This is a genomic window from Desulfoluna spongiiphila (genome assembly GCF_900101345.1).
Taxonomy (GTDB): domain Bacteria; phylum Desulfobacterota; class Desulfobacteria; order Desulfobacterales; family Desulfolunaceae; genus Desulfoluna; species Desulfoluna spongiiphila.
The window spans coordinates 115344-169746 of sequence record NZ_FMUX01000014.1; the positions used below are offsets into that span (position 1 = coordinate 115344).

General features: G+C 58.9%; 40 protein-coding genes (1 of these 40 running past the window's edge). 23 read left to right on the forward strand and 17 right to left on the reverse strand.

The window, feature by feature from the left end; translation table 11 throughout:
• Window positions 1–281, forward strand: partial view of an alpha/beta fold hydrolase gene (locus BLQ12_RS17790; RefSeq protein WP_175469909.1) — the 3' end only. The gene continues 622 nt to the left of window position 1, outside the view; 281 of the gene's 903 nt are visible here — the last part of the coding sequence; the start codon falls outside the window, past its left edge; the stop codon is at window positions 279–281.
• Here BLQ12_RS17790 and amrA read toward each other — a convergent pair.
• The 3 genes from amrA to BLQ12_RS17805 form a co-directional block, all read right to left on the reverse strand.
• Entirely contained in the window at window positions 250–834 is a 585-nt protein-coding gene (gene amrA, locus BLQ12_RS17795) for an AmmeMemoRadiSam system protein A (protein ID WP_092212552.1), read from the reverse strand. The two genes, BLQ12_RS17790 and amrA, sit on opposite strands and share 32 nt — an antisense overlap.
• A 57-nt stretch (window positions 835–891) precedes the next feature.
• On the reverse strand, window positions 892–1101 hold the full coding sequence (locus tag BLQ12_RS17800; protein WP_092212554.1) for a DUF6485 family protein: 210 nt from the start codon (window positions 1099–1101) through the stop codon (window positions 892–894).
• 330 nt (window positions 1102–1431) lie between these two features.
• On the reverse strand, window positions 1432–3426 hold the full coding sequence (locus tag BLQ12_RS17805; protein ID WP_092212556.1) for a U32 family peptidase: 1995 nt from the start codon (window positions 3424–3426) through the stop codon (window positions 1432–1434).
• Between the two features lie 424 nt (window positions 3427–3850).
• Between BLQ12_RS17805 and BLQ12_RS17810 the strand changes: the two genes are divergently transcribed.
• The 3 genes from BLQ12_RS17810 (at window position 3851) to BLQ12_RS17815 (ending at window position 6587) form a co-directional block, all read left to right on the forward strand.
• Window positions 3851–5050 (forward strand): multidrug effflux MFS transporter, encoded by a 1200-nt coding sequence (locus BLQ12_RS17810; RefSeq protein WP_175469910.1) that lies wholly within the window; start codon window positions 3851–3853, stop codon window positions 5048–5050.
• Between the two features lie 257 nt (window positions 5051–5307).
• Window positions 5308–5481: a hypothetical protein gene (locus BLQ12_RS27520; RefSeq protein WP_175469911.1), complete on the forward strand. Its 174-nt coding sequence runs from the start codon at window positions 5308–5310 to the stop codon at window positions 5479–5481.
• Between the two features lie 434 nt (window positions 5482–5915).
• Window positions 5916–6587: a ferredoxin-like domain-containing protein gene (locus BLQ12_RS17815; protein ID WP_092212560.1), complete on the forward strand. Its 672-nt coding sequence runs from the start codon at window positions 5916–5918 to the stop codon at window positions 6585–6587.
• A gap of 252 nt (window positions 6588–6839) precedes the next feature.
• Here the strand turns inward: BLQ12_RS17815 and BLQ12_RS17825 are convergent, their stop codons facing one another.
• Complete coding sequence (locus tag BLQ12_RS17825) at window positions 6840–8684, reverse strand: AMP-dependent synthetase/ligase (RefSeq protein WP_092212564.1); 1845 nt, start codon at window positions 8682–8684, stop codon at window positions 6840–6842.
• Between the two features lie 223 nt (window positions 8685–8907).
• Between BLQ12_RS17825 and BLQ12_RS17830 the strand changes: the two genes are divergently transcribed.
• Together BLQ12_RS17830 and BLQ12_RS17835 are read left to right on the forward strand one after the other, a co-directional pair.
• Window positions 8908–9834 carry a transposase gene (locus tag BLQ12_RS17830; protein WP_139164020.1) on the forward strand — a complete coding sequence of 309 codons (927 nt, stop codon included), beginning with the start codon at window positions 8908–8910 and terminating at the stop codon, window positions 9832–9834.
• 350 nt (window positions 9835–10184) lie between these two features.
• Complete coding sequence (locus BLQ12_RS17835; protein ID WP_092212636.1) at window positions 10185–10934, forward strand: metallophosphoesterase family protein; 750 nt, start codon at window positions 10185–10187, stop codon at window positions 10932–10934.
• Between the two features lie 314 nt (window positions 10935–11248).
• Here BLQ12_RS17835 and BLQ12_RS17840 read toward each other — a convergent pair whose 3' ends face one another.
• Complete coding sequence (locus BLQ12_RS17840; protein WP_092212568.1) at window positions 11249–12649, reverse strand: sigma-54 interaction domain-containing protein; 1401 nt, start codon at window positions 12647–12649, stop codon at window positions 11249–11251.
• A gap of 467 nt (window positions 12650–13116) precedes the next feature.
• Here BLQ12_RS17840 and BLQ12_RS17845 point away from each other — a divergent pair, with 467 nt between their 5' ends.
• The 3 genes from BLQ12_RS17845 to BLQ12_RS17855 all read left to right on the forward strand — a co-directional run bounded on the left by BLQ12_RS17845 (window position 13117) and on the right by BLQ12_RS17855 (window position 15314).
• Complete coding sequence (locus BLQ12_RS17845; RefSeq protein ID WP_092212570.1) at window positions 13117–13662, forward strand: flavodoxin family protein; 546 nt, start codon at window positions 13117–13119, stop codon at window positions 13660–13662.
• A 76-nt stretch (window positions 13663–13738) separates the two neighbouring features.
• Window positions 13739–14572, forward strand: coding sequence for a class I SAM-dependent methyltransferase (locus BLQ12_RS17850; RefSeq protein WP_092212572.1), 834 nt, complete (start codon window positions 13739–13741; stop codon window positions 14570–14572).
• A gap of 214 nt (window positions 14573–14786) precedes the next feature.
• Window positions 14787–15314: a gamma carbonic anhydrase family protein gene (locus BLQ12_RS17855; RefSeq protein ID WP_092212574.1), complete on the forward strand. Its 528-nt coding sequence runs from the start codon at window positions 14787–14789 to the stop codon at window positions 15312–15314.
• A gap of 21 nt (window positions 15315–15335) precedes the next feature.
• Here BLQ12_RS17855 and BLQ12_RS17860 read toward each other — a convergent pair whose 3' ends face one another.
• Entirely contained in the window at window positions 15336–16217 is an 882-nt protein-coding gene (locus BLQ12_RS17860) for a methyl-accepting chemotaxis protein (protein WP_092212576.1), read from the reverse strand.
• A gap of 244 nt (window positions 16218–16461) precedes the next feature.
• Window positions 16462–17583, reverse strand: coding sequence for a DUF362 domain-containing protein (locus BLQ12_RS17865; RefSeq protein ID WP_092212578.1), 1122 nt, complete (start codon window positions 17581–17583; stop codon window positions 16462–16464).
• Window positions 17584–17793: 210 nt separating this feature from the next.
• Here BLQ12_RS17865 and BLQ12_RS17870 point away from each other — a divergent pair, with 210 nt between their 5' ends.
• A complete protein-coding gene (locus BLQ12_RS17870) occupies window positions 17794–18522 on the forward strand; it encodes a sulfite exporter TauE/SafE family protein (RefSeq protein ID WP_175469912.1) in 729 nt (242 codons plus the stop codon).
• Between the two features lie 401 nt (window positions 18523–18923).
• On the opposite strand, the gene BLQ12_RS17875 is transcribed toward BLQ12_RS17870, so the two are convergent.
• The 3 genes from BLQ12_RS17875 to BLQ12_RS17885 all read right to left on the reverse strand — a co-directional run bounded on the left by BLQ12_RS17875 (window position 18924) and on the right by BLQ12_RS17885 (window position 22075).
• Window positions 18924–20648 carry a TIGR03545 family protein gene (locus BLQ12_RS17875; RefSeq protein ID WP_092212582.1) on the reverse strand — a complete coding sequence of 575 codons (1725 nt, stop codon included), beginning with the start codon at window positions 20646–20648 and terminating at the stop codon, window positions 18924–18926.
• A gap of 18 nt (window positions 20649–20666) precedes the next feature.
• Entirely contained in the window at window positions 20667–21170 is a 504-nt protein-coding gene (locus tag BLQ12_RS17880; protein WP_092212584.1) for a TIGR03546 family protein, read from the reverse strand.
• Window positions 21171–21415: 245 nt separating this feature from the next.
• A complete protein-coding gene (locus BLQ12_RS17885; RefSeq protein WP_092212585.1) occupies window positions 21416–22075 on the reverse strand; it encodes a CsgG/HfaB family protein in 660 nt (219 codons plus the stop codon).
• Window positions 22076–22635: 560 nt separating this feature from the next.
• On the opposite strand from BLQ12_RS17885, the gene BLQ12_RS17890 reads away from it, so the two are divergent.
• The 7 genes from BLQ12_RS17890 (at window position 22636) to BLQ12_RS17925 (ending at window position 33010) form a co-directional block, all read left to right on the forward strand.
• Entirely contained in the window at window positions 22636–23634 is a 999-nt protein-coding gene (locus tag BLQ12_RS17890) for an adenosine deaminase (protein WP_092212586.1), read from the forward strand.
• A 327-nt stretch (window positions 23635–23961) separates the two neighbouring features.
• On the forward strand, window positions 23962–24966 hold the full coding sequence (locus BLQ12_RS17895) for a Fe(3+) ABC transporter substrate-binding protein (protein WP_254782077.1): 1005 nt from the start codon (window positions 23962–23964) through the stop codon (window positions 24964–24966).
• 315 nt (window positions 24967–25281) lie between these two features.
• Window positions 25282–26928, forward strand: coding sequence for an ABC transporter permease (locus BLQ12_RS17900; RefSeq protein ID WP_092212638.1), 1647 nt, complete (start codon window positions 25282–25284; stop codon window positions 26926–26928).
• Entirely contained in the window at window positions 26925–27965 is a 1041-nt protein-coding gene (locus BLQ12_RS17905; protein WP_092212590.1) for an ABC transporter ATP-binding protein, read from the forward strand. The genes BLQ12_RS17900 and BLQ12_RS17905 overlap by 4 nt, the downstream gene beginning before the upstream one ends.
• 354 nt (window positions 27966–28319) lie before the next feature.
• A complete protein-coding gene (locus BLQ12_RS17910) occupies window positions 28320–29894 on the forward strand; it encodes a Re/Si-specific NAD(P)(+) transhydrogenase subunit alpha (RefSeq protein ID WP_092212592.1) in 1575 nt (524 codons plus the stop codon).
• Window positions 29887–31275: a Re/Si-specific NAD(P)(+) transhydrogenase subunit beta gene (gene pntB, locus BLQ12_RS17915; RefSeq protein ID WP_092212594.1), complete on the forward strand. Its 1389-nt coding sequence runs from the start codon at window positions 29887–29889 to the stop codon at window positions 31273–31275. Before BLQ12_RS17910 ends, pntB begins: the two co-directional genes overlap by 8 nt.
• Before the next feature lie 877 nt (window positions 31276–32152).
• Entirely contained in the window at window positions 32153–33010 is an 858-nt protein-coding gene (locus BLQ12_RS17925) for a YitT family protein (RefSeq protein ID WP_092212598.1), read from the forward strand.
• A gap of 336 nt (window positions 33011–33346) precedes the next feature.
• On the opposite strand, the gene BLQ12_RS17930 is transcribed toward BLQ12_RS17925, so the two are convergent.
• The 3 genes from BLQ12_RS17930 to BLQ12_RS17940 form a co-directional block, all read right to left on the reverse strand.
• Entirely contained in the window at window positions 33347–35188 is a 1842-nt protein-coding gene (locus BLQ12_RS17930) for a methyl-accepting chemotaxis protein (RefSeq protein WP_139164021.1), read from the reverse strand.
• An 83-nt stretch (window positions 35189–35271) separates the two neighbouring features.
• On the reverse strand, window positions 35272–35877 hold the full coding sequence (locus BLQ12_RS17935) for a hypothetical protein (protein ID WP_092212602.1): 606 nt from the start codon (window positions 35875–35877) through the stop codon (window positions 35272–35274).
• Window positions 35878–35912: 35 nt separating this feature from the next.
• On the reverse strand, window positions 35913–36836 hold the full coding sequence (locus BLQ12_RS17940; RefSeq protein ID WP_217640345.1) for an MBL fold metallo-hydrolase: 924 nt from the start codon (window positions 36834–36836) through the stop codon (window positions 35913–35915).
• Window positions 36837–37337: 501 nt separating this feature from the next.
• Here BLQ12_RS17940 and BLQ12_RS17945 point away from each other — a divergent pair.
• Window positions 37338–38351 carry a YhdH/YhfP family quinone oxidoreductase gene (locus BLQ12_RS17945; RefSeq protein ID WP_092212604.1) on the forward strand — a complete coding sequence of 338 codons (1014 nt, stop codon included), beginning with the start codon at window positions 37338–37340 and terminating at the stop codon, window positions 38349–38351.
• Window positions 38352–38517: 166 nt separating this feature from the next.
• The gene (locus tag BLQ12_RS17950; RefSeq protein WP_092212606.1) at window positions 38518–39366 is read left to right on the forward strand and encodes a mechanosensitive ion channel family protein; all 849 of its coding nucleotides are present in this window, start codon (window positions 38518–38520) and stop codon (window positions 39364–39366) included.
• Between the two features lie 19 nt (window positions 39367–39385).
• Here the strand turns inward: BLQ12_RS17950 and BLQ12_RS17955 are convergent, their stop codons facing one another.
• The 3 genes from BLQ12_RS17955 to tpx all read right to left on the reverse strand — a co-directional run bounded on the left by BLQ12_RS17955 (window position 39386) and on the right by tpx (window position 41882).
• Window positions 39386–40300, reverse strand: a complete 915-nt coding sequence (locus tag BLQ12_RS17955) for an HD-GYP domain-containing protein (RefSeq protein WP_175469913.1) — start codon at window positions 40298–40300, stop codon at window positions 39386–39388.
• A gap of 207 nt (window positions 40301–40507) precedes the next feature.
• Window positions 40508–41284: an exodeoxyribonuclease III gene (locus BLQ12_RS17960; protein WP_092212642.1), complete on the reverse strand. Its 777-nt coding sequence runs from the start codon at window positions 41282–41284 to the stop codon at window positions 40508–40510.
• A gap of 97 nt (window positions 41285–41381) precedes the next feature.
• Window positions 41382–41882 carry a thiol peroxidase gene (gene tpx, locus BLQ12_RS17965; protein WP_092212610.1) on the reverse strand — a complete coding sequence of 167 codons (501 nt, stop codon included), beginning with the start codon at window positions 41880–41882 and terminating at the stop codon, window positions 41382–41384.
• Between the two features lie 348 nt (window positions 41883–42230).
• Between tpx and gcvT the strand changes: the two genes are divergently transcribed.
• The 3 genes from gcvT (at window position 42231) to BLQ12_RS17980 (ending at window position 50348) form a co-directional block, all read left to right on the forward strand.
• The gene (gene gcvT, locus BLQ12_RS17970; RefSeq protein ID WP_092212612.1) at window positions 42231–44879 is read left to right on the forward strand and encodes a glycine cleavage system aminomethyltransferase GcvT; all 2649 of its coding nucleotides are present in this window, start codon (window positions 42231–42233) and stop codon (window positions 44877–44879) included.
• Between the two features lie 808 nt (window positions 44880–45687).
• On the forward strand, window positions 45688–46422 hold the full coding sequence (locus tag BLQ12_RS17975; protein WP_092212614.1) for a FadR/GntR family transcriptional regulator: 735 nt from the start codon (window positions 45688–45690) through the stop codon (window positions 46420–46422).
• Between the two features lie 308 nt (window positions 46423–46730).
• Window positions 46731–50348 carry a proline dehydrogenase family protein gene (locus BLQ12_RS17980; RefSeq protein WP_092212616.1) on the forward strand — a complete coding sequence of 1206 codons (3618 nt, stop codon included), beginning with the start codon at window positions 46731–46733 and terminating at the stop codon, window positions 50346–50348.
• Window positions 50349–50934: 586 nt separating this feature from the next.
• On the opposite strand, the gene BLQ12_RS17985 is transcribed toward BLQ12_RS17980, so the two are convergent.
• The gene (locus tag BLQ12_RS17985; protein WP_092212618.1) at window positions 50935–52509 is read right to left on the reverse strand and encodes an MBL fold metallo-hydrolase RNA specificity domain-containing protein; all 1575 of its coding nucleotides are present in this window, start codon (window positions 52507–52509) and stop codon (window positions 50935–50937) included.
• A 690-nt stretch (window positions 52510–53199) separates the two neighbouring features.
• Between BLQ12_RS17985 and BLQ12_RS17990 the strand changes: the two genes are divergently transcribed.
• Complete coding sequence (locus tag BLQ12_RS17990; RefSeq protein ID WP_175469914.1) at window positions 53200–54267, forward strand: FUSC family protein; 1068 nt, start codon at window positions 53200–53202, stop codon at window positions 54265–54267.
• Window positions 54268–54403: the final 136 nt, after the last annotated feature.

Here is a 54403-nt window from a genome sequence, read left to right on the forward strand (position 1 = left end):
ACCAGATTCGAAAGGCCACGGACTGGCTGGTCGCCATTGAAAAGCGGCTCAAGCTCCTTAAAGGGGTGCCCAAGGAGATGGTCTGGGCCATGAAGGATCCCGCCTTTGGCAGCAATGCTTACATTTACCGCTGGCGGACCTATTTCCCGGATATCTTTACCGTGCGCGTGGACAACGCCTCCCACTACCTTCAGGAGGACTGCCCGGAGACCATTGTGGCGTCCCTTGGGCGTGTACTGGAGGCCGTTTCTATTCGTGAAAGTGCTGAACCTGGTACGTGAAGACGTCAAGTCCCGGCTCCTGCCAGGCCGTGTCGGAAAGACCGGCCTTGAGGCAGAGCTGGGAGAGAAAGGCCTCGGGGTTGGGGATCTGCTCCCACACCTGGGGAAGAAAGGTGGCCGTTGCCCCGCCTTTTTTTATGATGACCCCGTCAAGACCGGTGCGAAGCCCGGTGAGAAGGGCTGAAGGGGTCTCAAATACCAGGGGCTCCGGTTCGGTGAGGAGGCTGAGCTCGATGTGGAGTTCATCGAATTCCCCGGGTTCCACGGGGTTGAATCGCTGGTCGCGGAAAGCCGCGGAGTAGGTGTTTTCCTGAACCGAATCTCGAAGGGTGGTGACGGGCAGGAGGGTGCCGATACACCCCCGGAGAAGGCCCTGGCGGGTCAGGGTCACAAAGGTGGCCTGCTTGCGCTCAAGGCAGGGGTGGTCAAGGGGCGCTTCCTCGTCTGCCGTTGCCCAGGGAATATGGAGGGCTTCGGCCAGGGTTTTTCGCGCCAGCCTGAGAAGGGCCATGCCCTGGTGCCGGTCGAGGGTGAAGATGGGATCGCTTGTCATTGGGGCCTCCTGGGCATCAGGTCATCGGAAAAACGGGTCATCGGGAATCGTGTGTACCTAAGATTTTTGGGCGAAGCCTTCACCGACGAGTCGCGCAAAATGCTCGTAGCTTCGGTCAAAGGTCTTTTCTGCTTCCGGGGGAAAGAAGCAGGCGGGGAGCTGGTTTTTGTCCCGGTGGTAGGCGACGCACTGGCAGCAGGCGCCTTTCTTATCGCAGTCGTAGGTGCAGGGGCAGTTGGCGCGGTTTTTTTCCAGGGTGCAGTCCATGGGGGTCTCCAGTTCAGCATCAAGGGCGATGGCTAATAAAAAACGATACTGTGCAGCTTATGCCTCCGGCGGCCCTGCCGGGGGCTAAACTTTTAAAAAGTTTAACAAACAGGTTTTAAAAAACAGATTCAGTATAGCCTGGATCAAAGGCGGATGTGATTTTTCCCGAGGAACGAGTGGAAAAACGCATTCGCAACCTGCTTTCAAGGTGGCACACCTTGCCGCCGGAGGCAGCTTTTTAGGCGCTGAAAGGTTACACCTTTTGTTTTTTTCTCTGAGCCCTCTGTGGTTTTTCAATCGACCACAGAGGGTTCTTTTATGGCTCCTTTTTTAAAGGAGCCGGATGTTCCAGTTCCACTCTCCGGGGCGCTTTTTGAGTTTGACGCCTTTGGGAATGGGTTCGTGCATGTGTACGAAGAGGGAGTATCCCCATTTCTTAAGGTCTGCGGACTTGTCGGTGATGTCCACCCGCCAGTTGGGATAGAGCCAGTGGTTCTCTCCGTGTTTTGCCACCCAGGACTCTTCGCCCTTGGGGCTGGCAAAGGGCTCGTGGGGGTTGAGGTCGGGTGTCAGGGTTCGGGCGATGGTCAGGGGGTAGTACCCTGCCACCACCACGCCGGTGGGAAGGGGAGACGCCTTGGCCAGGTCCCGGAAATCTTCCTGGGAGAGCTCGGGAGAGGCCATGATCCCTGTGAATCCCCGTTTTTTGAGGGCCTCGGCAGTCAGGGTGTTGGCAATATTGCAGAAAGGGCCTGCCCAGAGGTGGAGCCCTTTTCGTTTGGCTTCTGGGAAAAGGGCAATCTGCCAGGGGGCGCCCAGGACAAAGTGTTTGGCGCCGAAGTTGATGAGGCGTTTGACCAGGACCGCGTACTCCTTCTCCTCATCGGGCCAGATGACGGGGGAGAGCCACCACCAGCGGCCGCCCACGCCCGCTTTGCGGGTTTTGGGAACCGATTTTTCCGAGATCCAGGTGGCCTTCTCGGTGTTTTTGGGGCCGTGCCTGTCCTCGCGGAAGAGGTAGAGGGTGGTGGCGCGTGTCCCTTTTTTCGGCTTGTGACGCATCACCTTGGGAAGCCGTGCCGTGGTGGCGGTGACCGGTTCGGCGGTGAAGGCGTCGGCCTCCTTGGCCAGTTCGGCGATGGCGTCTTTCAGCCCTTTTTCACGGCGATCGATGAGGAACACCGGGGTCCCCTTGGGGGGGATGCGCTCTTTCTGGGGGGCGATGTGGAATTTGCCCTTTTTGGGGACGCTGCCCTTGACGCGCCGGATGAGGTGACCCCGTTCGTCTTCGTAGCCGATGCGCAGGAGGTCGCCGGGGAGCAGGGGTTCCCTCGGGCTGAACCAGGGCTCTTTAAAGGATCCCTGGAGCCTGCCGAGCATGAGACCGGAGCCGGTCTGGGCTTTGATGTCCACGGGGTTGTAGGGGCGCTGGGGCAGGAAGTTGTAGTGGGTGCCGGAGCGTCCCAGGGCCAGTTCCAGGAGGGCCTGGGCGTTTTTTTTGGTCTTGGGGTCCTTGCCGTTGTCCCGGAGCATCTTGTAGGCCAGGGTGGTGTAGTAGACGTAGTGGGGCCCTTTTTTGCGGCCTTCGATCTTCCAGGTGGTGACCTGGGGGATCTCCAGGAGCACCTTGACCAGGGTATCCAGGGAGAGATCCTGGCAGGAGAAGAATCGCTCGTTTTTGTGCCCCTGCTTGTAGATGCGCCGGCAGGGCTGGACGCAGCGACCCCTGAGGCCGCTTCTGCCGCCCATGTAGCTGCTCCAGTAGCAGCGGCCCGAGACCCCGTAGCACAGGGCACCGTGGATGAAGACCTCCAGGTCCACGCCGGCGGGCACGGCCTCTGCCGCGGATTTGATCTCTTCCACGTTGAGCTCCCGGGGCAACACGATGCGCTTGGCACCGGTGGCCTGGACTGCCTCGGCAAACCCTTGCGTAAAGGAGACGTTGGCCAGGGTGGAGAGGTGAAGCTCGCCCTTGAATCCGGCGGCTTCGGCCAGGGCCGGAATGGCCGGGTCCGAGAAGATGATGGCGTCGGGGTTGACGATGCGGGTCATCTTTTCGAGCTGGCTCAAGGCGCGTTCGAGCTCGTGTTCCTTTAAAAGGGTGTTCATGGTGACGTATACTTCGGCGTTTTTCCGGTGGGCCAGGCGCGTGAGGGCGGCGAGCTCCTCCATGGAGAAGTTGTCGGCCTCCATGCGGGCGGAAAAGCTTTTCAGGCCGCAGTATACAGCGTCGGCACCGGCGGCCAGGGCCGCCAGAAAGGCGTCCTTGTTGCCGGCCGGGGCCAGGATCTTGGGCGGTGTATGGGCAATGCCGTTTTCCGGCATGGTGTGACTCCTTTGTTGTCTATGGTTCGCGGCGATTTTCTCCCCGGAATGTAAAACGCCCCATACCGGTCATGATAGGGACGGTGAGGCGTCGTGCGCTGCCGGCGGATGCATGCAGCCGGAACGGGTTCCGGTGTGACAGCAAGGGCGACCGGGGGATGCCGTGTATTTTATTTTGTGGCCACCACCATGGGGGGGAACACAACAGTCACCAAGATATCAAATTTGAAGGTAAAGTAAACAGATTCGAATGGCCGGGGCGGCTTCCCTGCCGGGGAAACCTGTTTTTCGGGAAACAGAGGCGAAGAGCCCGGGAAGAGAAGGGGGAGGATCACCAGAGGATTTTCCTTCCGACGGGGACTCTGTTCCCTTGCTGGGCAGCCATTCCTTGACGGTACGGGGGCATCACGGATATGGAGTGGTGATGCAACAGACACTCTCCCCCACACGAACCGTGGTGATCCTGGCGTCCCTGTCCGCCATCGCCGCCTTCTCCATCGACACCTATATCCCCGCCATTCCCACCATGGCCCGGGCCCTTTCCGCGCCTATTCACAAGGTGGAGCTCTCCATCAGCACCTTTTTTATCGGCTACGCCCTGGGCCAATTGTTCGGCGGGCCGCTGTCGGACCGTCTGGGCCGTCGGCGGGTGGCCCTCATGGGCCTCTCCCTTTTCCTTGTGGCCAGTTTTCTGCTGATTTTTTCCCGGACCGTGTGGGAGCTGCTCTCCCTTCGGACTGTTCAGGCGGTGGGGGGCGGGTTTGCCACCGTGGTGGCCGGTGCCACGGTGCGGGATCTTTATGAGGGCCGGGAAGGGGCGCGCATGATGTCTTTGGTCCAGTCCGTGACCATGGGAGCCCCCCTGGTGGCCCCGGCCGTGGGAACGGTTCTTCTCGCCGGGTTCTCCTGGCACGCCATCTTTCTTTTTCTCTGCGTTTACGCCCTGTTTCTCATGGCCGTCTTGACCCGTCACTATCCCGGTGAGGAGCGCCCTGTCCAGGCGGGTGCCCCCATGACCCCGACAGGGGTGGCGCGTCAGTACGCGAGTGTTCTCCTTCACCCTGTATCGCCCCTTTTCATGCTGGTGCATACCTTCGGCTGTGGTGGCCTCTACGCGTTTTTAACGGAATCCGCTTTCATGTACATGGGGTACTTCCATGTGTCCAAGGCCTTGTTCCCGGTCCTCTTCAGCTCCGGGGTGGGGGTGGTGATCCTCCTTGCCCGACTCAACGCCCGCCTTGTTCGCCATGTCCGTCCCATGACCCTTCTGACCTGGGGGATCCTGATCCAGGTGATTTGCGGGATGGCCCTGGCTGTCCAGGCCACCTGGTTTGTCCCTGTCCTTTGGGTAACCGTTGCCTTGAATCTTCTTTTTATTGGTTCCCTGGGCCTTGTCATGGGCAACACGGTGTCGGGAAACCTCCAGTATTTTCCGGAAAAAAGCGGCACAGCCCACGCCCTCATGGGGGTGATCAACTGCTTTGGCGGCGCCGTGGCGGGGATCACCGTCAGCCATTTCCACGACGGCAGCCTGCGGCCCCTGGCCTGGGTGATGTGCGTGAGTGCCTTGTGCGCCTTCGGGTTCCTGGGGATTTTGCGAAGGCGGGTGAGGGGAGAGGTGTAAGAAAGCGGATCTTTTTTACACATAGACGGGACGGTGTGGGGCAATGTGTCCCACCCTGGTTCAGAGTGTGGTCTTTTTTTACACGGTGTCACATTTTTTATGAGACACATCTGTACGGCGGGTCCATGGGGACAGGGCCGGGGTGGGTGTCGGCTGTGGTGATGCGTTGAAAAACGGTTCTTTTGGTGGGTTTTTTATGTTTGGCATGGATTGTGCTTTATTGAAACCATCATTAACCCCACTCACGGAGGTGAGGCATGAACGCCATCGAATCACGAAAGACCCGATACGAAGAATCCCTGGAAGAGGTGACCCTGGAAGCCCTGGTCGCCGCCGTAAGCGAATCCGTCGAGCCCGGTGAGGAGGCCATCATCCCCCATGTGGTGAACCGCATCCTCCGTCAGGCACATGCCATCCCGGCCGGCAGATAAGTGCTGGCACGGCACCGGGAATACCGTCCCGGTCCCGACGTTTACATAACCATCGCATTTGATTTTTCAGGCAAAATTTAATAAAACCCCTTTGATCAGTGATTTCGTATCAGGGTCAAAGCGCAGGGCCTCGTTGATCCTTGGGACATCGGGGCTTTTTGCGGGGATTCGGATGTTTCCCCGGGACAGGTGCGCAACCCGCGGTGCGGAACCGCTTGACACAGGTTCGCAGTTGAACGAGATCGTTGAAACAGGCAGGATAGATTTTCCGTGGAGAGATCCCGGCTTCCCTGGCAGGAGCTTCACCCTCTGAAGAGAACCTTCAGGGTGGGGCAGGGGGCCATACCGCTCTTCGATGACGCAATCGGATGGTATCCGGTTGCCCTGCTGACCACATCATACCCCATTTTTTTAAGACTAAAGGGACACCTTTCATGACAAGCCAGAAGAATTCCATCGTTCGCCAGAGAGACAAAGAGACCTTTGCCGTGGTTCCCCACGTACCCTGCGGGGTGGTCACCCCTGAGACACTCAGGAAGATTGCCGATGTCTCTGAAAAGTACGAGGCCGCAGCCCTTAAAATCACCAGCGCCGCCCGCATTGCCATCGTGGGCCTCAAGGAAGACGACGTGCCCAAGGCCTGGGACGATCTGGCCATGGTTCCCGGCCAGGCTGTGGGCAAGGTGGTGAGAAGCGTCAAGGCCTGCCCGGGCACCACCTTCTGCGCCATGGCCAAGCAGGATGCCCTGACCATCGGCATGACCCTGGATGAGAAATACCACGGCATGGAGCTGCCCAGCAAAACGAAGATGAGCGTCTCGGGCTGCCAGAACCAGTGCGCCGAGAACTGCATCAAAGACGCCTCCCTTGCCGGCACCAAAAACGGCTGGACCCTCATGGCCGGCGGCATCGGCACCGGGCGTCCCCGCCTGGCCGATATCATCGCAGAGGATCTGGAGACCGACGAGGCCCTGGCCATGTTTGATCGCCTCATTGCCTATTACAAAGAGAACGGCAAGAAGGTCGAACGCATCGGCCGCATGATCGACCGCATCGGGCTGGATGTCGTCAAAGCCGCTGTGGCCGGTGAAAAGGCCGCCGCATAAGCTGAATTCACCTGCCCGCCCGGTCACATCTCAGGATATGAAAAAACCTTTCCCCCGTTGGTGGGGAAAGGTTTTTTTTGCGCTTTTTTAGGTTTTTGGGGACAGGCTCTTTAAAAAAGTAAAAAAGAGACAGGTTCTTAAAAAAGTGATCCGTCGGTGTTTTTTTGTAAGGGGGAAACCAGCCTTGGGCGCGGTTCATCTGGCCGCCGGAGGCGCGGCTTTCCCCCTTTTAATCACCGAAGGCATGGCGCTTTACGATGCCTTTTTGCGGGGCTCTGCGTACATGGCCTCGATGGTGCCTGCATAGCGTTTCAGAATAACTTTTCGTTTGAGTTTGGAGGTGGGGGTGAGTTCTCCGGCTGCCTGGGTGAATTCTGCGGGAAGGAGGGTGAAGCGCTTGATCTGTTCTACCCGGCCCAGGTGCCGCGTGTGGTGATCGATTCGCTCCCGGTAAAAGGCCATGACCTCCGGATGGGCCACGAGTTTTTTCCTGGGGACTTCCTGAAGACCCAGGACTTCTGCAAGGGCGTCGAGCATGGGAAAGGAGGGCACCACCAGGGCCGAGATGTAGGGTTTGCCGTCACCCACGGCCACGGCCTGCTCCACGTAGAGGTCTTCTTTGACGGCAGTCTCGATGGTCTGTGGGGAGATGTTCTTGCCGCCGGCGGTGATCAGGATCTCTTTGAGGCGGTCGGTGACCCGGACGTAACCTTTGTCCGTGACCTCCCCGATATCCCCCGTTTTGAACCATCCGTCCGGGGTGATGGCCTCGGCAGACGCGTCGGGCCTGTTCCAATAGCCCTTCATCAGGGACGGGCTTTGGGCCTGGATTTCTCCCTCATCGGTGATACGGACCGACACCAGGGGGATGGGTTTGCCGCTGGTCCCGAAGCCGATGTCCCTGGGCGTGCAGACGCAGATGGGAAAAATCTCCGTGAGTCCGTACCCCACCCCCAGCCGGATGCCGGCGTTGACGAAAAACTGGTTGATCTCAGGGTTCAGGGCCGCCCCCCCTGCGTGGAAGAACTTGGCGCGACCGCCCACCACCTCTCTGATTTTGGAGAGGATCAACCGGTCTGCCAGGGTGTACTTCAGGGAGAGGAGACGATCGGGTTGTTTTTTTGCGTTGATGAGCCCGTGGTAGGTGCCGCCGGTGTGGATGGCCCAGTGAAACAGGTTTTTTTTGAGGTTGGGGGCCTTTTGGACGCCGTCCTGGATGGTGGCGTAGATTTTTTCCCAAACCCTGGGGACGCTCACCATGTAGTGGGGCCGCACCTCGGCGAAGAATTCTTTCACCTGCCGGGTGTCGTGGCAGTAGTGGTTTTCCGCCCCCCGGGAGAGCATGAACCAGGTCCAGCTTCTCTCGAAGACGTGACTCAGGGGCAGAAAGGCGAAGGAGACATCCGTGGGCTTTACGGGCATGGGGTAGCCGGTGCCGTACAGGGAGGCGAGGATATTTTCGTGGGTGAGCATGGCGCCTTTGGGGGCGCCGGTGGTGCCGGAGGTGTAGATGAGGGTGTACAGATCCGACGGGGCGGCCTGGTTCAGGCGCGTTTCACACTCTTTTTGGAAGGCTCCATCCCGGTCATGGCCGATAAAATCGGAAAAAGAGAAACTCTCGGTGCCTTTCTTCAGCGTCACCGTGGGAGAAAAGGCCACGAGGACCTGGAGCACATCACTTGATTCCAGCACCTCAAGGGCTTTGTCGTATTGCTCCTGGTCGTTGACAAAGAGAACCTTGATGCCGGCATCCTCCACGATGTAGGCTGTCTCTTCCGCCGAGTTGGTGGGATAGACAGGCACCGTCACCCCCCGTACGGAGAGGATCGCCAGATCGGCCAGGGTCCAGGCTGCACGGTTTTGAGAAAAAATACCTACCCGGTCTCCTACCTCCACACCGCAGGAAATCAGCGCCCGGCCCAAGCCGTCGGCAATGTCTCCCATTTCCTTCCAAGTTACCGATACCCAGGGGCCGTCGGACCGGTCTTTCAGGGCCACTTTGCTACCGTATTTAGGGATGCGTTGCCGGATCATGCGGGCAATGTGCTGCTCGCGGTTAAGGTAGGCCTGGAACTCCGCGGGGTGGTTCGTTGTCATGGGGCTTCCTCTTCTCTTTGATAAGTAGAGTAATCATCGTTTCACTAGTAGAACATGATTATACCAAACAGAGGAAAGGATCAAGGAGACTGTCGTTGGGGACAGGTTCTTTTTTCTGGACTTTTTTAGCCACGGTGTGCAAGAGTGACCGGAGTAGTAACATCCTAAGATCCTATGCTAATTTCAAGCCTGCCTTAGACGAATGACCAAAAAGGAGAACGCGATGCCACGAATTCCCCGTATGGTCGTAACAGACACCGGTCAAAAGGCCGCGTACCATGTGATCAGCAGAACCGCCTTGGACGGATTGCCTTTCAAACGTCTGGAAAAGGATGAATTGGTACGCATCATTCGCCGTTTTTCAGCGGTATATGCCGTGGATGTTGTGGGGTATGCCATTATGGGTTCTCATTTTCACCTCCTCGTGGTGGTGATGCCCGGGGACATGGTCTCGGATGAGGAGGTGATACGCCGGTTTCATCTTCTGTACGGTGAGGGTGTAATGTTTCCAGAGGCCCGGTTGAGCGACTACCGAGAACGGTTTTCCAGTCTGTCTGCGTATATCAAGGACATCAAGCAGACATTCTCCAATTTTTACAACAGGCGGAAGAAGCGGAAAGGGACCCTGTGGGGGGAACGGTTCAAAAGCGTCATTGTCCAGGATGGGAATGCGCTGACCAATTGCCTGGCGTACATTGACTTAAACGCCGTGCGAGCCGGAATTGTCAAGCGCCCGGAAGAGTATCGCTGGTGTTCCCTCGGGTACCGCATTCAAAGCGGGAACCAGGAAGATTTTCTCTCAGCAGAGCTGGGAACCCCCGAATTCGGGGGGACTGACTCAGCGACGCAACTTCGGAGTTACCGCGAGTTTGTTTATCACGTCGGGGCCATTGAAAAGAGAGGCAAGGCGAACATTTCAAAAGAGATCCTCGAAAAAGAGGCCGCCGCCGATTTTAACCTGCCCCGGGTGCAGCGGTTCCGATATCGCTCCCGATATTTTACCGATTCCGGCATTATCGGTTCTCGGGCGTTTGTCGAAACAACCTACGGTATGTTCAAGGACCGGTTTCAAACGCGGCGGGATAAAATCCCTGAGGCGATTGAAGGTATTGATGGGATGTATTCTTTGAAGCGGCTGGAGGATGTCTGAATAAATCGTTATCTGTCTTCCGGATGCGATAGCTTATGATTTACGGTTGACCAGGTTGTGGTTGGTTGACGAGAATGGTCATATATACAGGTTGTTAGGATGCAGGGCCTTGTCCTGTGCCCAACACGGAATACCCAACAATGATGGGGAACATACTGGGACGTTTTTTTGCGTACCAGAAATGCGCCTGGTCATAGGTTATGATGGGGATGACGGCTGTGTAGCCCTGGTATTCCCACCTGAAATTTGTGCAGGCCATTAGGCACCGGGCAGCATATGACGAGTAAACCTGATGGTTAAGAAAGAAAACCTGTCCCCTGAAATGGTCCCCTGAAATGAGGATTAAAATTGTGGGTAAGATAGCGGTTATGGCAGACATCCACAGCAATGTGTGGGCCCTGGAGGCCGTGCTGTCCGATGCGAAAAATAAAGGAGCAAGGCGATTCGTTAACCTTGGCGATACCTTGTACGGTCCCCTCGCGCCAAAGGAGACCTGGGAGCTCCTGCAGGGTGAAGAGATCATGACCATCAAGGGCAATCAGGATCGGCAGATCTACGAGGCGAAAGATGGTGGCCCGGAAGAGGACAATCCCACCATGGCGTATGTGCTTTCCGAGTTGGCTTCCGAGGCCTTTGAGTGGATGCGGGCGTTGCCCCCAACCCTGGTTCTGGGGGAGGGGATCTTTCTTTGCCACGGCACACCGGACAGCGACTTGGGGTATCTGCTTGAAGATGTGTCCGGAGGGCATGCACAGGTCAGATCCGATGGTGAGATCACCGGAGATCTCGTCCATACCCCGGAAGGGCTTGTGCTCTGCGGGCATACGCATACCCCGAGGGCCGTTACCCTCGGCACCGGGCAACTGGTTGTGAATCCCGGCAGTGTGGGGCTTCCTGCTTACAGCGATGACGCGCCCGTGCCGCACAGGATCGAAAATTATTCTCACCATGCCTCGTACTGTCTTATTGAGCCGTCATCCACAGGATGGCAGGTTGATTTTGTGCGAGTACCCTATGCGTACCGACATGCAGTTGATGCAGCGACGCTCAGAAAACGCGATGACTGGGCATATTCTCTTTCGACAGGGAGAGCCCGGTAACATAGGGCGGCCAACCCGGGCAGTGCGCCGCAACGGTTCAGGACCCTGCTGGTGAGGCAGGGGGTGGCGACACCACACTCAGAAGGCTTGACCCCCGGCTGTTTTCGGCCTGAAGAAAATAACCTGTCCCTATTCCTTCCATCGGTATCATTTGAATCCCTGAAGGTGTGTTGAAAGTAAACCTGTCCCCTACTTCCTACTCCTACTTCCCCCTACTCCAAAAAATAAAAAATGAACCTGTCCCCAAAAACAGTCCCCAAAAACAAAAAAATAGTTTCCAAAAACCAAAAAATGCGTACGTCGTACGTAGGCCCTCAGGGCTTATCAAGGGGGATCCCCCACTGCTTCATGCGTTTCCAGACGGCCGTTCTGCTGATGCCGAGTCGTCTTGCCGCCTCGGCCTTGTTCCAGTTGGATTCATGGAGGCGGGTTGTCAGGAGCTCCCGGGTCAGGGGGGCGGGCTTGCCCTTGGGCACCGCGGTCAGGACGGGGGCAGGGCCTGGAGCGGGGTAGGCTGTTTCCCTGATCTCAAGGGGCAGGTGGTCGGGGAGGATGGTGTGGGTGTTGCAGAGGACAAAGGCGTGTTCGATGGCGTTTTCAAGCTCACGGACATTGCCGGGCCAGTGGTAGTCCATAAGCCGCTGCATGGCCGTCGGGGAGATCTTTCGGATGCTTTTTTCCGTCTCGGTGTTGAGCCGGTCGCAGAAGTGGCGCACCAGCAGGGGGATATCGGTTTTTCGGTCCCTTAACGGCGGCACACCGATGGGAAAGACCTTGAGCCGATAGTAGAGGTCTTCCCGGAACTTGCCTTCCCTCACAAGGGTATAGAGATCCCGGTGGGTTGCCGTGATGACCCGGATGTCCAGCTTGCGTTGCCGGGACTCCCCGATGCGTTCGATGGTGCGCTCCTGAAGGACCCTGAGGAGCTTCACCTGCACCAGGGGGCTCAACTCCCCGATCTCGTCGAGGAATACCGTGCCGTGGTTTGCCTTTTCCAGGCGGCCGATGCGATCTGTGGACGCCCCGGTAAAGGCCCCCTTTGCGTGGCCGAAGAGTTCGCTCTCCAGAAGGGATTCGGACAGTGCCGAGCAGTTCACGATGATAAAGGGCTCCCTGGCCCGTTCCGAGTTGTAGTGGATCGCCCCTGCCACCAGCTCTTTGCCGGTGCCGCTCTCCCCCTGGATGAGGATGGTGGCCTGGCTTGCCGCCGTGGCCTTGATGGCCATGAACACAGCCTGCATGCAGTCGCTTTTTCCGATGATCCGGTCCAGGCGGTGCCTTTCGCCCAGCCTACGGGTGGCCTCCTCAAGGGTCATTTTTGCCTTCTCAAGATCGGTGAGGTCCGTGATGGCCTCCACGACCCCGATCACCTCCCCGTGTGCATCTTTTATCGCCGTGGCGTTTTTTATGGCCGGGATGTCGTGGCCGTCTTTGTGCTTGAGAAAACACTCCCGGGCGCCTGTGGAAGCGCCATCCAGAATTCCGCAACGGGTCGGGTCACCGGTTCCCAGGACCCCGAGGCAGGTGGAGATCCGCAGAAGGCTGCAGGTCTTGCCGAGGGCCTCTGCGGCCGTGAACCCGGTGATCTGCTCCATGGACTTGCTCCAGAAGGTGATCTCTCCGTTGATATCCAGGGTAAACACGCCGTCGGCGATGGTGTCGATGATCTGCCTCAATGCCGGGTGATCGTTCATTTCACAGAGTAAGCTCTTCATGGCAGTGCTCCTGGTCAGGATAAAAAAGAGAGGAAACGATTCAGTTTGTGCCTCCGGCGGCCCTGCCGGAGGCACAGGTGCATCGTTGCAAAGGGGAAAGCGTGTGTGCCAATGCGTTAACCTGAACGTTACTGTCTGGTAACGGTTTGTGCAAGGATTTCATGGCTTTTTTTATAGGAATAAGGGCGTATCAGCTTAACAGGTAACGGTGTTGGGTTAACGCTTGTCTGGTTCGGGTAAACGTTAACCTGTTGCGCTTTTGCGGTGTTCTGAATGTGTTATATGGCAGAATTGTTTTGCTTTTTCAGTGTGTTGGGAGCTGTGGTCGCTGTGTGGCACATCGGTTGCAAAGGTAAGACGGGACAATGTGAGAAGGGTGTCGGGAAACGGCTGGTTCGGCTCGTCTGCCTTGATACTATGCCATTTTCGGCATCTTGACCTGACTTTACCATGCGAAGGAGATACCGATGAAATCACTTATTCTCTATGACTCCATGGGGGGCAATACCGCCATGGTTGCCGAGACCATTCAACACGCCCTTACCGCCAAGTCCATGGCTCCGAATCTGGTCAAGGTCGACAAGGAGCTCAGCATCGATCTGTTTGACTACGACCTTGTGTTTATCGGGTCCCCTGTCATTGACTGGTTACCCACCAAGACCTTGATGGATTTTGTGAAAAGAAAAATGAAGGAGTACAACAACCAGGGGCGGGTGACGCCCTCATCTCCCCTCATCCCGGGGAAGTTCGGGATCAGTTTCGGAACCTATGCCGGGCCCCATATCGGAGAGAAAGAGGCCCGCCCCATGACGATGTGGCTCGATTCCTTTCTTGAGCACCTGGGGTACGCCGCCCTTGACCAGTGGCTCGTTGTTGGAAAGCATCACCACAAGCCGGATATCAACCGAAACGGACGTCTCGGAAACATCGAGGACCGGCCCAATACCACAGACCTTTCAGCCATTGAAAACAGGGTCACCGGTCTCGTGGATTCATTAATCGCCTGGAACTGACCTGCACGGGCCGGGGCAACACGAATCCTGCCGTGCGGTATGGCACCTGTCCGAACTTGAAAAGGGAGAAAATCCAATGACAGCACCAGAGAAAAAAGCAAATAGTGCCCCTGAGTACTGGGATGAGAAGGCCGATTTTTTTGCATCAGATGAACGGCGTCGGCGAATCCGGAGGTTGGCGGATCTTTATGAGACAAGCTGCTGGAGGTATATCGAACCGGTGCTTCCTTCCAAGGAGACCGGCATTGTCCTGGAAGCCGGGTGCGGTACCGGCCGGTGGGTTTATCACCTGGCGCCCTTGGGGTATCGCTTGGATCTCCTGGATTTTTCGGGTGAGATGATTCGTCATGCCGAGGCTAAGGTCACCCGGCAGGGCCTGGATGAAAGCGTCAGAGGGTATCATGTGCAGGACCTGTGCGATATGAGTGCGCTCCCGGATAACGGCTATGATCTGGTGCTCTCCCTGGGCATGCCTCTCTCCCTGTGCGACGACCCCGAGCAAGCCGCAGCGGAAATATTCAGGATCACCAAACCGGGGGGCTGGGTGATATGCGACGCCATGAATCGTTACCGAACGGCCCTTGATATGGCCCGGAAAAACAACATGACCCAACTGTTCAATGCCCTCAATCAGGGCAAGGTTGTCGCGGAGTCCGGGCTGACTCATCACTGCTTCAGCCCGGATGAACTCGAACTGCTGTTTCTTGGCCAGGGGTTTGCCTCCTGTCAGCTCGCGGCGATCACGCCATTTTTTGACGTCCCGCCCTTAAAGGATCAGGTGGCTCTCTTGGATGATGACACCCTGTTCAATCAGGTCGCCAATCTCTTTCAGGCGGTATCGGAGGATCCCGGTGTGATCGGGGTGTCGAGTCGACTCCTCATCGTCACCCAGAAGCCGGAGGCCCTTTAAAAAAGATACGGAGATGATACAGAAGGCCTTTCGTGTTTCCGGGCCGGGCGCCAGGGGCAGCGGCGGGCTTTTTGTTGATTTGGTGGGGGAACTATGTTTTTTTGAGTGGGATTGGCAAGCCTGACGTCAAGGCAGGGCTTGTCCGTTCTTTTATGGAAGTCAGATTCTTTTTTAAGCTTTTTAACCCATGCGTTTTTCAACGTAAGGAGTTCCAATGCTCTACAGATTCGACGGAAAACAGCCCACCGTGGGGAAAGATACCTACGTCAGTGAGCTGGCAAGCGTCATCGGTGATGTGGTGATCGGAGACAACTGCTACATCGGCCACGGGGCCATTGTCAGGGGGGACTACGGCAGGATTGAAATCGGAGACGGCACCGCCGTGGAAGAGGGGGTGATCATTCACGCGCCCCCAGGTGCCGTGAACCGCATCGGTACCCGCGTTACCCTGGGGCACAACGCGGTAATCCACGGAAAATCCATCGGAGACGGGGCCGTCATCGGCATGGGGGCCGTGCTCAGCATCCTCTCGGACGTGGGCACGGGGGCCATCGTGGCCGAAGGCGGCATCGTCAAGGCGAATCAGGTGATCCCGGAGTATGTGGTTGCCGCCGGGAACCCTGCAAAGGTGATCCGCGATGTGTCGGCGGACGACAAAGCCCTCTGGGATTTCGGCAAACAGATCTACATCGACCTTGCCCAAAAATACCTGGACGAGGGGATGGAACCGGTGCCTGTGTGAACAAGCCGTCGGTTTCCAACGCTAACGCACCTGCCAGTGCCCGTCCGAGTCCAGGCAGATGGTCCTGACGTTTTTCTCCTTTTTCCCGGATCTCGGTTTGAGGTCAAACTGCAGATCGACACAGGAGGTCCCGGCGTCTTCGAAGGTCCTCACAACCGAGACTTTGCCGCTGTTTTTCGACCTGGAATTGGACCACTTCACGGATTTTTGGTCCAGGTCTTGAAGAAGGGCGGTGGCGGCTTCCACGATCTTTTCCTCGTCTTCCTTCGTCACCCCCTTGGTGGAGAACAGGGAGCCGGAGATGCTCTTACCCGCATCTTTGAGGAGTCTGTACGGCGAGGTGATGACCCCTTTGAACACACCGGTGACGGCATCCTGGGAGGCCCTTCCGACAATGCTCTCGGCATCGGCCACGATGCCTTCCACCCGGGTGAGGATGCCGGGGATGTCCTTGCGGATGGCCTCGGCCTCCCCTAAGGCCCTGTCGACCCGGGGCAGGACTTCGTCCATCTGGTGAGTGACGGTGTTCACCGTGTCGGTGATCAGGGGCAGTTGCTTTTCCAACTCAGCGACCTGGGCCTGGATGGCATCGACTCGGGTCAGGATGGACGGGAGGGCCTCTCGGAGCTGTTCCACCTCGGAGAGGATCGGCGGGATGGTCTCCCGGATTTTCCCCACCTCCGTCAGGATTGCCGGCACGGTTTCCCTTATGTTTCCTACCTCTGTAACGATGGGAGGGATCTCATCGGTGATCAGGGGAACGGTGGCTACGATGTCGTCGACCCGGGTCATCACCCCCGGCACCTCCCGGGTGACGCCTTGAATGCTGTATGCCAGCCAGGCCAGAGATCCCGCAAGCAGGGCAATGGACAAGGCCATGGCGGCTGTGAGGATGTTCTTCATGGGTCGCCTTTCTGGGGTTGGGATGTTTGCTGGTTTATGGGGCTGCCTCCGGCGGCCCTGCCGGGGGCTAAGCTTTTAAAAAGTTGAATAAACAGATTCAGTTTATTCCGAATCAATAGCGAATGCGATTTTCCCTGAGGAACGAAGGGGAAAGCGCATTCGCTACCTGCTTTCGAGGTGGCACACCTCGCCGCCGGAGGCCTTCTTCCATCCCCTTTAACCATAGAAGGCATGTTTTTATCTTTTAAAACACCCGGTCCACAAGCCGTTTGCCGCTCTGCAGCCAGGCTCCGATGCGGGTGTCCACGGCTTCCAGGGCCGCATGGGGGCAGACCTCCACGCAGCAGTAGCACCGGATGCATGTTTCAAGGTTGAAGGCCACGGCCTCGGGGGTCTCGGTGATGGCGTTGACCGGGCAGTAGGTGAGGCAGTGATTGCATTTTTGGCAGGTTGCCGGGTTCACCACGGGGCGCTGGACCATGTGCTTCCGGATGAGGTGTTTCAGAAACGAGGGGCCGAAGGTCACCGGGCTCTGGGTGGGCAGTTTGAAGTCTTTGAAGACCGTTTCCGGCACAGGTTGGGGCGGGATGATCGTCAGGTGTCCCAGGGCAAGGGCCGCGGCCAGGGTGGGCAGGTCCTCGGGGGCAAGGCCTGCCATGCGGGCGCAGGCGGCGTCGACCCCGTGAATGTTTGCCCCTGCCACCAGGGCGCCCATGGGCCTGGGGGTCCCGTTTTTACCGGGGCCCTGGCCTTCGAGGCCTGTGACGGCGTCCACGAGGGTGACCGTGGGCCGGATCGCTTCGGCGATACCCACCAGGAGCTTGGCGAATTGTTCCCTCTGGATACCGGCCCGTGCGTGCCACTTGGGCTTTTCAAAACCCACCACGCACCCGAAGAGGTTCTTGACGCCCAGGGTGAGGGTCATCATGGCGTGGGTCTTGAACTTGGGCAGGTTGATGACGGTGGGGATTCCCAGGGCCTCCCGGGCCAGGCCGATGGTGCCGAAGGGGGCCCCGATATCTACGGGGTCGGCCGTCTGAAAGCTCCGCAACTCGTAGGGCATCCCCTTTAATGCCTCTTCAAATCCCCCCACCCTCCAGATTTTTTCCACACTTCCCACGGCCGGGCTGTCGGCGATGAGGGGCCTTCCTCCCCGGTCCAGCACCCATGCGGCCGCGGCACGCACCACCAGCGGGTGAGTGAGGATGGCCTTTTCCGGAGGTGCGGCCAGCAGGAGGTTGGGCTTGATGAGGACCTGTTCGCAGGCGCTCAGGGGCTTGGGCATGTGGCGGTCCAGGAGATCTCCTGCCTGGCGGGTGAGCAGGGCCTTGTCGTAGGCGGAATCGACGATTTCAGGGGTGGTCATGGGCCCTCCGGGGATGGGTGATCAATCGTGTCGAACACGATATCATAATTACATAAAATAGGTTATGAAATATTGACAGTCCAGAGGACCAGGTGGTAGTGTTTTCTCCCTTTCTGTTACGGAAAAAGAGCGGTTTGGGGCCTGGAAATGTGTACGTGGGGATTGTCCGCTTTTCCGAGGCCCGGTGGTAGACAAAAGGAGACTCGGTACGTGTTTGAACAGCCTGAACTCTGGCAAATCCTGGCCGCCAATGTGGCCGTGGCCTTCGGGGCCTTTATCCAAAGCGGCACCGGTTTCGGCATGGGGCTTTTGTGCGTGCCCATTCTTACCCTTATCCATCCCGTCTTTGCGCCGGGTTCCTTTCTTCTGGCCAGCATGTTCCAAAACAGCGTCATGGTCGTTAGAAACCGCAGGGGGCTTCGAACCGACTGGCTGACGTCGATCCTTCCCGGTATTGTCATGGGCTCGGTTGTTGCCTATTTCGTCCTGAAAAACCTGAAAGGGCCGGGGGTTGAGCTGGCCATCGGGTTTACCATTCTCCTTGCCGTGGCCATGAGCGCCATCGGCTTTCGCATGGCCTTGGGTCGCAAAACCCTTGTGGGCGGAGGTGCTGTGGCCGGCATGATGTCCACCGTGGCCGGTGTGCCCGGTCCGCCCCTGATCCTCCTGCTTCAGAACGAGCCCGGTGTCCAGATCCGGGCCAACCTCGGCATCACCTTCATGTCGGGGAGCTTTGCCTCCATCGTGGCCTTCTACTTCGCCGGTCGCTTTGGCGTCCTCCATGCCCTCCTCGGGGTGTCGCTCCTTCCCGGGATCCTGACGGGGAGCCTCCTTGCCGGACCCTTTGCCCGCTTTCTGGACCGCGCCTTCCTGCGGCCCGCCCTCCTTGTGCTGGTCAGCTTCGGCGGCTTGGCCCTGATTCTGAGAAATGTACTTTAAAACGTTGTTATTTGACTTAAAAAGCCTCCGGCGGCCCTGCCGGGGGCTAAACTTTTAAAAAGTTTAATAAACAGGTTTTAAAATCACATCTGTAACCTGCTTTCAAGGTGTTTTAGCCTGAGTGGCTTCGCACCCTTGCCGCCGGAGTTATGCTGGTTAAAGTCAAGCGAATTCCAAATGTTCTTTATCGTGTTTCCAGAAGAATGAAATGGGGCTTTCCTGCAAAAACAGTTGCCACATGTCACACATCATGCGAATGCCCGGAGAGCGCTTGCATAATGGCTGCCTCCATGCATTCGCCATAGGGTTTCAAGGTGCCCCCACCTTGCCGCCGGAGGCATCTTTTTGGTTTTTACTCTGCCCCTGTCGTCCATCCGACTTTAACCATAGAAGGCGTATTTTTAAAGCAAGCCCTTTCCCTCTTTCACCATTTGGGAGAGGTCGTCATCCATGTCGGTGATACCGCCAAGATCGCTGTTTGTCGCGGAAAAGGCGGAGCCGGTTTTCTCTTTGATGGCGGCCTGCAAACCTTTGTTGAAGTCGGCGGTGAGTTCTTTGGTGGCGTTTTTAAGGGCTTTTTTTACGTGGGTGTCAAGGTCTGAGGAGACGCTCAAGTCGTAGCTGTCCAGGGGGCCTTTGGCGACGCCTTCAACGGAGAACTCCTTCACTTCTTTCAGGGCCCGGTTCAGGGCTTGCTGCAAGGTGCCGGGGTCGGTGGATTCGGCGAACCGTACCTGGGTCATCCGGGCGGTGAGGCCGGCGTCCAGGGTCTCGCTTCCCGCGATTTCGGCATGCCCTGTGACGGAGGCCGAGGCCCCCTCCATGCGGATGGTATCTTCAGACCCCACCGGGCGGATACCGATGCCGTTGCCGGAAAAGACGAGGCGATCCCCTGCGGTCTGGGGGCTGACCCGGTCGATGGTGGCGGTGAGGTCCACGGCATCGATGCCTTTGAGTTCACGCCCGGCAAGGGTCAGGGCCATGGGCCGTCCCACGAGGGGCTGCTGGGCGGTGACGTTCTGGACGGTGCCCGACAGGGTGCCGGCGGGGATCTCCAGTTCAAGGATGCCCCGTGAGATGAGAAACTCAGGCAGGGGGCGCTTCTCCTTAAACGCGATATCGACGCCTTTTCCCCTGATGCGCTTTGGCTTTTCCCCTTTTTCCGCACTCTTCTTTTTCGTCTCCTCCCCCCCGTCCGAGGGGTCCTTTTCCAGCATGGGCTGGATTTTCTTGTACCACCTGACGGCGGTTTCCACCTTGCCTTTGTATGCATCGCCAAAGAGCAGGCCGGTGATGTTCCCTGCCCCCACGGCCGATGGCCCGTAGGTCTCTTTGAGGCGGGTATAGTCGGCCTGGGCAAGCTTGGGCAGGTTTTTTATCCGCTTTTCAAGGGTGCTGATTTCACCTTCAAGGTCTTTTTTGACGGCCTTTATGGCCTGGATGTCGCGTTCCACCTCATCGGAGATCTTTTCCAGGTCCGCGGCCTTGGTGAGCAGGGCCTTCCAGTCTGACTTGCCGTGGGTGAGCTCCTCAATGCGCTTTTCGTAGGCCTTGAAGTCCTCTTCATCCGGCAAGTCGGCGATGCGTTTTTTAAACTCTGATTTCATCGTTTTGATGTCGGCCTGGATTTTTTCGGCCTCTTCCACGCTGGCCAGGGTCTCCTGTTCCAGGATTTTTTTCGGGTCCTTTATGTCCAGGGAGGGCAGGGAAAGGGAGGTCTTTTCGTCTTCGGCTTTGGGGGCGTCGGTTTTTTTCCCTTTGATCACGGCCCCGGAGCGGCTCCGTTCGGTGTCAAAACGGATGCCCGTGGCGGCCATCTCCGGCACAATGCATTTTCGGAAGAAGAGGGGTGCCGTTTCCACGGAGAGAGCGATGTGTCTTGCCTCCACCGCGTTTCGCATGGGGGCGTCCGGGTTGGTGACGGCAAGGCCGGTGAGGGACAGCCCCGCTGGAAAAAAGGTGAGGTCTGCGTCGGCCAGCTCCACCCGAGCGCCGACGACGAGGGTGCCGGTGGTCTCAATGGCTTTTTTAACGAGGGTATCGGCGAAGAGAACAACAAACAGGACCAGGGCCGCTGTGATGACGGCAAAGGCGGCCACGCCCTTGATGCGAATCCACTTTTTCATGGAAAAACCTCCTTGGGGTCAGGCCAGGGCCTTGTAGACGTCGTAAATTTTGGATGCCTTGAAGATCTGCATGAGGCGGCTCTTGTCGACCCAGGCCAGCAGGTGGTGACGGTAGGCGGTGATGAGCCGGTTGAGCACCAGAAAGAGGGGGACAAAAAGAGCCAGGGCGGTGAGCAGGCTGCCCATGACCACGGTGTTGTTGAATCGTGCCAGGCGAAAAAGGGAGATGTTGTACAGGGCTGTCCAGGTGCCGTTTAAGGCCGGCAGGGTGAGGACCTTATTACCTATGGCGTGGAAGAGGGGATCCAGGAGCCACGCCATGCCTGAAAAGACGGCCCACCCTAAAAGAAACGCAGAGAGGTTCACCCGGATGACGCACACGGCAAAGAGGATGATGAGGTTGTGCAGGGAGAAGAGCGGCGTAAATCCCAGCACCATGGCAAGGCAGAGGGCCAGGCTGATCTGGGCCGGTTCCGCCTCGGAGTTTAACAGTTTTAAGAGATTGGCAACCAGCTGGATCATGGGGCCTCCTTGGCGGTGACGAGGGCAATGCGATGGGGTTCAATGAGACGTTGCTGTTTTGTAGAGGATCGGCTTCTCGAATTGTCTCATGTTTTTAATATATTAGATTAGGTGGGGCGTGGCCCGGTGTCAAGGCGAAATGCGGCGTGAACGGGCGCAGCAGGCCCGAAGGGGAAGGGCCCTGCCTTGCCCCCTCTTTGGGAAACCCGAGGGGGCGGGAAAGCACCTCCATGGACCGGTCGGCATCACAGGGACGGAAACATGTCGTACTCTTCGCTCTTGGTTTTTAAAGCGGCATCGGTCCTTGAAAGGATTTTTTTCACCAGGGTCTTGGAGGTGCGGTCGGCAAAGCGGACGCCGTTGCAATCGCAAGGGGAGAACATGTCGCCCTTCATGCCCGAGCTGCGGGTGATGGCACCTTTCCAGAGGACCTCGCCCGTTTCGATATGCACCGCTTTTACCGAGTAGCTCAAGGTGGTGCAGGAGGTCGTCTTCATCTTTCCCTTCACCCGTTCGTATTTTGCTTTTTTGAAATCGCGGACCATGCCCAGGATGACAACATTGGCGTTGGTCATTTTCCCGATCTCCTTGAGTTGGGCCTCGTCCACATGCCCCATGTAGGAGAATTTCATTTCACCCAGGATTGACTCCACATGGCTCCGCTCGACAATCTTGTGGCCGGATTTCATAAAGGCGGTTTCAAAGGCATCGGTCACTACGTCCGAGACGTTAAATCCGAAGTTGTCTTTTCTGCCCGACCGTTCGTCGACAAAGGGGAGGATGGCAAAGCTGTCGTGGTCGAGTTCTGTGATCCGGGGGCTTAAGACCACGGTTTGGTCCGGCTGGAGCATGGCACATCCGGTGAAAAGCGTGAGGGCGGCAAGGACGAGGGCGATTCGTTTCATGGCTGTATCCTGTGGGCGGTGAAGGCGTTAGGGTGCCGGTGGACAAGGGGCAGTGTACCATTTCACGGTGCGGCTTTGTAACTGCCGTCAAACATCTCATATTCCTCACGTCTTATATCGTATGGGGACACGGGAGGCAAGGGCTCCCCTTGAGTTATTGGAAGGGGCTCAAGGCGCAGGTCCTTCTGGGTTGGGGATGTTTCCGTTGCCATGGCGGGGGGGAAAAGGCAAAGGGCCGCGGCAACGGCTTCAGTATTTCACAGGATGAAGTTGGGGCAACATGAGGCCTGTAGGGTGCACTCCGTGCGCCCTGCCACTCCTTACGGGCGTAGACCGTCGGCACATGTGACGTACCTGAGGAACGAAGGTGCGGAGCATGTGCGAAACCGGGTTCCAAGGGCTTAGCCCTTGGAACCCGGAGGCATCGTTTTTGAATGTTTTTTTGCTGCGAAGCGGGATACTATGGAGACCTGAAGGCTCCACGCAAGGGATGGCCCAGCCCGGGGCGCCTTGCCCCTGTCCCCGCGTGGCAATGCAAAACAAACATTTTGGGAGACCCCATGGATATGACATTTTTCCGCAACCTGCCCAAGGCCGAGTTGCACCTGCATATAGAAGGCACCCTGGAACCGGAGTTGATGTTTGCCCTTGCCGAGCGAAACGGCATCAAGCTGCCCTACGAGGACACCGAGGCGATCCGCAGGGCCTATCAGTTCTCCAACCTGCAGAGCTTTCTCGATATTTATTACGCCGGTGCCGGTGTGCTCCAGACCTCCCGGGATTTTTACGATCTCACCTGGGCCTATCTTGAGCGCTGCAAAGAGGACAACGTGGTGCACACCGAGATTTTTTTCGACCCCCAGACCCACACGGACCGGGGCATCGCCTTTGAGACGGTGCTTGAGGGCATTGACGGGGCCCTTGCCGACGCACGGAAAAAACTGGGGATCACCAGCCACCTTATCCTGTCGTTTCTGCGGCACCTGCCCGAAGAGAGTGCCTTCGAAACCCTTGAGGCAGCCCTTCCCCACAAGGACCGCTTCATCGGTGTGGGACTCGACTCCTCCGAGGCGGGGTTTCCCCCGGAGATGTTTGAACGGGTCTTTGAAAAGGCACGCAAGGCCGGATTGATTCCCGTGGCCCACGCCGGGGAAGAGGGGCCCCCTGCGTACATCCATCAGGCCCTGGACCTGTTGAAGGTGGCGCGCATCGATCACGGGGTGAGGGCCTCCGAGGACCCTGCCCTTATGGCGCGGCTTATCAAAGAGCGCATGCCCCTGACCGTCTGTCCCTTTTCCAACGTGAAGCTGAAGGTTTTTGAGCGCCTTGCCGACCACAACATTCTGTCTATGCTGGATGCGGGGGCCTGTGTCACGGTGAACTCCGACGATCCGGCCTACTTCGGCGGGTACATGAACGCCAACTTCGAAGGGCTCGCAAGGGAGCTGAACATGACCGAGGCCCAGGCCCGCCGCCTTGCCGCCAACAGCTTTGAGGCGAGCTTTCTGCCCGAGGTCGAGAAGAGGGCCTGGATGGCGAAAGCCCTGGGCGAAGAATAAACAATAAGGCCATAAGGCCATAAGGCCACGGGACACGTTCTCCGTGTCTTTGGTTCATAGATCCCGCCGGACGCATCATGCGTCCGGCGGGATTTTTTTTTGCGGCGTGCTGGAAACCGGCCAGGCGTTGGTGGGTAAGGGTGCTGTGGTGTGTTGGTGTTGAAAGAAAGTTTGTGTTGCCAAAAAATATACTTGACCATGAAAATGCTTCGGGGTAAATAGTTCCCCGTTGCGGAACGCGGGGTTCCTGGCAGGGCCGCCGGAGGCATTTTGAGCTGCATAGTTACCACGCATCGTTGGTTTTGATTTTGTAAAAATTATGGAGGAATGATGAAGTTTATACTCAGCGCTTTTTGCGCCGCCATGGTGACCTTTACCGGCCTGTCCCAGGCCTTTTCCCAGGAACTCGTCGTGTATTCGGCCCGCAAGGAGCATCTGATCAAGCCCCTGTTTGACGCCTACGAAAAGAAGACCGGCGTTTCTATCAAGTACATCACGGGCAAAGCCCCGGTGCTTCTGGAGCGCCTGAAATCCGAAGGCTCCCAAACCCCTGCAGACCTTCTCATGACCGTGGACGCGGGGAACCTCTGGCACGCGGCCAATGAAGGCGTGCTGCAACCCGTCTCCTCCGAGGTACTTGAGGCCAATATTCCGGCCAGCCTTCGGGATCCCGGCAGCCGGTGGTTTGGCCTCTCCAGGCGTGCCCGCACCATCGTCTACAGCACCGAGCGTGTTACCCCTTCCGAGCTGAGCACCTACGAGAATCTTGCCGATCCCGCCTGGAAGGGGCGCCTTATCCTCCGTACCTCCAAGAAGGTCTACAACCAGTCCCTGGTGGCCATGCTGATGGCCGAGCACGGTGAGAAGAAAACACAGGAACTCGTCAAGGGGTGGGTGCACAACCTGGCCGCTCCTCCTTTTTCCAGCGACACCAAGGCCCTTGAAGCGATCATGGCCGGGCAGGGAGACGTGGCTGTTGTCAACACCTACTACTTCGGTCGCCTGCAGAAGAAGAACCCGGGCCTGCCCCTGGCCATTTTCTGGCCCAACCAGAAGGCAGGGGGCGTTCATGTCAATGTCTCCGGCGCCGGGGTCACCACCCACGCCAGGCACCCCGAAGCAGCAAAAGCCTTTCTGGAGTGGCTCTCGGGCCCTGAAGCCCAGAATCTCTTTGCCGACGCCAACATGGAGTTCCCGGTGAATCCCACCGTAAAACCCCACGATTTTGTGGCGGCCTGGGGTGAGTTTAAAGGCTCGGCCCTTGGCCTTGAAAAAGCCGGCGAACTGCAGTCCGACGCCATCAAGCTCATGGACCGCGCTGGCTACAAATAAAGTGTAGGAAAAACCGTAACTACTCAGTTTATGCCTCCGGCGGCCCTGCCGGGGGCCAAACTTTTGCCTGATCTTAAAACGACGGGTTTGATAAACAGGTTTAAAAAAACAGATTCTGTTTAATCTGAACCATAGGCGAAAGTGATTTTCCCTGAGGAACGAAGGGGAAAGCGCATTCGCAACCTGCTTTCGAGGTGGCTCACCTCGCCGCCGGAGGCAAGCTTTTTCCACCCACTTTAACCATAGAAGGCTGCTTTTTTGCTCGACTCATGCAGCGCAAGGGGTTTCATGCAAGGTTGTGACGCAGATATGGTGATGAAGAGGCCCGCCGGCCCGGTTCGGATAGGGGGGCGGGTGGAGCCTTCCCTGGTGTTGGTCTGTGGGGTGGCGCTGGTGGTGCTGTTGCCCATCTTGCTTGTGATGGCCTCGATCTTTGCGGACACCCGGGACATCTGGGGGCATCTCCGCGAGAACCTTCTGGCGGGGCTGTTGTTCAACACGGCGGTGCTCTCCTCGGGTGTTCTGGCCCTCACCGCTTTTTTCGGCGTGTCGGCGGCGTACCTGACGGCCTTGTGCGAGTTTCCGGGGCGGCGGTTTTTCTCCTGGGCGCTGTTGCTGCCCCTGTCCGTTCCCACCTATGTGATGGCCTTTGTCTACACCGGCCTGTTGGATTTCTCGGGGCCTGTGGCCTCCTTTCTGCGGCAGCATCTGCCTGCCGTGGCGCCGTGGATGCCGCCTGTCCGCTCCACGGGTGGGGTGATCCTGGTTTTGTCCCTGGCCCTTTACCCTTACGTGTTCCTCCTTGCCGCCGGCGGGTTCGCCTCCCAGGGAGAGCGTGTCCTTGAGGCCTCCCGTTCCATGGGGTTGAGCCGGGGGCGGCTTTTCTTCCGTGTGATGCTGCCCATGGCCCGTCCCTTTATCCTGGCCGGGCTGATCCTGGTGCTCATGGAGACCCTGGCGGATTTCGGGGCGGTGGCCGTATTTAACTACGACACCTTTACCACGGCCATCTACAAGGCGTGGTTCGGGTTTTTCTCCATTGACGCCGCTTCCCAGCTCGCCTCCTTTCTCGTGGTGATGGCCCTTATGGTGCTGACGGCCGAGGAGTGGAGCAGGCGACGCATGCGCTATGTCCGGGGACGAGACGGGCGGCGGGCGAAGCGGATTCCCCTGTCACCCCGCCAGGGCTTTGGAGCCATTCTATTTCTCGGCGGTCTCTTTTCCGTGGCGTTTGTGGTTCCCATGGCCCAGCTTTTTGCCTGGGTGGCCGAGGCGTGGCGGGAAGAATTCCATCTGGGGTACGGGGGGCTCCTGCTGAACTCCCTGGTCCTTGCCGGGGCCGGGGCCCTTGTCACCCTTTCGGCAGCACTGGTACTGGCCTTTGCCGGGCGCAAGGCCAATGGCCGGTTTATGGCCTTTCTCTCCAGGGTTTCCCTTCTGGGTTATGCCCTGCCCGGCACGGTGCTTGCCGTGGGCATGGTGCGTGTCCTGACCGGCATGGATCATCTGGCCGCAGGCACCTTGGCGGTATTTGGCGTGGGGCTCTCCGGGCCCCTTCTGCAGGGGTCGGTCTGGATGATGCCCGTGGCGTACATGGTCCGGTTTCTTTCGGTGGGATTCAGCGCGGTGTCCAGCAGCCTGGGGAGGATCTCTCCCTCCATGGACGAGGCGGCCCGGACCATGGGGATCAGTGGTTTTTCACTGGTACGCAGGATCCACCTGCCCCTGATTCGGGGCGGCATGGTGACCGGTGCCATCCTGGTGTTTGTGGATATCATGAAAGAGATGCCCCTGACGTTGATGACACGGCCCTTTGGCTGGGACACCCTGGCCGTGAAAATTTTTGAGCTCACCTCCGAAGGGGAGTGGGAGAGGGCGGCGATACCCGCCGTGGCGCTGGTGGCGGCGGGGTTGATCCCCGTGGGGCTTCTGGTGTGGCAAAAGGAGAGGGCAAAACGATGATGTATCTTGATGTCAAAGCGGTGACCAAACATTTCGGCGATACCTGTGTGGCCCGCAAGGTGGGGTTTTCCCTTGCCCGGGGCGAGATCGGGGCCCTTTTGGGGCCCAGTGGCTGCGGCAAGACCACGCTGCTGCGCATGATCGCGGGATTTGAAGAGCCCGACGGCGGGGCCGTGTATTTGGGGGGCCGCCCCTTGTGGGAGACGGGCAGGGGGCTTGCCGCCGAAGATCGGCAGATCGGCATGGTGTTTCAAGACTATGCCCTGTTCCCCCACCTCACCGTCTGGGAAAACATCGCCTTCGGCATGGCAGGGGCCGGGCGCGGGGAGCGAAAAGCCACCATCGGCGAGCTTCTCTCCGTCACCGGCCTTGCCGGAGCGGAAACACGCTATCCCCACGAACTCTCCGGCGGTCAGCAGCAGCGGGTGGCCCTGGCACGGGCCATCGCCCCGAAACCCCGATGCCTCCTTATGGACGAGCCCTTCTCCAACCTGGATGTCTCCCTGCGGGAGAGCCTTTCGGCCGAGGTACGGGACATCATCAAACGGTTCGGCATCACCGCTCTTATGGTGACCCACAACCAGCACGAAGCCTTTGCCATGGCCGACCGCATCGGGGTGATGCAGGATGGGTCCATCCTGCAGTGGGACACCCCCGAAGGGCTCTATCACTCCCCAAAGGCCCTTGCCGTGGCCTGTTTTATCGGGGAGGGGAGTTTGCTCTCCGGCACCCTGGCCCCCGACGGCACCCTGGATTTCGGCCTGGGCGCCTTTCCTGTGGGGGCGGCAGCAGGCCCTGCTTCGGCCCGGCGGGTCCGGGTGTTTGTCAGGCCCGAGGCCATCCGCATCGCCACCTCCGGCACCGGGGCCACTGCGCGGCTGGAAAAAAGCTGCTTTCGCGGTCCGGGTCGCAGCTGTCTTTTTGAACTCCCCTCCGGTGAGCAGGTCAAAGCCGACGCAGACACCCGGAGCCCCCTTCTGGAAGGGGAGACCTACGGCCTGGCCGTGGACAGGGACGGGGTCTCCATTTTCCCCTGAGTTGCCACGGCACCACACCTGTACGATCCTTCACGACTGAACAGTTCCGCTTTCCTCATGTTTTTTCATTTTGTATAATAACGGATCTCACTATTTCACCATTGAAAAATTGAGATCCGTCCCCATATTGTGTCCGTGAACCCCCTGGCCACCATGTGGCCGCGGGGTTGCTCTGAGCGGCTTGCTCCCCGCCTTGCCCGTATGGTCGACCCCATCGCCGGTATTCCCCGAGTGTGGCCGGAAGAACCCTTCCACGATGCCGTCCCGTCGGCGGGCCCGGGCCTGTGATTCCCTCAGATATCCTCAAAGGGCATCAACGCCCTATCGTATACCTGGAAAAAGAGGAGAGAACCTGTGAACATTGGTATTCCCAGAGAGACCCACGACGACGAGAAACGGGTGGCTGCGACGCCGGAGAGCGTGAAGACCCTGATCCGCCTGGGGTACGGCGTGTCCGTGGAAGCCGGGGCCGGAGAGGCCGCCGGCTTTTTGGACGGCGCGTATGAAGCCGCCGGTGCGGCGGTGGCAGACGCACAGACGGTATGGACCGCCTCGGACATGGTCCTGAAGGTCCGGCCCCCGTCCCTTTCCGAAGCAGAGCAGATGAAAGAAGGGGCCGCCCTGGTCTCTTTTGTGCAGCCCGCCGTGAACCCCGAGCTGCTTGAACTGCTCAAAACCCGGCAGATCACGTCCCTTGCCATGGAGCAGGTGCCGCGCATCACCCGGGCCCAGAAGCTCGACGCCCTGAGCTCCATGGCCAACATCGCCGGGTACCGGGCGGTGGTGGAAGCCGCCGGTGCCTTCGGCCGTTTTTTTACCGGCCAGGTGACCGCGGCGGGCAAGGTCCCGCCTGCAACGGTCCTTGTCATCGGGGCCGGGGTGGCCGGGCTGTCGGCCATCGGCACCGCAGGGGGCCTTGGCGCCGTGGTTCGCGCCTTTGACACCCGCCCGGAGGTGAAAGAGCAGGTGGAGAGCATGGGGGCTTCCTTTCTCATGCTGGACGTGGACGAGGAAGGCGGCGGTACCGGCGGGTACGCCAAGGTGATGAGCGAGGCCTTTATCAAGGCGGAGATGGCCCTGTTTACCGAGCAGGCCAAGGAGGTGGATATCATTGTCACCACCGCCATGATCCCGGGGAAAAAAGCCCCTGTCCTCATCACCAAAGAGATGGTGGCTTCCATGAAGCCGGGCAGCGTCATCGTGGACCTGGCCGCGGAGCAGGGGGGCAACTGTGAGCTCACCGAGCCCGGTGCGGCCGTGGTCAAAGAGGGCGTTACCCTTATCGGATACACGGACATGGTGAGTCGGCTGGCCAACCAGGCAAGCCGCCTGTACGCCACCAACCTTACCCATCTTCTGGACAACCTCACCCCGGATAAAGGCGGGGAGGCGGTCTATGACATGGAGGACGAGGTGGTGCGGGGCATGATGGTGACGTGTGACGGAGAGGTGACCTGGCCGCCCCCCGCCCCCAAGGCGTCGAGTCCCGGGCCCCAGGCCCCGAAGGAAGCGGAAAAGGCCCAGGTCCCCGAGGCGGGCGCCCTCCGTAAAACCTGGGCTCGCTGGTCGCCCCAGGTGATGCCCTTTCTTCTGCTTGCCGTGGGCGGATTTCTCCTTTACGAGATGGGGCGCGTGGTGCCCCAGGCGTTTTTGCAGCACATGACGGTGTTCGTCCTGGCCTGCTTTGTGGGGTACATGGTGATCTGGAATGTCACTCCTTCCCTTCACACCCCCCTCATGAGCGTCACCAATGCCATCAGCGGCATCATTGTCATCGGGGCGCTCCTGCAGATCTCCGGGCCCTTTTTCAGCCTGAAAACCTTTCTGGCGGCCCTTGCTGTCCTTATTGCCACCATCAACGTGTTCGGAGGCTTTCTCGTGACCCAGCGCATGCTGAAGATGTTCAGGAAAGGAGGCGATCATGAGTAGCGGCCTCATCACCACAGCCTACATTGCGGCAGGCGTTCTCTTTATTCTCTCCTTGGGGGGCCTGAGCAACCAGGAGACGGCCCGACGCGGCAACCTCTACGGCATCCTCGGCATGGCCATCGCCCTTGTGGCCACCGTCCTCGGCAGCGAGGTGACGGGCTACGCCCTTATCATCGTGACCATGGGCATCGGCGGCGCCATCGGCGTCATGGTCTCCAGGAAGGTCCAGATGACACAGATGCCCGAGCTGGTGGCGATCCTCCACAGCTTTGTGGGCATGGCCGCCGTGCTGGTGGGCATCGCCGGGTACCTGGATCCAGAGATGCACTATGCGGGCATCGAGAAGACCATCCACGAGGTGGAGGTTTTCCTTGGGGTTTTCATCGGGGCCGTGACCTTTACGGGGTCCGTGGTGGCCTTCGGCAAGCTCCGGGGCACCATCGGCAGCCGTCCGCTGCTTCTGCCCTTCCGGCATCTCATCAACCTGGCCGCCATCGGTGTCACCCTCGGCATCGGCGTTCTCTTTGTGGGGGCCCAGGGCATGGGATATCCCCTGTTCGGGCTCATCGTCATGACCCTTATCGCCTTTGGCCTGGGCTGGCACATGGTCATGGCCATCGGCGGGGCGGACATGCCCGTGGTCATCTCCATGCTCAACTCCTACTCGGGCTGGGCCGCGGCAGCCACAGGGTTCATGCTGGGCAACGACCTGCTCATCATCGCAGGGGCCCTGGTGGGATCCAGCGGGGCCATCCTCTCCTATATCATGTGCAAGGCCATGAACCGGAGCCTGGCCAATGTGATCCTGGGGGGCTTCGGTACCTCCGGGGGCACCGTGGTGGAAGGGGGCCAGCAGGGAGAAGCCATCGCCACCAGCCTGGAGGAGACCGCGTCCCTTCTTAAACATGCCAAAAACGTGGTGATCGTTCCCGGCTACGGCATGGCCGTGGCCCAGGCCCAGCACCCGGTCTTTGAGCTCACCGAGCGCCTGAAAAAAGACGGGGTGAACGTCCGTTTTGCCATCCACCCGGTGGCAGGGCGCATGCCCGGCCACATGAACGTGCTTCTGGCCGAGGCCCGGGTGCCCTACGATATCGTGCTGGAGATGGATGAGATCAACGACGACTTAGGGGACACCGATGCCGTTCTGGTCATCGGGGCCAACGACATCGTCAACCCCTCGGCCCTGGAAGACCCCAACAGCCCCATCGCCGGTATGCCTGTCCTTGAGGTGTGGAACGCCGACACCGTGGTGGTCCTGAAACGCAGCATGGCCACCGGCTACGCAGGGGTGGAAAACCCCCTCTTCTTCAAGGAGAACACCCGCATGCTCTTCGGCGACGCCAAAGAGAGCATCACAGGGTTGCTGGCGGCGGTGTAACCTGCTTTCAAGGTCCGCCGGAGGCAGCCAAGTTAAAGATGCCTCCGGCGGCCCTGCCGGGGGCTAAATTTTTGCCTGATCGTATGAAAGACGGTTTTAATAAACAGCTTTTAAAAAACAGGCTTAGTTCAATTTAATCAAAGGCGAATGTGATTTTCCCTGAGGAACGAAGGGGAAAGCGCATTCGCAACCTGCTTTCGAGGTGGCACACCTCGCCGCCGGAGGCATTGTTTTTGTTTTTCCTGAGCCCTCTTGCCCTGCGGTTCATCCGAACTTTAACCATAGAAGGCTTTTTCTGGAGCTGAATAGTTACCTGCGTTATGTAAAAAAAGGGGCTCGGCCTGATGTGGCCGATCCCCTTTTTTGCGTTTGCCAAGGCCCTGTCGCCCCTTTTCTTCCCGTGACACAATCCCCGGCCCTTTTTGGGCCGTCCCCTTTTTTTTGACTGTTCCTCTTGAACAAAACAAGAAATAAGGCGGGAGGGAACTTTTGCATGTCATTTAAAATACAGCAAAAAAAGAGCTCGGGATTTCACGGTAAAAAAAAGTGAAACAGACGGGGTAAAATGTCTTGACACGCGTTTTTTGCTCTGCCATAAAGCGCCTCACGTTGTGTGGGTGCCGTGGTCCATATCCCTTTGGATTACGGTGTTTTCCTTGATATCCTTTTGCCCGTGCGGAGCGCCTATTCCGTGCATGTTACGCCGTTATCCGACAGGGTGGCTCCCACAGCTCGAACCGCCCGATTATCCATTGATAAGTTGATCTGATTTTTGAAAATTGACTCACCTTTTTAGGGATCCGGCAGTGTTGGCGTGATGTTTATCGCGTCTTCCCTTGCATGGCCTGCAGGATCCGGTGCGTCTGGAGGTTCAGCCATGCTCAAGAAAGATTTCACCTACTCCGTTTTCTGGAACTGTTTTCTCATTGTTTTCGGGACCCTGATCTATGTGATCGGGCTGAAAGGCATTGCCGATCCGCACAGCTTCGTGCCCGGAGGGCTCTTCGGTCTCGCCTTTTATCTTTACTACCTGTCGGACTGGATGAATCCCGGGATCATCTTCGCCCTGCTGAACATTCCCATGTTTATTGTGGGCAAACTGTTCATCAGCGGGCGCTTTCTGGCCTACAGCTTTCTGGCCATGGTGGTCTCATCGGTGAGCTACAACCTGATCCAGGTGGATCTGGGGATTGTAAATCAGCTGTATGCGGCGGTGACCTGCGGGGTGCTGGTGGGCATCGGCTCCGGCATCGTGCTGCGGTCCATCGGCTCCAACGGCGGCCTGGATATCATCGCGGTCATTCTCTACCAGAAGTTCAATATCGGGCTCGGTAAGTTTTTCATGATTTTCAACGTGGTGCTTTACAGCTTCAGCTTTGCCACCATGAACACGGACCTGGTCATCGCCTCCATCATCTCGGTGTTTGTCACCTCCGTCAGCATCGACTATGCCCTGTCCATGTTCAACCAGAGGAAGATGGTCCTGGTGGTCACGGATAAGCCGGAGTGCATCTCCAAGGAGATCATCGACAAGCTCAAAATCAGCACCACCTTTTTAAACGGACAGGGTGCCTACACCGGCCGCGACAAAAAGATCCTCATGACCGTGATCAACAACATCCAGCTCAAGCGCCTGGAAGAGATCGTCTTCACCAAAGACGAGGAGGCCCTCTTCATCGTGGAGAACACCTTCAGCGTCATCGGTGCCAATTTTTCCAAGCGGAAGGTCTACTAAGGCAGGAGAGAGACAATCAGAGACACCCGAAAAGAACGCCGCCCGTAACACGGCGACGGTCCTTGAGGGTTTTGTATATGGGCGGCGGGCCCTTGGCCCGCCGCCCTTTTTGGTTTTTTACACGTAACCATTCAGCTTCAAAAAGCAGCCTCCGGCGGCAAGGTGTGCCACCTTGAAAGCAGGTAGCGGATGCGCTTTGCCCCTCGTTCCTCGGGTCAAATCACATCCGCCTTTAAAACGGCATTCACTCAAATATTTTTTTATGACCTGTTTGTTAAACTTTTAAAACGTTTAGCCCCCGGCAGGGCCGCCGGAGGCATACGCTGAACAGTTACGTTACACCCTGAATTTCCCCACCAACAATTTGAGCTCCTCGGCGGAGCGGGTCTGGTCTGCGGTGCCGGTGTTGACGCGCGCGCTGCGGGTGGCGACCTCTCCGATGAGCTGGTTGACCTCGGAGATGTCCGTTGCGATTTCACCTGCAACGGTGGCGTTCTGGGCGATGTTGGTGTTGACGTCGTCCACCCCCTGGGCCGCCTGGTTGACGTTTTCGGCGATCTCCCGGGTGGTGGCGGACTGCTCCTCCACGGCTGCGGCGATGGCTCCCACCATCTCGTTGACGTTGTGGATGGAGGTGTTGATCTCGTTGATGTCGCGGACGGTACCGGCGGCCGATCTCTGGTTTGTTTCGATTTTTTCGCGGATCTCCTGGGTGGCCCGTGCCGTGAGTTCGGCAAGCTCCTTGATCTCCGAGGCCACCACGGCAAAGCCTTTGCCCGCGTCTCCGGCCCGTGCGGCCTCGATGGTGGCGTTCAGGGCCAGGAGCTTGGTCTGTTCGGAGATGTCGGTGATGGTCTCCACCACCTTGCCGATCTCTTCGGCGGAGGTCCCCAGCTCTTCCACCTGGGTGGAGGCGCTGTTGGCCTGGGTGACGGCCATGCCGGTGGCCTGGCTCGCCTCTTCGGAGTTCCGGGCGATCTCCCCCAGGGAGCCTGTCATCTCCTCGGTGGCTGCGGCGATCATGGCGATATTGGCTGCGGTCTGCTCCATGGTGGCTGCAATGGCGGTGAAATGCGTGCTCATTTCATCGGCGGCGCCTGCCACGGTGGTGGACTTGCCGGACATGGCTTCGGTATCCGTGGACATCTCATGGGAGAGGCCGGAGAGCCCGCTTGACGCCGACAAAAGGGTACCGGCGTTGCCGTTGATCTGCCGGATCATGTCCTGAAGCTGCCCGATGAAGGTGTTGAACCACCGGGAGAGCTCCCCCACCTCGTCGCGGCTGGTGACCTCAAGGCGGGTGGTCAGGTCCCCGTCCCCTTCGGCGATGTCCCGGAGGCCATCCACCACGCGGTTGACGGGACCGGTGATGAGTCGGGCCACATACCAGGCGACCCCCAAGGCAACGGCCGCAGAGAGCAGGCCGATGGCGAAAAAGAGGCGGGTCATGCGGGAGGCGTTTTTCCGGGTGGTGGTACCGATGGCAAAGACCTGGCGCCTGTTGGATTCGATGAGGTGTTCCTGATTGTTGATGTGGGTCTTTTTGCTATCGATGCGGGCGATGGCCTGTTGGATCCGGTTTTCCTGGATGGCCTGGAGCTCACCGATGGTGCCCCGAACCTCGGTGAAGGCCTTGAAGGCGGAGCCGGTGTCGCTGGCTTTTCGTGCGAAACGGAGCTTTCCCGGGGTGTTGGCCAGTACGAAGACCCGCTGGCTCTTTGCCTTCCAGTGGTCGAAGCGTTCCGTAAATCGGGAGTAAAGGGCCTGGGTCTCCTCGGTGTCGAACTTGGCGGAGGCTTTCTCCATGTTGGCCCGGGTCTCCTCGATGCTGAGCCGGCTTGCCTCCTGGGCCGCCTTGATCTCCCCGGGCTCGCTGGCCACCAGGGACATTTTTTCAGCAATGGCGGCCTGGGTGATGTCCCGGTCCGCCTCCATCATGGCCTTGATGCTTGCCTGGAGTTCCTGGAGCTGGGGAATGTCCGTGTTGATCAGGGGCAGCATGTCATCGGTGATGAGGGGCAGGATCTGTTTTTCGATGAGCCCTGAGAACTGGTTGGTTACGATGTCGTTGAGATCATCCGACAACGTCCCCAAGGCCCACCTGCCGAGGCCGATCAGCAGAAACAGGGAAAACACGGGGATGCCGATGATGAGGATGCATTTTCGATTTAAGCTCACGTCATTTTTCTCCTGAAAAATCTCCCGGTGCAAACACTGGTGGGCCGCCCGTTACGGCGAACCGTTCCGGGCGACCCTGGTCTTTAAAGTTTGTCGAGGAAAACACCTACGAGGACACCGCCCACCACGGTGCCGTCCCCATCGATGAGGGGAAGGGCGACGTGCTGGAGCTGCGTGTTCTCAGCCTTGTCGAATTTCACGGGACCGACCTCGATGCTCTGCTCCTTGACGGTGTGCTTGTATTTGCCTTCATCTCCCTGCCAGTAATCGTTGGGGGTTCTGTGGGACCCCACCGTTGCGCCCTGGTTGTCGAAGGCAAAGCCCTTGGCCATGGCCGGAGTCCGGTTGGCAAGGGCCTGGAGTGCTTTGCCGCAGTCGTTGGTCAGGAGCTCTTCCATGATGGGGAGCTCCTCTTCGGCCTCCTGCCACTCTTCGTCGATTTTCTGGATGTCGGCAAGGGAGAGGCCTTTGGCGTTGCTCGCCTTGGCCGCATCCACGAGCTCTTTGGTCACGCACAAGGGGATCAGGGTCGTCTTGGTAAAGGCCTTTAAGTCGGCGGACCCCTTGGGTGAGGCGTCGATGTCCTTGGCGACCTTGGCCAGCATCGCTTCAACGGCGGGGTTGGCGGCGCAGATGCCGGGAAGGCCCAGGAAAAGGGCGATGACAAGGGTTGCAATGAGTTTCTTCATCGGGGGGGCTCCTTTCATGATTAGCAATGGTTGGATCAATATTCGATAACTCGGCCTGCGCCCAGGGGCTTGACCACTTTGTCTCCATAGACCTTGCGGAAATGGGCGATGGCGTTTTCTCCGGTGCAGTGGCCGCCGTAGAAGGTGAACCCTTTGGCTTTCACGGTGTCGGTGTAGGCCACGGCTTTTTTCAGCACCTCAGGGGACGCTTTCTTCAAGTGGAGGCCGCCCACCACGGAGAGGATTTTTTCATTGGGAAATTTTTTCTTGATTGCCTTGAGGATGTTGATGTAGCCGGCATGGCCGCACCCGAAGATGGCAACAATGCCCTCGGGGGTCTTGATGGCCAGGGTGGCGTCGTCGATGATGGGGCAGGGGCCGGTGCCGTCTTCGTTGAAAAATTTACCCTGAATCGGCTGGTAGCTGTCCGTCTCCCGGGGAACATCCGTGAAAAAGTAGAAGCCCTCGTCCAGCTTGGTGACGTTGTTGACGGGCTTGAAGGTGGCCTGGGTGTATTTTCGTGCCAGGTACGGCATGCCGCAGATGCGGACCGGGGCATTTTTTTTGACCCCGTACTGCTTGTGCCAGATGTAGGGGTGCCCGTAGACCGGGGGAGCCCCTTTGAGGCTGGGGTAGAAGGTGAGGCCGCCGGTGTGGTCGTCGTGGCCGTGGCTGATGGCGATGCCGGAGAGGTTATCCAGGCTGATGCCCATGTGCTCGGCGTTTTCAAGGTAGATGTTGGTGGTCCCGGTGTCCAGGAGCCAGTGGTGGCCGTTGGGCAGCTCGATGAAGATGGAGACGCCGTGTTCCGTTGCAAACCCTTCTGCTGCGGCCTTGTCGTCGCACAGGACGGAGATCTTCAAGGGGGTGTCGGCAAAGGCTCCGGTAACTGCGGTCAGCATAACCAGGAGGGCTGTCAGGATAGAAACGATGATCTTGTTTCTGAGATAATTCCGCATGTCTTTACTCCTTGACGTTGTATGGCACATGTTTATCCGGGAGGCCAGTGCCTCCTGGTATCGACGTGCTGTTTTCTGGGCCAAATTCGGGTTTGATTCTATGGCTGGGTTGAATAGAAATTAGTTCGGAAGATCCTGGGATTTCTTTAGAGGAAAATGGAAGGTATTGGCGTTCTTTTGACGGGCTGCGGTGAAGGGAATAGCGGTGTGTGTGGGGATGCGGAGTGAACTTAAAAGGTTACCGTGGCGATCCCGCAGGCGCGATGTGGCCTCGTTTCTGTAAGCTTTGCTGGTCAGGTCTCGGAAGGATGGCTCTTTTTTTCTCTTGTGATGAAGCTTTATGTGATCTGTGAGGGAGCAAAGTAAGCCAATTCGGGCAGTGGTTCCTTCAAGGGGAAGGAAACCGTCGGTGACGTGGATTCCTCAATGACATTTTGGGCTTTCCGTCGTACAATATGTGTGTCATCTCACTTGGATATGCATACAAAACGGAGGTGAGCCATGGAACATGCGAGTTGGGAGAACGTGACCTATCATGCGATGGTCGTCTCTGAAGAGGAGGGGACCTTTGTACGACGCATCGAGACCCTGTCCGTTAAGGAGTTGCCCCCCGGGGACGTTCTGATCCGGGTGGGGTTTTCTTCCCTTAACTGGAAGGACTGCCTGTCGGCCATGGGGAATCCCGGGGTGACCCGGCACTACCCCCACACACCGGGTATCGATGCCGCAGGGATTGTGGCCGAATGCACCAGCGAGGGCTTTCACAAAGGGGACAAGGTCATCGTGACAGGCTATGACCTGGGCATGAATACCGCCGGAGGGTTTGCCGAATACATTCGGGTGCCTGAGGCCTGGGTGGTGAAACTCCCCGCGGGCCTGACCCGCAAGGAGGCCATGATGCTGGGGACCGCCGGGTTTACGGCGGGGCTTTCGATCAAGCGCCTCCTTGACCATGGGGTGACCCCGGAGATGGGCACGGTGCTTGTGACGGGTGCGTCCGGAGGCGTCGGGAGCCTTGCTGTGGGGATCCTTAAAAAGCTTGGCTTTGTTGTGGCGGCCGTCGGCGGCCGGGAGGAGAAGGCCGTGTACCTCTCCTCCATCGGGGTGGACCAGGTGGTTCCCCTGGACCAGGCCGTGGACACAAGCGGCAGGGCCTTGGGGGGCAAGCTCTGGGCCGGTGTGGTGGATGCCGTGGGGGGGGATGTGCTCTCCACGGCCATCAAAAACACTATGCACCGGGGGGTGGTGACCTGCTGCGGAAACGTTCGCTCCGATGAGCTTACATCCTCCATTTACCCCTTTATCCTGCGGGGAGTCTCCCTGTGCGGCATCGATTCGGCCACCTGCCCCATGGAAGAACGCGAGGCCGTCTGGGCCCATCTGGCCGACGCCTGGAAGCCGGACAACCTTGAGGCGGTGGTGGAAAGCTATAACGGCCTGGAAGAGCTCGATGCCCAGATCGAGCGCATGCTCAAGGGAGAACGCACCGGACGAAGCGTTGTCCACCTTCCCTGATCTTTTTTGACCGGGGCCCTTCGGGGCCCCACCCCGTGTCTTGCCCCGTCATATCTATCCCCTTTGTTGTGCCGCCTGCCTCCAGCGCTGTTCTTTCCGGCATGCAGATCCGTTTCATTCATCGTTAAGGTCATCACACCATCATTTACCAATCCAAGGAGGATTCATGGAACCCATTGTGCTGAAACTTCAGGAGTGGCTTGCGTTTTACGGATTAAAAGTGGTTGCGGCCCTGGTGATTCTCGTGCTGGGGCGCATTGCCGCAGGCATTGTCCGGCGACTTCTTCGCAACGTCATGGTCAAGGGAAAGGTGGAGCCGACCCTCATCGCCTTTGTCAGCAGCGTGGTGTACGTGGGCCTCATGGCCTTTGTGATCATCGCCGCCCTGGGCAAGCTGGGGATGCAGACCACCTCTTTTATCGCGGTGCTCGGTGCCGCAGGTCTTGCCGTGGGCCTGGCCCTTCAGGGCTCTTTGGCCAACTTTGCCTCCGGTGTGCTCCTGGTGATTTTTACCCCCTTTAAGGTGGGGCACTTTGTGGAGGCCGGGGGCACCCAGGGCACGGTGAAGGAGATCGGGCTGTTCAGCACCGTCATTAAGAGTGTGGACAACAAGCGGATTATTATTCCCAACGGCCAGGTCACCGGCGGCATCATTATCAATCACACGGCAGAAGATATTCGCCGGGTGGATCTGGTGGCAGGGGTCGGGTACGGGGATAACCTGGATGAGGTGAGAAAGGTTCTGGAGGAGGTTCTGGCCAATGAGCCCGCGGTGCTTGAGAGCCCTGCCCCCACCATCGCGGTGAGCGAGCTGGGGGAGAGCAGCGTGAATTTTGTGGTGCGGCCCTGGGTGAAAACCTCGGACTACTGGAGCACCTGGTTCGCCCTCCATGAGGCCATCAAGAAGAGTTTTGACGCCAAGGGTATCTCCATTCCCTTTCCCCAGCGTGACCTGCACCTGAACATGCCCGGGGAGGGCCTGAGCGCCCTGACCGGAGGGGCTGCCGGAAGTTAACCGCCTGCCCCGGGCTCCCTTACGCCAGGCAGGTGCACAGCTCCTTGAACAGGGTTTTATCAAAGGTCCCTTTGGTGACGACCTCGTGCTTGATGAGGTTCAGGGTATCAAAGGGGCTTTTTATTTTGCGGTAGGTTTTTTCCCGGTGGGTGAGGTTCTCGTAGCTGTCGATGAGGCCGATGAGCTGGGCTTCGAACCCGATGTGGGCGATGCCCCTGGGGTACCCGCTGCCGTCCAGGCGTTCGTGGTGCTCTAAAATGGCCCGTGAGATGGAAAAGTCAAAGGAGGCTGTCTCTTTGATGATGTCGTGGCCGATGGCGGAGTGGGCTTTGTACTCCTCGAACTCTTTGTCCGTGAGCTTGCGGTTGGTGATGACGATGTTGGGGTCCAGGCGGGTTTTTCCGATGTCGTGGAGAAGGGCGGCAAGGGCCAGCTGCCTGGCCTCGTCGGGGGAGAAGTTGCAGTGGGTACAGTAGAGCATGGTGATGGCCATGGTGTTGATGGAGTGATCCATGATGGACCGGTCCACCGTGGAGCTCTCGGCCAGCTGCTTGAGGATCTGGGAGTTTTTTCCGTACCCGTCAAAGACGATGTCGATGGTTTCGGGGAGCTGGGCAAGGGAGGTCTCCGACGGCTTGGACATGGCTTCCGAGACAATGTCGCAGAGGATGGACTTGACCTTGGTGAGTCCCCCCGGGGTGAGGCTCTGCCGCAGGTGGGTGTTGAAACTCTTCTGCAGCTCGGTGACGGCGGTCTGGCTGTCACGCTTGTGGATATAGGTCTGGGTGGGGCGGGTCCGGGCGTCTTCGGTGAAGTTGATTCGCTTGCCCTTGGGCTTGTACAGCACGAAGTCGCCGCTGTCTGCCTTGCAGTAGAGAGGCACGGAACAATAATAATGAACCTGGCTCTCCTTGACCTGAATAAAGTCCCCCATACCCCACATCACGCCTTAGAAAGAAATAGCATCAGAAACAACACAAGGCGACCTCCCCCAGTGGGCCGCATGTTTTCTGGATGTTGATATCGGCTGCATGGGCAGGAACCTTTATGACTTCCCTTAAAAAAAGAGGGCGGAACGGCCGGCAGCGGGGGGCAGGGGGCACAACGATGGCCACCCGTGGGGTGGCCGTGTCGCGTTTTATCAGGGGATCACAAGGTCGAGGCCGATGGGGCAATGGTCCGACCCGAAGGTGTCGTTGTCGATCCAGGCACCTTTGATCCAGCCGTTGTCCAGGATGTCCCGGCTCACGTAAAAGTAGTCGATGCGCCACCCCGCATTGCTCTTTCTGGCGTTGAACCGGTAGGACCACCACGAGTACTTCTCCTCCTCCGGGTAGAGGTGGCGGAAGGTGTCCACGTAGCCCATGGAGAGGATACGATCGAGCCACTCCCGCTCAACGGGGAGGAACCCGGAGCGCTTGGCGTTGGCCTTGGGGTGCCTGAGGTCGATCTCGTTGTGGGCTGTGTTGACGTCACCGCAGATGACCACAGGCCGTCCCTTGTCCTTGAGGGCGTTGGCGTAGGCGAAAAACGCGTCATAAAACCGGAGCTTGTAGTCCAGGCGCTCATCGCTCTGCTGGCCGTTGGGAAAATAGACGTTAAAGAGGGTGAACTTGTCGTACTCCAGTTCCAGGATCCGCCCTTCATCATCAAACTCAGGCATCCCGATGCCGTGGCGCACAGCGGCGGGGTCGGTTTTTGTCCAGGCTCCCACGCCGCTGTATCCTTTTTTTACGGTGGAGAACGACCAGTGGGCCTTTGAGTCGTTAACGGCCGTCATCTCCGGGGTGAGCTGGGGTTCCTGGAGTTTGGTCTCCTGGACCATGAGCACATCGGCCCCGAGTCTCTCCATGGACTCCAGAAAATCTTTTTTCCACACGGCCCTGAGGCCGTTGACATTCCATGATACCAGTCGCACTTCCTCTGCTCCCATCATCTTCCTTTCGCAACTCAGTCATCGGTTGACGGCGGCCCCTCGACTATAACGGGCCGCCGGTTGAGGGCAAGGTGCCGTTTCAGGCCAGGGCGGCCAGGATATCTTCGTAGGGGGGTTCTTCCTTCAGGTCCTTTGCAAAGGATGAATAGAGGACCGTTCCCTCTTCGTCAAGGACCACAACGGCCCGGGCAAGGAGCCCCTGCAGGGGGCCTTCGGCAATACGGACGCCGTAGGCATCCCCGAAGCCCCGGGTGCGAAGCTCCGAGACCGGGATGACCCCGTCGATGCCTTCGGTTTCGCAGAACCGCTTGTGGGCAAAGGGGAGGTCGGCGGAGACACTCAGGACCTGGGTGTTGGTCAGGGAGGCGGCCACCTGGTTGAATCGTCGCACCGACGCGGAGCAAACCGGGGTGTCGATGCTGGGGAAGATATTCAGGACAATCCGCTTGCCCGCCAGGTCTGGCAGGCTCACATCCGAGAGGTCGGTCTTGGTGAGGGTGAACCCCGGCGCTTTGGAACCGACATCGGGAAGGTTGCCTGTGGTGTTGGCGGGGGTGCCGCCTATCATGATCTCTGCCATTCTCTGTCTCCTTGGGGGTTGGGGCGTTGTGATGCCGATAGCAGGACAATTCGTGTGTTGGAATGATTCAATACAAGATGTATGCCGAAGTCGCGAAGCCCATATGGAAAGATAAAAAATGAAGGGATTCTCTTGATTTAGGGGATTATACCAGCTCTTCGGCTTTCAGGGCAAGGGGGAGGAACAATCGATTCGTGAGACGGATATGCATCAGGGTGTCTCCCCAAGGGCCGATGACATTCCGATGTTTCCTTTTAAGGGATCGCGATGATACAATGGCCCATCCATCCAACATGCATCCCTTTTTTTCCAGAGCCTTGACACAGGCCCATGACAGAGGAGGCGCCCATGACGGAACTTCATCGCACGCCGTTTTTTTCCTGCCACCGGCAGGCCGGAGCCCGGCTTGTCGCCTTCGGGGGCTGGGAGATGCCCCTTGAGTACCCCCCAGGCATCGTGGCTGAGCACCTGGCCACGCGAAAAGGGGCCGGTCTCTTCGATGTCTCCCACATGGGACGGTTTGTCATCGGCGGAGACGATGCCTTACGCTTTCTCCAGCATGTCCTCACCAACAACGCCGCCGCCCTTTCCGTGGGGGAAGCCCAGTACACCATGATCCCCACCCCAGGGGGCGGGGCCGTGGACGATGCCTACCTCTACCGGTTTGAACAGGACTCCTATCTTTTGGTGGTCAACGCCGCAAACCGAACCAGGGACTGGCATCATTTCCAGACCCACCTGGAGCCGTTTCGGGATGTTTCCCTGCATGACGCCACCTTTGACCGGGCCATGCTGAGCCTCCAGGGGCCCTCCTCCAAAACCCTTCTTACCGGCCTGCTGGAAGAGGGCGACGTGCCCGAGCCCATGCGAAACGCCCTTTCCGAGGTGACGCTAAAGGGGGTGCCCGTCCAGCTTGCCCGCACAGGGTATACGGGCGAGCCCCTGTGCTTTGAGCTTTTCTGCGACACGGCCCATGCCGAGACCCTCTGGACGATGCTCCTGGAGGCGGGGGCCGAACCCGTTGGCCTGGGGGCGCGGGACACCCTGCGCCTGGAAGCGGGCCTGCCCCTGTACGGCCACGAGCTGGGACCGGACCCCGACGGGGGAGAGATTCCCGTGTTTGCCTGTCCCCTGGCCCGGTTTGCCGTGAGCCTGAGCCCCCTTAAGGGAGATTTTGTGGGGCGGGAAGCCCTGACGCGTCAACAGCAGGCGTTTTCCCGCATCGTGGCAGGTGATACGTCCCTTCAGGGCGATCTGCCCCGCATGGCACAGCCCCTGGCCCTTACGGGAAAGGGCATCGCACGCCAGGGCTGCCGGGTCTTCAGGCGCGGTGCCCCTGTGGGCTATGTGAGCAGCGGGACCATGGTTCCCTACTGGGTGATGGACGGCGAGGGGATCCGCACGCGTTTTACCGGGGAGAAGGGCCGACGGGCCATCTGCATCGCCATGGTGGACAGCGACCTGCGGGAGGGGGCGGCCCTTGAGGTGGAGATCCGGGGCAAGAGGATCGATGCCGTCCTCGTGCCTTGCCACATGCGAAGCGATGCCCCGCCATACGCCCGGCCCATCGCGCCGGATACGCTCAAGGGGGACGACGCACAGGATGACGTGGGCGAGGCGCCCCGGAAGATCCGGGCCTTGATGGCAGAGGCCGCGGACAACACCGACTGGCGTCAGGGGGCCTGCATCAACCTGATCCCCTCGGAGCAGTCGGTCTCTCCCATGGTCAAGCTCCTCTCCGTCATGGACCCGGCAGGACGCTACGCTGAACATAAAAAAGTGGCCGCTCTAAAAGATGCGGAGGTCTTTTATTACCAGGGCACCGACTTCATCGCCCGGGTGGAGGCGCAGCTCGAAGGGGAGATGCGGGCCTTCATGGGATGCTCCCAGGCGGAAACCCGGGTGATCTCCGGGCAGATGGCCAACACCGCGGTCTTCAGCGCCATGGTGGATCACCTTAATCGCGCGGATCGCAAAGCCGAGCCGCGCCGCATGCGCCGGGTCATGAATCATCATATCATCAAAGGGGGCCACCTGAGCGCCCAGCCCATGGGGGCCTTAAGGGATTTTATCGCCCGGGACCCCCGAACCGAAAAGCCGGCGGTGGTCCATTTTCCCGTTCTTGCCGACAACCCCTACAAGGTGGATGTGGATGCCTGCAGGTGGCTTCTGGAAACCGAAAAGCCGGAGCTGATTATTTTCGGCAAGAGCATGGTCCTCCACAAAGAGCCGGTGCGTGAGATTCGGGCCATGGTGGACGAGCTGGGCCTTGACGCCGTTCTCATGTACGACATGGCCCACGTCCTGGGCCTTGTGGGCCCCTGGTTCCAGGAGCCCTTTGCCGAAGGGGCCGATCTTGTCACCGGCTCCACCCACAAAACTTTTTTCGGCCCCCAGCGCGGGGTGATCACTGCCGACATGGCCGAAGACGATCCGCGGTTCTCCCTGTGGGAGGCCATCACCCGGCGCACTTTTCCGGGTAGCGTGAGCAACCACCACCTGGGAACTCTCCTCGGCCTCTGCGCTGCAGCCATGGAGATGAACGCCTTTAAACAGACCTACCAGAAAAAGGTGTTGGAAAATGCCCGGTCTTTTGCCCGGGCTCTTGCCGATTGCGGCCTGGAGGTGGCCGGAGACCCGGCCGCGGGCTACACCGAGACCCACCAGGTGATCATCAAGGTGGGCTACGCCAAAGGCCCGGAAGCTGCCCGGCACCTGGAAGAGAACAACATCCTGGTGAACTACCAGGCCGCCCCGGAAGAGGAGGGGTTTACCGCCTCCGGCGCCCTGCGCACCGGGGTCCAGGAGATGACCCGCTTCGGAATGGAAAAAGAGGACTTTTCCGCCCTGGCCGAGCTCATGGCAGATGTTCTCATCAACGGGAAGAACGTCAGGGACGAGGTGGCGGCCTTCAGGGGCCGGTTCAGGCAGATGCGCTACTGCTTCAGACATGAGGAGTTCGACGGCCTCCTGGAGCGGTTGCATCAATTGATCTGAGTCTCAGGTGATGCGCCCTGCCTCAGGAGGTCGACAGGTTAAAAATGCCTCCGGCGGCCCTGCCGGGGGCCAAACTTTTGAAAAGTTTGATAAACAGGTTTTGCTCAATTTAACAGAAACCTTCGCGGAAGCCCTCACCCTGAGGAACGAAGGGGGAGGGCTTTCGCAACCTGGGGTATAGGGGATCATCCCCTGGCCGCCGGAGGCAGGTTTTCCCTGCCCACTTTAACCATAGAAGGCAGCCCGGTTAAAGATGCCTCCGGCGGCCCTGACGGGGGCCAAACTTTTGTCTGATCTTATAACGACGGGTTTAATAAACAGGTTTTAAAAACAGACTCGGTTTAATCTGAACCAATGGCGAATGTGATTTTCCCTGAGGAACGAAGGGGAAAGCGCATTCGCAACCTGCTTTCAAGGTGGCACACCTTGCCGCCGGAGGCATCTTTTGGGTTTTTCTCTAAGCCCTCTGTGACTCTGTGGTTCACCGGTCTTTAACTATAGAAGGCAAAAATGTACACGCCATCATCTAAGGCTGGATCGTTAGGTTTCGAGGGGAAGCTGCCCGGGGTTGAAAGTTTCATGTCTCCGCTCCATGGGGTGCTTGATTGTGGATGGGCTGCTTTTTCAGGTGGTTGGTTTTCTTGACAACGCGCGGTGTGTGGCGTATCTAATGGTTTAACCATTTAACCCCCTGCGCCCGTTGCCTCGCCTTCCAGGGGCTGTCATCGCCCTGGAGCAAAGAGCTGGACGGGCGCTGTTTTGTTGACCCGCGAACCGATTTCCGGCCAGGGAGCCGCTAAAAATATATATGTTTGAGAAAGCAAAGCAGAGTCGCATTTTCCAGGACGTGGTGGATCAGATCCAGGAAGCCATCCTTGACGGGCGCATCAAGCCCGGTGAGAAGCTGCCCTCCGAGCGGGAGCTTAAAGAGACCTTCAACATCAGCCGGGGCACCCTGAGAGAAGCCCTGCGCGTCCTGGAGCAGAAAGGGCTCATTGAGATTCGCCTGGGCGTCCATGGCGGCGCCATCGTCAAGCAGGCATCCACCGAGCCCATGCTGGAGAGCCTTTCGCTCATGGTGCGCCGAAAAGAGATCCCCTTTGAAAACCTGCAGGAGTTTCGAAGCTCGGTGGAGGCCGACATCGCCTCATTGGCCGCCCAGCGCCGCACCGACGAGGACCTGGCCTCCCTTGCCGGGATCCTCGAAGAGACCCGGGTCCATCTGGAGGATCACTACGACTGGGACGCCTTCATCGCCGCCGACGGCAGGTTCCACCAGGAGCTGGCCCGCATCGCCCGCAACCGGCTCTTCTCCCTGGTCCAGAAGGCCGTCCACGAAAACATCCATGAGTACTACGAGGCCTATCTGGCGCGGAAAAAAGAGATCCTCGATGAGAACCACCAGGACCTCGTCGATCTCTTTCACGCCGTCAAAGACGGCAACGGCGTCCGCGCCGCCGCCCTCATGAGCAGTCACGTGGTCAAATTCGATCGCCACATGACAAGGCTCGCGAATACTCCCACTCCTCGTACCTCGGGGTGATCGCATTCGCTTACGGGCTGCGCCCGTCAAGGTGGGGGCACCTTGAAACCCTATGGCGAATGCATGGAGGCAGTCATGATGCAATCGCTCTCGGGGCATTCGCGTGATGTGTTCCATGTGGTAACCGGTTTTGCCGGAGAGGCCCGTTTCATTTTTCAGGAAAGACGATGAAGGGCATTGGGGATTCGCTTGGGTTTAATCGGAACAACTCCGGCCAGGGGACTGCCCCCTGGCCGCCGAAGGTTTTTATTATGCATGTTAACCATAAAAGATAGATTGTGATTTATATGACATAGGAAGGAAGGCTCATGGAAAAGCAGACAGAAGCGAGACTGGTTCAAGAGGCGGTGGCGTTGGCCGAGCAGTGGCAGACCCGCGCCAACGAGTTGTTGACCCCGGATGAGAAGAAGATCCAGAAGATGATGAAGCGGCTTCTCACCCACCCCATGGACAAGGTGATCCTCACGCGTATGATCGACGAGAGTTTTCGGTCGAGCCTGACTCCCAAGGTGGCGGACCGGGTCTACACCCTCCTGAAGGAGAAGGGGATTCCCAAGTTCATGGGGCCCCTTGAAAAGTCGCTGATGATGCTTTTCATGGGGGTGGGGCGTCACCTCCCCTGGCTTGCCGTGCCCCAGATGGTGGAGCAGATCCGAAAGCAGAGCAGCCGGGCCGTGGTTCCCGGTGAGGAAGAGCCCTTCAAGGCGCACCTTGCCATGCGCAAAGAGGAAGGGGTGCGCATGAACATCAACCACATCGGCGAGGCCGTGCTGGGGGAAGAGGAAGCCGCCCATCGGCTGGAGGCCTACGTGCGGGATCTCTCCAGCCCGGACATCGAATACATTTCGGTGAAAATTTCCACCATCTACTCCCAGATCTCCTCGTTGGCCATGGACGACACCGTGGCCGAGCTGAAAAAACGCCTCACTGTGCTTTTTACCACGGCCGAGAACCACACCTACACCCGCAAAGACGGCACCACGGTGAAAAAGTTCGTGAACCTGGATATGGAGGAGTACCGGGACTTGGAGCTCACGGCCCGGGCCTTCATGGAGACCCTGGAGCAGGAAGAGCTGAAAAACCACGCCGCGGGCATCGTGCTCCAGGCTTACCTGCCGGACTCCTGGGCCATGCAGCGCAGGCTCACCGAGTGGGCCAAAGAGCGCGTGGCAGCCGGCGGGGCCCCCATCAAGCTGCGTATCGTCAAGGGCGCCAACATGGAGATGGAGCAGGTGGAGTCGGCCCTTCACAACTGGCCCCTGGCCCCCTTTGACAACAAGCCCTTCGTGGACGCCAACTACAAGCGCATGGCCGAGTACGCCATGGAGCCCGAGAACATAAAGGCCGTGCGCCTGGGTATCGCCTCCCACAACCTCTTCGAACTTGCCTTTGCCTATGCCATGGCCAAGGAGAACCAGGTCACCGAGTACTTCGGCTTCGAGATGCTCGAAGGCATGGCCGACCATGTGCGCCGGGCCATTTTGGAGACCACAGGGGATGTGCTCCTCTACGCGCCGGTGGCTGGGAAAGAGCAGTTCATCAACGCCATCGCCTACCTGATCCGCCGCCTGGACGAGAACACGGCACCTGAGAATTTCCTGCGGTATGCCAACGACCTGAAGCCCGGCTCCAGGGAGTGGACGTTTCTTGAAAAGGGATTCAAGGCCTCCCTTGAACTGCGGGAGACGGCATCCAAAACCTCCAACCGCGTCCAGGACCGCAGCACGGAATCCTGGGATGGGTTTGACGGGGGAAGCCATGCCACGGGCCGGTTTGTCAACGAGGCAGACACCGACTGGGCCCTTTCCGGAAACCGGGCCTGGGCCGAAGGCATCCGGGACGCCTGGATGCCCACCGCGGACAAAGCCCCCCACGAGGTTCCCGTGGTGGTGGCGGGCGAAGAGCGTTTTGACGGCAAGAAAATCCGGGAAGGCGTCGACCCTTCCCAGTTCAGCGGCAAGAAAAAGGAGAACATCGTCAGTGCCCGCTACGCCCTGGCCGATGATGCCGATGCAGAAGAGGCCTTGGAGACGGCTGTTACCGACCCCGACGGGTGGCGGTCCCTGGGCTGGGAAGGACGTCATGAGGTCCTCTGCCGGGTGGCCGTGGAGATCCGCAAGGCCCGCGGTGATCTCATGGGCGCGGCAGCAGCGGCCACGGGCAAGCTCATCACCGAGGCGGACGTGGAGGTCTCCGAGGCCATCGATTTTGTGGAGTTCTACCCCTTGAGCGCCCGCAAGCTCGCCGGTCTGGAGGGCGTTACCGCAACGGGCAAGGGCGTGGGCCTTGTCATCTCTCCCTGGAACTTTCCCATCGCCATTCCCTGCGGCGGCATCTCCGCTTCCCTTGCCGCCGGCAACACGGTGATCTTCAAGCCCGCCTCCGACGCGGTGCTGCCCGCCTGGATTCTCTGCAACTGCTTCTGGCGCGCCGGGGTATCCAAAAAGGTGCTGCAGTTTATGCCCTGTTCCGGGGCCACCACCGGCCAGAAGCTGGCCACGGACGATCGGGTGGATTACGTGATCCTTACCGGCGGTACAGACACCGGCCTGGCCCTTCTCAAGGCAAAACCCACCCTGGCCCTCTCCGCCGAGACCGGGGGCAAGAACGCCACCATCGTTACCTCCATGTCCGACAGGGACCAGGCCATCAAGAACGTCATCCATTCGGCCTTCGGCAACACCGGCCAGAAGTGCTCGGCCACCTCCCTGCTGATCCTGGAAAAGGACGTGTACGAAGACGCCCAGTTCCGCCAGCAGCTGGTGGATGCGGCCCGGAGCTGGTACGTGGGGTCGGCCTGGGAGTACAAGAACAGCATGGGAACCCTGGTGAACCCGCCCTCAGGGGACCTGAAGCGGGGCCTCACCGAGCTGGAGCCCGGGGAGGAGTGGGCGCTGAAACCCGCCCAGGTGGGGGACAATCCCTACCTTTGGAGCCCGGGCGTCAAGTACAACGTCAAGCCCGGCAGCTACACCCACATGACCGAATTTTTCGGGCCCGTGCTGGGGGTCATGAAGGCCGACAACCTGGAACACGCCATCAGCCTGGTGAACCAGACCGGTTTCGGCCTCACCTCGGGCATTGAGAGCCTGGACGACCGAGAGCAGGCCCTCTGGAAAAACAGCATCAAGGCCGGGAACCTCTACATCAATCGAGGCACCACCGGAGCCATCGTCCTGCGCCAGCCCTTCGGGGGCATGGGCAAGTCCGCCATCGGTTCCGGCATCAAGGCAGGCAGCCCCAACTACGTCAGTCAGTTCATGGCCCTGGAAGAGACCCCGGCCCCCGTCTTTTTGCCGGTGCAGCAGGAGACCCATCTTTTCCGCTGCTGCCAGGATCTGGAGGCCAAGGCCGCCTGGGGAGGCCTGGGGGAGACCGGGCCGGAGATTGCCCGTTTTGTCCGGTCCGCCTTCAGCTGCATGGGTTGGTATGAGGCGGAGTTTCAGCACGAGACCGACCATTTCCGCCTTCGCGGCCAGGACAACATCGTGCGCTACCTGCCCGTGGGGCATGTGGTGGTGCGCGCCACAGCCGAAGACTCCCTTGCAGACGTCCTTACCATGTGCACGTCAGCCCTTGTCACAGGCAACCAGGTGACCTTGAGCCTTGTCCCGGGGCTTTCCGAGACGGTGGGGGCTTTCATCGACAGTGCCGACGGAACCCGACTCCTGCGCGACGTTGCCGTTGTCAAGGAAGGGGAGGCCTCCCTTGCCGCATACCTTCAAACCGCAGACCGCATCCGCTTTGCCGCACCGGACCGGGTTCCCGACACCCTTCTGGCCAAAGCCGCCGAGACCGGCTTCTACATCGCCAGGACCCGGGTCCTGGCCGAAGGGCGCGTGGAACTCCTCCAGTACGTCCGGGAACAGAGCATCTGCGACAACTACCACCGCTACGGCAATCTGGGAGAACGGGGGCTGTTGTAACAGATAGAAAAAAAGAGAAAAAAGCGTGCCTCCGGCGGCAAGGTGGAGGCACCTTGAAACCCAAATGCGAATGCATGGAAGCCGTCGTTATGCCTGCGTTTTCAACGCATTCGCGCGAAGGGGGATGTCCTGCAACCGTCTCTGCAGGAGATTCCTGTTTCATTCTTTCAGTAAACAGCATTCGGGGTTCTGTTGGTTCGTTTGATTTTTAAGGGACGGTACAAAAATAAAGCATACAAAAGCCCCACCTGCAGGCCTGCAGGTGGGGCTTTTGCGTGAAGGGTAACCCGTGAATTGGCAGGGAAACACCCGTCGTTCATGCCCTTGTGATGAATGAGGTTCCCCGGTTAAAGATGCCTCCGGCGGCTCTGCCGAGAGCTAAACGTTTGCCTGATTAAAGACGGGCTTCATAAACAGGTCTTTAAAAATAGATTCAGGCCAATCTAAATCAAAGGCGAATGTGATTTTCCCCGAGGGACGAGGGGGAAAGCGCATTCGCAACCTGCTTTCAAGGTGGCACACCTTGCCGCCGGAGGCTTTCTTTCATGCACTTTAACCATAGAAGGCACGCTTCTCCCTTCCCGCATCACTCCATGGTGATGGTCTGTCCCCGTTTGGGCACAAAGGCGTTGAGGCCTTTTTCCTTGAGAAAGGCGGCAAACGCTTTGGATTGTTCTTCTTCCCCGTGGACCACGGCGATGTTTTTCACCTGAAGGTTCGATTTTTTGAGGAAGGTGTGCATCTCTTCGCGGTCGGCGTGGGCGGAGAATCCGCCGATTTTTACGACGTCGGCCTTGAGGGGATACTCCTTGCCGAGGATCTTGACCACGGGGGGCTTGCCCTTGCGGTCGTTTTGCTTGTAGTCCCAGCCCAGCTCCATGATGCGGCGTCCCAGGGTGTGCTGGGCCATGTACCCCACAATGACGATGGTGTTGTTGGGGTTGTGGACCCGATACCGCAGGTGGTGCAGGATGCGGCCCGCTTCACACATGCCCGAAGAGGAGATGATGATGTGGGGGGTGGTGGACTTCATGCACTCCATGGATTCGGCCACGGTGCTGATGTAGGAGAGCCCCTTGAACTCGAAGGGGTTCATCCCTTTTTCCAGGAAGGTGCGGTGGGTCTCCTTGTCGTAGACCTCCGGGTGCTCGGCAAAGACCCGGGTGAGGTTTCCGGCCAGGGGGGAATCCACGAACACGGGGAGCTTGGGGATGCGCCCTTCGTTGAGGAGTTCGTGGATGATGTAGACCACGTCCTGGGTTCTGCCGAAGGCAAAGGCGGGGATGACCACCACGCCTTTTCGGTCGTAGGTGTCGTTGATGACTTCGGCCAGCCGGTCCTTGAGCTCTTCGGTGGGCTCGTGGTGGCGGGCGCCGTAGGTGCTCTCCATGATCATCAGGTCGATGGGCCCCAGGTTTTCGGGGAAGCGGAGGGTGGGATTTTTCAGGATGGGCCGACCGAAGCGCCCGATGTCCCCGGTGTAGATGACGTTGAAGCGCCGTCCCCGCTCCCGGAAGGAGAGGAGGCACAGGGCCGATCCCAGGATGTGCCCGGCCTCGTAAAAGGTGACGGTCATGCCTTTGCCGATGGTCACCGGGGTGTTGTAGGGGTAGCCGTCAAAGGCGGTGAGGGCTGCCTCGGCATCGGCCATGGTGTACAGGGGCTCCACGCTGTTGAGGTTGTGCTTGTCCAGGAGTCCTGCGATGGCCTCCTTGTTGAGGCGCAGGCCGTTGTGCTTGAGGAGCTTGGTGATCTCGGAACGCTCCCGGTTGGTGAGGTGGTTTTTTCCGTTGGCCAGGTTGTAGAGGTGGCCCCGGACGGTTTTGTAGTTGAGGTAAAGGGCGTCGGACTCCTGGATGTGGGCGGAGTCCCGCAGCAGGTAGGAGCAGGCATCGGCCGTGGTGCGGGTGGTGATGACGCGGCCGTTGAAGCCCCCTTTGACCAGCAGGGGGATACGCCCGGAGTGGTCGATGTGGGCGTGGGAAAGGATCATGTTGGTGATGAGTTCGGGGTCCACGGGAAAGACGCGGTTTTTGGCTTCGGTTTCTTTGCGTCTGCCCTGGAAGAGCCCGCAGTCCAGAAGGATACGGTCTTTTCCGGCTTCGAGCTGGTGCATGGACCCGGTGACTTCGCGAATGGCACCGTAGAACGTGACATGCATGGAAGACTCCTTTCACCCCGGATAGATGCCGGAGCGGCATGGGATGTGGCGGGAACACAGACAATAAGGGCGTCGAGGCAGGGGGCCGGGTGGCACGAGCCGTGGGGTGCTTCTTTCAGGTGGCGGCAGACCCCTCACATCTTTATTTTTGCCCGATGAGTCATTTGACGCTGAATGCCGTTGCACTCAGTGATCCGGGTTCCGTGTGATTTTTAAACATATGGCAGGGGGGGCGGGGTGTCAACGAACCCTGCGCCGATAAAGAAAAAAAGCACCCTCGGGCTGCGGGGACAGCCGTTGCAGCCCTTAGGTTGGCGGACGTAAATAACCATACAGGCGCACCTCGCCCCGACTAAAGATGCCTCCGGCGGCCAAGCTTTTGAAACGTTTGATAAACAGGCCTTAAAAAAAGGTCAGTTTAATCTGAACTAATAGCGAATGTGATTTTCCCTGAGGAACGAAGGGGAAAGCGCATTTGCAGCTTGCTTTCAAGGTGGCACACCTTGCCGCCGGAGGCGCATTTTTTTCCTCACGTTGGCCATAGGAGGCACCTATGCTGAATCGTTGCCCTCAAACTTTTGAAAGATTTGACAAACAGGCCCCGGACGGTATATCGACAATACGAATTGACCCGCCCGAGGCCGGGCCGATCCGGCGCCCATGACCCACAAGAAAAGTGATCCCCACATCATGAACACATCATCCCTTTTTAAACGTATCCCCGCCGCCCACCTGCGGCACGGCCTGAAGACCGGTCTTGCTTCCCTCATCGCCTATGAGGCGAGCCGGGCCTTGGGCCTTCCCTACGGCTACTGGGCGGTCATCTCCACGGTGATTGTCATGCAGGTCTATGTGGCCGACTCCGTGAGGATGTGCCTTTACCGCTTCTTCGGAACGGCCATGGGGGCGGCCATCGGCATTTTTTCCATCTGGGCCTTTCCTCCGGGGGATCTGTGGAACGACGCTGCCATTGCCCTGACCCTGGGGTTCTGTGGGTTCATGACCCGGTACAGTCCCCGGTTCCGCATGGCCGCCATCACCGTCTCCGTGGTTTTTGTGGGCAGCTTCGGCTCCCCCATGGACGAGCGGATTGTCTATGCCCTCTGGCGGGTCATGGAGATTACCCTGGGGGTGGGCACCGCCTTTCTCGTGTCGGTCCTTGTCTTTCCGGAGCGCCTGGAAAAGCACCTGAGCGAGCGGCTGAATAACCAGAAAGGGCAGGCAGCAGACCTCTGCAGGGAGCTCACGGCCGCCTTTGTCCACGGGGTGGCCTCCCCGCCGTTTCACGGGATGCAGGCCCTCTCCGCCGAGATCCGGAAAAACCGGGAGACCCTCTCCGGCATCACCCATCACGAGTTTCTCTTCGTGCGCAGGAAGCGGGGAGATACCCTCGAATCGGTCATCAACGGCCTTGAAAGAACCGCGGACCACCTTGCCGTCATGGCCCACGCCCTGGAAAAGGAGGCCCTTCTCAAAGAGCGGTTCCACATGGAAAACGAGATCCTGGACCTGGCCGAGGCCTGTGCCGTGACCCTTACCCGGATGCGGGACACGGATGAGCCCGTGGACTGCCGGGACCTTCAAGGCGCTCTCTCCGCCTGTGACGCCCGCCTGCTTGACTTGCGCAAGCAGGGGGCCACCTTTCGGTTCGACCTTGATATCCTGGCCGGGTTCTACGAATTCTACAGCGCCTTGAAAGCCCTGGCACAAGACCTTATCCGGGGCATGGGGAACGGCAAGGGTGTGGGAAAAAAATAAAAGAACAGAGTAACTATTCAGCTCAAAAAAAACAGCCTCCGGCGGCAAGGTGTGCCACCTTGAAAGCAGGTTGCGGAAGCGTTTTGCCCCTCGTTCCTCGGGTCAAATCACATCCGCATTTAAAGTAAAAATTCAC

Bases quoted from the DNA above. Each gene is read 5' to 3' on its own strand.
- amrA (WP_092212552.1), bottom strand. From the start codon at position 834: ATGACAAGCGATCCCATCTTCACCCTCGACCGGCACCAGGGCATGGCC.
- BLQ12_RS17800 (WP_092212554.1), bottom strand. From the start codon at position 1,101: ATGGACTGCACCCTGGAAAAAAACCGCGCCAACTGCCCCTGCACCTAC.
- BLQ12_RS17805 (WP_092212556.1), bottom strand. From the start codon at position 3,426: ATGCCGGAAAACGGCATTGCCCATACACCGCCCAAGATCCTGGCCCCG.
- BLQ12_RS17810 (WP_175469910.1), top strand. From the start codon at position 3,851: ATGCAACAGACACTCTCCCCCACACGAACCGTGGTGATCCTGGCGTCC.
- BLQ12_RS27520 (WP_175469911.1), top strand. From the start codon at position 5,308: ATGAACGCCATCGAATCACGAAAGACCCGATACGAAGAATCCCTGGAA.
- BLQ12_RS17815 (WP_092212560.1), top strand. From the start codon at position 5,916: ATGACAAGCCAGAAGAATTCCATCGTTCGCCAGAGAGACAAAGAGACC.
- BLQ12_RS17825 (WP_092212564.1), bottom strand. From the start codon at position 8,684: ATGACAACGAACCACCCCGCGGAGTTCCAGGCCTACCTTAACCGCGAG.
- BLQ12_RS17830 (WP_139164020.1), top strand. From the start codon at position 8,908: ATGCCACGAATTCCCCGTATGGTCGTAACAGACACCGGTCAAAAGGCC.
- BLQ12_RS17840 (WP_092212568.1), bottom strand. From the start codon at position 12,649: ATGAAGAGCTTACTCTGTGAAATGAACGATCACCCGGCATTGAGGCAG.
- BLQ12_RS17845 (WP_092212570.1), top strand. From the start codon at position 13,117: ATGAAATCACTTATTCTCTATGACTCCATGGGGGGCAATACCGCCATG.
- BLQ12_RS17850 (WP_092212572.1), top strand. From the start codon at position 13,739: ATGACAGCACCAGAGAAAAAAGCAAATAGTGCCCCTGAGTACTGGGAT.
- BLQ12_RS17855 (WP_092212574.1), top strand. From the start codon at position 14,787: ATGCTCTACAGATTCGACGGAAAACAGCCCACCGTGGGGAAAGATACC.
- BLQ12_RS17860 (WP_092212576.1), bottom strand. From the start codon at position 16,217: ATGAAGAACATCCTCACAGCCGCCATGGCCTTGTCCATTGCCCTGCTT.
- BLQ12_RS17865 (WP_092212578.1), bottom strand. From the start codon at position 17,583: ATGACCACCCCTGAAATCGTCGATTCCGCCTACGACAAGGCCCTGCTC.
- BLQ12_RS17875 (WP_092212582.1), bottom strand. From the start codon at position 20,648: ATGAAAAAGTGGATTCGCATCAAGGGCGTGGCCGCCTTTGCCGTCATC.
- BLQ12_RS17880 (WP_092212584.1), bottom strand. From the start codon at position 21,170: ATGATCCAGCTGGTTGCCAATCTCTTAAAACTGTTAAACTCCGAGGCG.
- BLQ12_RS17885 (WP_092212585.1), bottom strand. From the start codon at position 22,075: ATGAAACGAATCGCCCTCGTCCTTGCCGCCCTCACGCTTTTCACCGGA.
- BLQ12_RS17890 (WP_092212586.1), top strand. From the start codon at position 22,636: ATGGATATGACATTTTTCCGCAACCTGCCCAAGGCCGAGTTGCACCTG.
- BLQ12_RS17895 (WP_254782077.1), top strand. From the start codon at position 23,962: ATGATGAAGTTTATACTCAGCGCTTTTTGCGCCGCCATGGTGACCTTT.
- BLQ12_RS17900 (WP_092212638.1), top strand. From the start codon at position 25,282: ATGAAGAGGCCCGCCGGCCCGGTTCGGATAGGGGGGCGGGTGGAGCCT.
- BLQ12_RS17905 (WP_092212590.1), top strand. From the start codon at position 26,925: ATGATGTATCTTGATGTCAAAGCGGTGACCAAACATTTCGGCGATACC.
- pntB (WP_092212594.1), top strand. From the start codon at position 29,887: ATGAGTAGCGGCCTCATCACCACAGCCTACATTGCGGCAGGCGTTCTC.
- BLQ12_RS17925 (WP_092212598.1), top strand. From the start codon at position 32,153: ATGCTCAAGAAAGATTTCACCTACTCCGTTTTCTGGAACTGTTTTCTC.
- BLQ12_RS17935 (WP_092212602.1), bottom strand. From the start codon at position 35,877: ATGAAGAAACTCATTGCAACCCTTGTCATCGCCCTTTTCCTGGGCCTT.
- BLQ12_RS17940 (WP_217640345.1), bottom strand. From the start codon at position 36,836: ATGCGGAATTATCTCAGAAACAAGATCATCGTTTCTATCCTGACAGCC.
- BLQ12_RS17945 (WP_092212604.1), top strand. From the start codon at position 37,338: ATGGAACATGCGAGTTGGGAGAACGTGACCTATCATGCGATGGTCGTC.
- BLQ12_RS17950 (WP_092212606.1), top strand. From the start codon at position 38,518: ATGGAACCCATTGTGCTGAAACTTCAGGAGTGGCTTGCGTTTTACGGA.
- BLQ12_RS17955 (WP_175469913.1), bottom strand. From the start codon at position 40,300: ATGGGGGACTTTATTCAGGTCAAGGAGAGCCAGGTTCATTATTATTGT.
- tpx (WP_092212610.1), bottom strand. From the start codon at position 41,882: ATGGCAGAGATCATGATAGGCGGCACCCCCGCCAACACCACAGGCAAC.
- gcvT (WP_092212612.1), top strand. From the start codon at position 42,231: ATGACGGAACTTCATCGCACGCCGTTTTTTTCCTGCCACCGGCAGGCC.
- BLQ12_RS17975 (WP_092212614.1), top strand. From the start codon at position 45,688: ATGTTTGAGAAAGCAAAGCAGAGTCGCATTTTCCAGGACGTGGTGGAT.
- BLQ12_RS17980 (WP_092212616.1), top strand. From the start codon at position 46,731: ATGGAAAAGCAGACAGAAGCGAGACTGGTTCAAGAGGCGGTGGCGTTG.
- BLQ12_RS17985 (WP_092212618.1), bottom strand. From the start codon at position 52,509: ATGCATGTCACGTTCTACGGTGCCATTCGCGAAGTCACCGGGTCCATG.
- BLQ12_RS17990 (WP_175469914.1), top strand. From the start codon at position 53,200: ATGAACACATCATCCCTTTTTAAACGTATCCCCGCCGCCCACCTGCGG.